This window comes from Paenibacillus sp. 23TSA30-6 (genome assembly GCF_014858585.1).
In the GTDB taxonomy this organism is placed as follows: domain Bacteria; phylum Bacillota; class Bacilli; order Paenibacillales; family Paenibacillaceae; genus Paenibacillus.
On sequence record NZ_SLTL01000016.1, the window covers coordinates 57,672 to 115,342 of the forward strand.

Annotated in this window: 60 protein-coding genes (2 of these 60 cut by a window edge); 42 read left to right on the forward strand and 18 right to left on the reverse strand. The window is 47.4% G+C overall.

Translation table 11 applies throughout. The features are described 5' to 3' along the window. The 3 genes from E0698_RS15795 to E0698_RS15805 all read left to right on the forward strand — a co-directional run. Positions 1-35: the 3' portion of an iron ABC transporter permease gene (locus E0698_RS15795; RefSeq protein ID WP_149095340.1), read on the forward strand. The gene continues 2,014 nt to the left of window position 1, outside the view; 35 of the gene's 2,049 nt are visible here — the last part of the coding sequence; its start codon lies off the left edge, out of view; it ends in the stop codon at positions 33-35. A gap of 155 nt (positions 36-190) precedes the next feature. Further along, complete coding sequence (locus E0698_RS15800; protein WP_192512174.1) at positions 191-502, forward strand: ArsR/SmtB family transcription factor; 312 nt, start codon at positions 191-193, stop codon at positions 500-502. A gap of 76 nt (positions 503-578) precedes the next feature. After that, complete coding sequence (locus tag E0698_RS15805) at positions 579-1,736, forward strand: MFS transporter (RefSeq protein WP_192512175.1); 1,158 nt, start codon at positions 579-581, stop codon at positions 1,734-1,736. A gap of 82 nt (positions 1,737-1,818) precedes the next feature. Here E0698_RS15805 and E0698_RS15810 read toward each other — a convergent pair whose 3' ends face one another. After that, on the reverse strand, positions 1,819-2,049 hold the full coding sequence (locus tag E0698_RS15810) for a helix-turn-helix domain-containing protein (protein WP_134910460.1): 231 nt from the start codon (positions 2,047-2,049) through the stop codon (positions 1,819-1,821). A gap of 186 nt (positions 2,050-2,235) precedes the next feature. Here E0698_RS15810 and E0698_RS15815 point away from each other — a divergent pair, with 186 nt between their 5' ends. The 9 genes from E0698_RS15815 to E0698_RS15850 all read left to right on the forward strand — a co-directional run bounded on the left by E0698_RS15815 (position 2,236) and on the right by E0698_RS15850 (position 10,461). Then, complete coding sequence (locus E0698_RS15815; protein WP_192512176.1) at positions 2,236-2,892, forward strand: hypothetical protein; 657 nt, start codon at positions 2,236-2,238, stop codon at positions 2,890-2,892. Positions 2,893-2,973: 81 nt separating this feature from the next. Then, positions 2,974-3,087 carry a putative holin-like toxin gene (locus E0698_RS26960; protein WP_222934653.1) on the forward strand — a complete coding sequence of 38 codons (114 nt, stop codon included), beginning with the start codon at positions 2,974-2,976 and terminating at the stop codon, positions 3,085-3,087. Positions 3,088-3,165: 78 nt separating this feature from the next. Then, on the forward strand, positions 3,166-3,411 hold the full coding sequence (locus E0698_RS15820) for a hypothetical protein (protein ID WP_187644902.1): 246 nt from the start codon (positions 3,166-3,168) through the stop codon (positions 3,409-3,411). 24 nt (positions 3,412-3,435) lie between these two features. Further along, a complete protein-coding gene (locus E0698_RS15825) occupies positions 3,436-4,905 on the forward strand; it encodes a sensor histidine kinase (RefSeq protein ID WP_192512177.1) in 1,470 nt (489 codons plus the stop codon). Positions 4,906-5,104: 199 nt separating this feature from the next. Continuing rightward, the gene (locus E0698_RS15830) at positions 5,105-6,211 is read left to right on the forward strand and encodes a PD40 domain-containing protein (protein WP_149095343.1); all 1,107 of its coding nucleotides are present in this window, start codon (positions 5,105-5,107) and stop codon (positions 6,209-6,211) included. A 37-nt stretch (positions 6,212-6,248) separates the two neighbouring features. After that, a complete protein-coding gene (locus tag E0698_RS15835) occupies positions 6,249-6,923 on the forward strand; it encodes a VOC family protein (protein WP_192512178.1) in 675 nt (224 codons plus the stop codon). A gap of 632 nt (positions 6,924-7,555) precedes the next feature. Then, positions 7,556-8,926: a transcriptional regulator gene (locus E0698_RS15840; RefSeq protein ID WP_238354022.1), complete on the forward strand. Its 1,371-nt coding sequence runs from the start codon at positions 7,556-7,558 to the stop codon at positions 8,924-8,926. A 679-nt stretch (positions 8,927-9,605) separates the two neighbouring features. Next, positions 9,606-9,848 (forward strand): DUF1871 family protein, encoded by a 243-nt coding sequence (locus E0698_RS15845; RefSeq protein WP_192512179.1) that lies wholly within the window; start codon positions 9,606-9,608, stop codon positions 9,846-9,848. Positions 9,849-10,158: 310 nt separating this feature from the next. Next, positions 10,159-10,461, forward strand: coding sequence for a YunC family protein (locus E0698_RS15850; RefSeq protein ID WP_192512206.1), 303 nt, complete (start codon positions 10,159-10,161; stop codon positions 10,459-10,461). 137 nt (positions 10,462-10,598) lie between these two features. Here the strand turns inward: E0698_RS15850 and mtnA are convergent, their stop codons facing one another. Both mtnA and mtnK read right to left on the reverse strand, forming a co-directional pair. Beyond that, a complete protein-coding gene (mtnA, locus tag E0698_RS15855) occupies positions 10,599-11,708 on the reverse strand; it encodes an S-methyl-5-thioribose-1-phosphate isomerase (protein ID WP_192512180.1) in 1,110 nt (369 codons plus the stop codon). A 5-nt stretch (positions 11,709-11,713) separates the two neighbouring features. Continuing rightward, complete coding sequence (gene mtnK / locus E0698_RS15860; protein ID WP_192512181.1) at positions 11,714-12,937, reverse strand: S-methyl-5-thioribose kinase; 1,224 nt, start codon at positions 12,935-12,937, stop codon at positions 11,714-11,716. A 311-nt stretch (positions 12,938-13,248) separates the two neighbouring features. Between mtnK and E0698_RS15865 the strand changes: the two genes are divergently transcribed. From E0698_RS15865 to sufB, 6 genes are all read left to right on the forward strand, one after another. Beyond that, positions 13,249-13,719 carry a Dps family protein gene (locus tag E0698_RS15865; RefSeq protein WP_134910452.1) on the forward strand — a complete coding sequence of 157 codons (471 nt, stop codon included), beginning with the start codon at positions 13,249-13,251 and terminating at the stop codon, positions 13,717-13,719. 581 nt (positions 13,720-14,300) lie between these two features. Beyond that, entirely contained in the window at positions 14,301-15,083 is a 783-nt protein-coding gene (gene sufC, locus E0698_RS15870; protein WP_025685365.1) for a Fe-S cluster assembly ATPase SufC, read from the forward strand. A gap of 23 nt (positions 15,084-15,106) precedes the next feature. Beyond that, a complete protein-coding gene (gene sufD / locus E0698_RS15875; protein WP_192512182.1) occupies positions 15,107-16,411 on the forward strand; it encodes a Fe-S cluster assembly protein SufD in 1,305 nt (434 codons plus the stop codon). After that, a complete protein-coding gene (locus tag E0698_RS15880; protein ID WP_044648558.1) occupies positions 16,408-17,631 on the forward strand; it encodes a cysteine desulfurase in 1,224 nt (407 codons plus the stop codon). The genes sufD and E0698_RS15880 overlap by 4 nt, the downstream gene beginning before the upstream one ends. Then, complete coding sequence (gene sufU, locus E0698_RS15885) at positions 17,621-18,043, forward strand: Fe-S cluster assembly sulfur transfer protein SufU (RefSeq protein ID WP_025685368.1); 423 nt, start codon at positions 17,621-17,623, stop codon at positions 18,041-18,043. Before E0698_RS15880 ends, sufU begins: the two co-directional genes overlap by 11 nt. A 30-nt stretch (positions 18,044-18,073) precedes the next feature. Continuing rightward, positions 18,074-19,471: a Fe-S cluster assembly protein SufB gene (sufB, locus tag E0698_RS15890; RefSeq protein ID WP_192512183.1), complete on the forward strand. Its 1,398-nt coding sequence runs from the start codon at positions 18,074-18,076 to the stop codon at positions 19,469-19,471. Here the strand turns inward: sufB and E0698_RS15895 are convergent. Beyond that, positions 19,468-19,740 carry a hypothetical protein gene (locus tag E0698_RS15895; RefSeq protein ID WP_192512184.1) on the reverse strand — a complete coding sequence of 91 codons (273 nt, stop codon included), beginning with the start codon at positions 19,738-19,740 and terminating at the stop codon, positions 19,468-19,470. The genes sufB and E0698_RS15895 overlap by 4 nt on opposite strands. Before the next feature lie 189 nt (positions 19,741-19,929). Here E0698_RS15895 and E0698_RS15900 point away from each other — a divergent pair, with 189 nt between their 5' ends. Beyond that, a complete protein-coding gene (locus tag E0698_RS15900) occupies positions 19,930-20,292 on the forward strand; it encodes a YmaF family protein (RefSeq protein WP_044648561.1) in 363 nt (120 codons plus the stop codon). Positions 20,293-20,536: 244 nt separating this feature from the next. On the opposite strand, the gene E0698_RS15905 is transcribed toward E0698_RS15900, so the two are convergent. Next, the gene (locus E0698_RS15905; RefSeq protein WP_149095353.1) at positions 20,537-21,601 is read right to left on the reverse strand and encodes an HD-GYP domain-containing protein; all 1,065 of its coding nucleotides are present in this window, start codon (positions 21,599-21,601) and stop codon (positions 20,537-20,539) included. A 319-nt stretch (positions 21,602-21,920) separates the two neighbouring features. Between E0698_RS15905 and E0698_RS15910 the strand changes: the two genes are divergently transcribed. The 7 genes from E0698_RS15910 (at position 21,921) to E0698_RS15940 (ending at position 28,547) form a co-directional block, all read left to right on the forward strand. Beyond that, positions 21,921-23,375, forward strand: coding sequence for a bifunctional metallophosphatase/5'-nucleotidase (locus tag E0698_RS15910; RefSeq protein ID WP_192512185.1), 1,455 nt, complete (start codon positions 21,921-21,923; stop codon positions 23,373-23,375). Then, positions 23,329-24,489, forward strand: coding sequence for an HD-GYP domain-containing protein (locus E0698_RS15915; protein WP_134910447.1), 1,161 nt, complete (start codon positions 23,329-23,331; stop codon positions 24,487-24,489). Before E0698_RS15910 ends, E0698_RS15915 begins: the two co-directional genes overlap by 47 nt. A gap of 96 nt (positions 24,490-24,585) precedes the next feature. After that, positions 24,586-25,716, forward strand: coding sequence for a radical SAM/CxCxxxxC motif protein YfkAB (yfkAB, locus tag E0698_RS15920; RefSeq protein ID WP_149095356.1), 1,131 nt, complete (start codon positions 24,586-24,588; stop codon positions 25,714-25,716). A gap of 16 nt (positions 25,717-25,732) precedes the next feature. After that, entirely contained in the window at positions 25,733-27,088 is a 1,356-nt protein-coding gene (locus E0698_RS15925; RefSeq protein WP_149095357.1) for a hemolysin family protein, read from the forward strand. A 195-nt stretch (positions 27,089-27,283) separates the two neighbouring features. Next, positions 27,284-27,508, forward strand: a complete 225-nt coding sequence (locus tag E0698_RS15930) for a spore coat associated protein CotJA (protein ID WP_044648566.1) — start codon at positions 27,284-27,286, stop codon at positions 27,506-27,508. A gap of 1 nt (position 27,509) precedes the next feature. Beyond that, entirely contained in the window at positions 27,510-27,944 is a 435-nt protein-coding gene (locus E0698_RS26965) for a spore coat protein CotJB (RefSeq protein ID WP_238354023.1), read from the forward strand. 33 nt (positions 27,945-27,977) lie between these two features. Then, a complete protein-coding gene (locus tag E0698_RS15940) occupies positions 27,978-28,547 on the forward strand; it encodes a manganese catalase family protein (protein WP_134910443.1) in 570 nt (189 codons plus the stop codon). 186 nt (positions 28,548-28,733) lie between these two features. Here the strand turns inward: E0698_RS15940 and E0698_RS15945 are convergent, their stop codons facing one another. The 3 genes from E0698_RS15945 to E0698_RS15955 form a co-directional block, all read right to left on the reverse strand. Further along, positions 28,734-28,895 carry a hypothetical protein gene (locus E0698_RS15945; protein ID WP_192512186.1) on the reverse strand — a complete coding sequence of 54 codons (162 nt, stop codon included), beginning with the start codon at positions 28,893-28,895 and terminating at the stop codon, positions 28,734-28,736. 82 nt (positions 28,896-28,977) lie between these two features. Next, the gene (locus tag E0698_RS15950) at positions 28,978-29,289 is read right to left on the reverse strand and encodes a hypothetical protein (protein ID WP_238354028.1); all 312 of its coding nucleotides are present in this window, start codon (positions 29,287-29,289) and stop codon (positions 28,978-28,980) included. Positions 29,290-29,373: 84 nt separating this feature from the next. Then, complete coding sequence (locus E0698_RS15955; RefSeq protein WP_192512188.1) at positions 29,374-30,447, reverse strand: glycosyltransferase family 2 protein; 1,074 nt, start codon at positions 30,445-30,447, stop codon at positions 29,374-29,376. Between the two features lie 166 nt (positions 30,448-30,613). Here E0698_RS15955 and E0698_RS15960 point away from each other — a divergent pair, with 166 nt between their 5' ends. Then, the gene (locus E0698_RS15960; RefSeq protein ID WP_192512189.1) at positions 30,614-30,916 is read left to right on the forward strand and encodes a glycosyltransferase; all 303 of its coding nucleotides are present in this window, start codon (positions 30,614-30,616) and stop codon (positions 30,914-30,916) included. Positions 30,917-31,412: 496 nt separating this feature from the next. Here the strand turns inward: E0698_RS15960 and E0698_RS15965 are convergent, their stop codons facing one another. Continuing rightward, a complete protein-coding gene (locus E0698_RS15965) occupies positions 31,413-31,565 on the reverse strand; it encodes a hypothetical protein (protein ID WP_189338219.1) in 153 nt (50 codons plus the stop codon). A 101-nt stretch (positions 31,566-31,666) separates the two neighbouring features. Here E0698_RS15965 and E0698_RS15970 point away from each other — a divergent pair, with 101 nt between their 5' ends. The 3 genes from E0698_RS15970 (at position 31,667) to E0698_RS15980 (ending at position 36,160) form a co-directional block, all read left to right on the forward strand. Continuing rightward, complete coding sequence (locus E0698_RS15970) at positions 31,667-34,642, forward strand: methyltransferase domain-containing protein (RefSeq protein WP_192512190.1); 2,976 nt, start codon at positions 31,667-31,669, stop codon at positions 34,640-34,642. 69 nt (positions 34,643-34,711) lie between these two features. Beyond that, the gene (locus E0698_RS15975; protein WP_192512191.1) at positions 34,712-35,374 is read left to right on the forward strand and encodes a class I SAM-dependent methyltransferase; all 663 of its coding nucleotides are present in this window, start codon (positions 34,712-34,714) and stop codon (positions 35,372-35,374) included. An 84-nt stretch (positions 35,375-35,458) separates the two neighbouring features. Beyond that, on the forward strand, positions 35,459-36,160 hold the full coding sequence (locus tag E0698_RS15980) for an HAD family hydrolase (RefSeq protein WP_025685391.1): 702 nt from the start codon (positions 35,459-35,461) through the stop codon (positions 36,158-36,160). 102 nt (positions 36,161-36,262) lie between these two features. Here E0698_RS15980 and E0698_RS15985 read toward each other — a convergent pair whose 3' ends face one another. Genes E0698_RS15985 through E0698_RS16010 form a run of 6 tightly spaced genes read right to left on the reverse strand, consistent with a single transcriptional unit; the run spans position 36,263 to position 43,026 of the window. Continuing rightward, positions 36,263-37,453, reverse strand: coding sequence for a YheC/YheD family protein (locus E0698_RS15985; protein ID WP_192512192.1), 1,191 nt, complete (start codon positions 37,451-37,453; stop codon positions 36,263-36,265). Beyond that, a complete protein-coding gene (locus tag E0698_RS15990; RefSeq protein ID WP_192512193.1) occupies positions 37,435-37,950 on the reverse strand; it encodes a GNAT family N-acetyltransferase in 516 nt (171 codons plus the stop codon). The genes E0698_RS15985 and E0698_RS15990 overlap by 19 nt, the downstream gene beginning before the upstream one ends. 17 nt (positions 37,951-37,967) lie before the next feature. Continuing rightward, positions 37,968-39,077 (reverse strand): YheC/YheD family endospore coat-associated protein, encoded by a 1,110-nt coding sequence (locus tag E0698_RS15995; RefSeq protein ID WP_192512194.1) that lies wholly within the window; start codon positions 39,075-39,077, stop codon positions 37,968-37,970. After that, positions 39,074-40,444 carry a YheC/YheD family endospore coat-associated protein gene (locus E0698_RS16000; RefSeq protein WP_192512195.1) on the reverse strand — a complete coding sequence of 457 codons (1,371 nt, stop codon included), beginning with the start codon at positions 40,442-40,444 and terminating at the stop codon, positions 39,074-39,076. The genes E0698_RS15995 and E0698_RS16000 overlap by 4 nt, the downstream gene beginning before the upstream one ends. Before the next feature lie 12 nt (positions 40,445-40,456). Further along, positions 40,457-41,611, reverse strand: a complete 1,155-nt coding sequence (locus E0698_RS16005; protein ID WP_192512196.1) for a YheC/YheD family protein — start codon at positions 41,609-41,611, stop codon at positions 40,457-40,459. A gap of 44 nt (positions 41,612-41,655) precedes the next feature. Further along, positions 41,656-43,026 (reverse strand): YheC/YheD family endospore coat-associated protein, encoded by a 1,371-nt coding sequence (locus E0698_RS16010; protein WP_134910433.1) that lies wholly within the window; start codon positions 43,024-43,026, stop codon positions 41,656-41,658. A gap of 163 nt (positions 43,027-43,189) precedes the next feature. On the opposite strand from E0698_RS16010, the gene E0698_RS16015 reads away from it, so the two are divergent. The 3 genes from E0698_RS16015 to E0698_RS16025 all read left to right on the forward strand — a co-directional run bounded on the left by E0698_RS16015 (position 43,190) and on the right by E0698_RS16025 (position 45,426). Next, entirely contained in the window at positions 43,190-43,534 is a 345-nt protein-coding gene (locus E0698_RS16015) for a YlbF family regulator (RefSeq protein ID WP_025685398.1), read from the forward strand. Positions 43,535-43,606: 72 nt separating this feature from the next. Further along, positions 43,607-43,891 (forward strand): hypothetical protein, encoded by a 285-nt coding sequence (locus tag E0698_RS16020; RefSeq protein ID WP_137062429.1) that lies wholly within the window; start codon positions 43,607-43,609, stop codon positions 43,889-43,891. Positions 43,892-44,091: 200 nt separating this feature from the next. Next, positions 44,092-45,426 (forward strand): DRTGG domain-containing protein, encoded by a 1,335-nt coding sequence (locus E0698_RS16025; RefSeq protein ID WP_192512197.1) that lies wholly within the window; start codon positions 44,092-44,094, stop codon positions 45,424-45,426. 41 nt (positions 45,427-45,467) lie between these two features. Here E0698_RS16025 and E0698_RS16030 read toward each other — a convergent pair whose 3' ends face one another. Together E0698_RS16030 and E0698_RS16035 are read right to left on the reverse strand one after the other, a co-directional pair. After that, entirely contained in the window at positions 45,468-45,965 is a 498-nt protein-coding gene (locus tag E0698_RS16030) for a hypothetical protein (protein WP_134910431.1), read from the reverse strand. A 12-nt stretch (positions 45,966-45,977) separates the two neighbouring features. After that, a complete protein-coding gene (locus E0698_RS16035) occupies positions 45,978-46,307 on the reverse strand; it encodes a YtrH family sporulation protein (protein ID WP_134910430.1) in 330 nt (109 codons plus the stop codon). 137 nt (positions 46,308-46,444) lie between these two features. Between E0698_RS16035 and E0698_RS16040 the strand changes: the two genes are divergently transcribed. The 7 genes from E0698_RS16040 (at position 46,445) to pyk (ending at position 54,710) form a co-directional block, all read left to right on the forward strand. Next, complete coding sequence (locus E0698_RS16040) at positions 46,445-50,122, forward strand: DNA polymerase III subunit alpha (RefSeq protein ID WP_192512198.1); 3,678 nt, start codon at positions 46,445-46,447, stop codon at positions 50,120-50,122. 128 nt (positions 50,123-50,250) lie between these two features. Then, positions 50,251-50,748, forward strand: a complete 498-nt coding sequence (locus E0698_RS16045) for a phosphatidylglycerophosphatase A family protein (RefSeq protein ID WP_149095369.1) — start codon at positions 50,251-50,253, stop codon at positions 50,746-50,748. Positions 50,749-50,901: 153 nt separating this feature from the next. Next, positions 50,902-51,090 carry a hypothetical protein gene (locus tag E0698_RS16050; RefSeq protein ID WP_013309585.1) on the forward strand — a complete coding sequence of 63 codons (189 nt, stop codon included), beginning with the start codon at positions 50,902-50,904 and terminating at the stop codon, positions 51,088-51,090. A gap of 30 nt (positions 51,091-51,120) precedes the next feature. Then, positions 51,121-51,252, forward strand: a complete 132-nt coding sequence (locus E0698_RS27350) for a hypothetical protein (RefSeq protein WP_273042491.1) — start codon at positions 51,121-51,123, stop codon at positions 51,250-51,252. Positions 51,253-51,272: 20 nt separating this feature from the next. Further along, a complete protein-coding gene (accD, locus tag E0698_RS16055; RefSeq protein WP_192512199.1) occupies positions 51,273-52,166 on the forward strand; it encodes an acetyl-CoA carboxylase, carboxyltransferase subunit beta in 894 nt (297 codons plus the stop codon). Then, positions 52,167-53,150, forward strand: a complete 984-nt coding sequence (locus tag E0698_RS16060; protein ID WP_192512200.1) for an acetyl-CoA carboxylase carboxyltransferase subunit alpha — start codon at positions 52,167-52,169, stop codon at positions 53,148-53,150. Between the two features lie 123 nt (positions 53,151-53,273). Continuing rightward, positions 53,274-54,710: a pyruvate kinase gene (gene pyk, locus E0698_RS16065; protein ID WP_134910426.1), complete on the forward strand. Its 1,437-nt coding sequence runs from the start codon at positions 53,274-53,276 to the stop codon at positions 54,708-54,710. A 95-nt stretch (positions 54,711-54,805) separates the two neighbouring features. Here pyk and E0698_RS16070 read toward each other — a convergent pair whose 3' ends face one another. Beyond that, entirely contained in the window at positions 54,806-55,705 is a 900-nt protein-coding gene (locus tag E0698_RS16070) for a LysR family transcriptional regulator (protein WP_192512201.1), read from the reverse strand. Positions 55,706-55,912: 207 nt separating this feature from the next. Here E0698_RS16070 and E0698_RS16075 point away from each other — a divergent pair, with 207 nt between their 5' ends. Both E0698_RS16075 and pstC read left to right on the forward strand, forming a co-directional pair. Further along, positions 55,913-56,836 (forward strand): phosphate ABC transporter substrate-binding protein, encoded by a 924-nt coding sequence (locus tag E0698_RS16075; protein WP_192512202.1) that lies wholly within the window; start codon positions 55,913-55,915, stop codon positions 56,834-56,836. Positions 56,837-56,946: 110 nt separating this feature from the next. Further along, positions 56,947-57,671, forward strand: partial view of a phosphate ABC transporter permease subunit PstC gene (gene pstC, locus E0698_RS16080; RefSeq protein ID WP_044648776.1) — the 5' portion only. The gene runs 208 nt beyond the window's last position; the window shows 725 of its 933 coding nt (coding positions 1-725); the start codon lies at positions 56,947-56,949; its stop codon lies off the right edge, out of view.

Sequence of the window (57,671 nt, forward strand, 5' to 3'; positions counted from 1 at the left end):
TGATGTATCGCTCCAATCGTAGTAAGTCAGTGTAGTTGAAGTGGTACGCAAAAAGGCTGTTTCCGAGCGGATTTTCCGTGGGGGAAACAGCCTCTTTTTATATAGACAGTTGCAGTATTAATTCATTTCTTCTGCAAAGCTACCTGGATTTTATATTTACAAATCTAATAAAGTAGATATAATGTACTTTATGGAACCGTTATTGATTTATAAAGCTTTGTCTAATGAGACACGCCGTCTAATTATGCTGTGGTTAAAAAATCCAGAGGAATTTTTTGATGAACAGGCTTATCTGAACCAAGGTCTTAATTTTCGAATCGGAGTATGCGTGGGGGAAATTCAGGCTAAAGCAGGACTTGCACAGTCTGTTATCTCAAGTTATTTATTAACGATGCAAAAAGCTGGTTTGTTGGAGTCTGAGCGAATTGGGAAGTGGACGTACTATCGTCGGAACGAAAAGACAATACAGGAATTTGCCGAGTACATCCAAAAGGAACTATAGACAGAAAGGAGGTTTTTTTTCGTAAAACACATCTATAAATCTGTATATATAAATATAATGGGGGCTTACATTTAAAATGAAACAGGTTAACTCTTTGCTTATTATTATTCTGGCTTTAGGCGTATTCGGCATTATTACAACGGAAATGGGGATTATAGGTGTTTTACCCCAGGTCACTCAAAAATTTAATATATCGACTTCACAGGCTGGCTGGCTTGTAAGTGTATTTTCTTTAGTGGTTGCTATTTCAGGTCCATTTCTGACCTTACTCGTTTCCGGTATAAATCGTAAAGTCATTCTGCTAACGGCTGTGCTCAGTTTTGTGATTTCAAATATGGTTTATGCTTTTACAACCGAGTTCGATGTTATGCTCATTTTCCGCATTCTCCCTGCTATTTTTCATCCTGTCTTTTTTTCGGTTGCCCTAGTGGTCGCAGCCAAACTTGTCCCGCCGGAAAAAAGCAGTAAAGCAGTCACCAAGGTTTTCGCCGGAATAACGGTCGGATTTGCTTTTGGCGTACCTTTAACTTCTTATCTCGCAGAAAAAATATCGTTAGAAGCCGCTTTCTTGTTTGGGGCTGTTGTCAGCATGATTGCCTTTACAGGAATCCTCATTTGGCTTCCTTCTATGCCGGTTAAAGAGAAAATGTCTTATGGAAAACAGCTCGGTATACTACGTAAACCTCAATTATGGTTCAATATCGTGACCGTTATTTTTATCTTTGCAGCTATGTTTTCTGTGTACAGCTACTTTGCTGAATATCTTGGTCAGGTCACCCATATGAATGGGTCATGGATTAGTATCATGTTAATGGTCTTTGGAATCATCATGATTTTTGGAAATTTTTTATTTGGAGGGTTATTACATAAAAATCTTATAAAGACCGTCCTTATGTTTCCCCTGCTTTATGTGATCATTTACTTAATTATTTATTATTTGAGTTCTTCTTTCCTTCCCATGGTTGTAGTCGTACTCATTTGGGGGGCAGTGCATTCCGGAGGGCTTATTATTAGCCAAGCATGGTTAACGACAGAGACGAAAGAAGCTCCCGAATTTGGAAACAGCTTGTTTGTTTCATTTTCTAATCTTGGCATTACTATAGGGGCCTCAATTGGCGGTTGGTTTATCTCTCACTTGGGAATACATCAGCTTATCTGGAGCGGAATGATGTTTACACTTCTGGCTTTTTTAACAATCATCATTAAAGTAAAAATGTTCAAATCTAATGCATGATAATTATTTACTAATTACGTAAACGTGGGACCCGTAAAAATAACTCTTTTCAGAGTCTATATTTTACGGTTCCGTGTTTTATTTAGAGCTTACGAATTTCAAATAAATCGTTAGGAGTGATATCGAAATAAACACACAATTTAGTGATAAGAGAGGCAGGTATACGCTTGTTCTCCATGTCTTTATTATGCATTAAATCCATAATCGTTGTTCTTCTATGGTTAATATCCTCAGATAGCTTCAATACAGACACATTGTGCTTTTCAATTATTTCTCCCAGTTTACAATATAAGACCCAATCCTTATTATCCATTAAAAAACCTCCAAAGACTGCATGTAAATTATTGCACATTAAACGTTCATGTGCTATACTGTGTTTGTATATATGATCGTTAAACGATCAACAAAATTTAATACTGATACCTTATCAAAGGGATGTACAACATACCCTTGGCTTTGCTATTGCCATTTTTCCAAAAATTGAATTGGGGATGATACCATGATGCCAAACACTAAAGCCAACAAACAAGTCATCAAAACCATTGTTCGTATGGGACAGGTTTGGGAGCAGACAGAAGAAAACGAAGAAGCTGGGCTGCACTACTATCACATTACAGATGCCCTCAACCGCCAATGGCAGACCATTGGGGTGAATGTTACTGATGCGATTCAAGTGTTTGAGAATGGGAACGATGGAGTGTGGACACGAATAATTCAACCAGCCCCATTTTACCCTGACCTGACTACTCACGATTTAATTCATATGCTCAGTATTGGCCCGGAGGCTTGGCGTATACGCAACGCTATCCAAATCATATTGAATAACGTGGAAAGACGCAATGCATTTGTGAATCGCATCGTGAATGTGAATGACGAAGATGTATTGAATCTATTATACAATATGAAAAAGGAATTTCTTAAGCGCGATCAGCTTTCAAACCAGAAGTTCATGGATTTATATGCTGTAAATCCTGTAGAGGCCTTATCGGTCTATTTTCTGGAGTCAGTGGATGTTCATACATATTGGGAGTGGAGCGAGGCAGGGGGTACATATAGTAAAGCCATTCAGTACAAACAAGTAAAGCCTGAAATGACTTTAGCTGAAGCTATTGAAAAGGCAGAAGATGAAGCCAGAGACTTGGTTTCAGGCTACTAATATCGTGTGCTATCATGTTTTTAACCAATCTATTGGCTTAGATGGGCGGTCGGTTTATCTCCTGCAAAGGAGGTGACGCCTGTGGAGGTTAAAGATGCGCTGACATTAATGATAATGTTCGGTACATTGCTGGTGACGCTGATCGGATTAGTCATCACAATTGTCGTTGCATTGAACCATAACCAAAAGAAGTAGATGAAAACGGATGGGTATTGATTTATGTTGAGAATGAAATGATCTTTGGAGGTAAACCGATGAATATTCGGATGTATCATGACTTGGGACCTGATACCTGAACCTAAGCATAAATGGGGAATTACAAGCTTGACCTTGCATCAATACGTTCAAATTCTCAACTTTAACGGTCAAACTCAGCGATCCGCAGAGCTTTTAAATGAAGAGGTTGTTGATTTGGAAATAGCGAAAAGTAAGGTATTGGATGAAGAGGATGTGCTTTTTCAATTTTCAGCGTTGAATGTAAATGCCAGGCTTTTGAGTGAGATAAAAGGAGACAAATAAAGAAAAGATGAGCGGTGATTATCCATGAGAATTAGCATCAAGCTGAAATTCAGTCTGTTCCTGGCTGTACTGCTTATTCTTGCTCTAGGCGTGCTAAGCTATTTCGTTCTTCAAGGGGCGGAAAAGAACCAGCAGACTCAAACCGAGGTTTATCTGGCCCAGCACGTCAAAACGGTTAATCTGCGAGTGAAGCAGACCTATTATACGGGTACGCGGCTGGAGCCGCAGACATTTATGAAGCAGCGAGGCCGGGGGCTGGCTACAGAGTTGGCCGGATTTACCGGACTGGGAGTCACGCTATATGATGCGCAGGGACTCCAGGTGGGCACCTCAATTCAAGATCATCCAGCGGTGGACCAGCAGAGTGGAGTAAATGCTGCATTGGCCTATGCATTGCAAAATAAAATTGCATATGAGGTTGTGGGGGACACACTCCTGTATCTGGCGCCGCTCCAAGGGCCAGAGGAACAAATGGGGGTAGTTCAGTTGCAATATTCACTCAAAAGTTCGCAGAGTTTTCTACGAACCCTCCAGAATTTGTTCCTGACTACAGGGATCGCGGTGCTTTTGCTAAGCTTCATCATTGGATATTTGTATTTTAACCGGGCAGCCGCAGCCATTGGACGGTTGAAAAAGGCGGCAGAGGATATTCGCCGCGCCGAATATATTCAGGCTCCTCCACTTAGGCGAAAGGATGAACTGGGCGAGCTGGCCGAGGGCATCTACTTTATGAGCATGGAGATTGAGCAGAGTATTGCTGCTAAGGATGAAGAGCAACGGAAGCTACAACTGGCTATCCACAAGCTCCAGGCGCTGGAGCAGCAGCAGAAGCAATATATCGGCAATATTAGCCATGAATTCAAGACACCGCTGACCTCCATTAAAGCTTACGTGGATCTGCTGAATATGTACGACGATGATCCCAAACTGCTGTTGGAAGCCAAGGCCAGCATCGCCCAAGAAACTCAGCGGCTATATGAAATGGTGGAGAAGGTGCTACAGGTGTCGGCGCTGGAAAAATATGATTTTGAGTCACAGGCCGAGCTGTTGGAGGTTGCAGAGGGGCTGCGCAATGTTTGTTCACGTATGAGCGGCAAGGCGGAACGCTTCGGTATCACTATTTCCTGCGATGCGAAGCCAGCCCACATCTGGATTGATAAAGAGAGCTTTATGCATATTTTTATTAATTTGCTGGATAATGCGATTAAATATAATGTCCCTCAAGGAACAATTCATGTCTACAGCGAACTTAGAGACAACCGGGTAAGGATCACGATCCGTGATTCCGGCATAGGCATTCCTGATGAAGCCAGAGAGAGGATTTTCGAGCCCTTCTACACGGTCAACCGCGACCGATCCAGGCAATCGGGCGGCACGGGACTGGGACTGTCACTGGTGCGCAATCTGGTCGAGAAGCAGAATGGAAGCATTACGCTGCTGGAGTCGGAAGGCGAAGGTTCGGTTTTTGAGCTATCTTTTCCGGCTACATCTTAACAGGTCTGCACTCTGTATCAAAGCTACGCAAAAAGTTTACAACTTGGAAACAAGCAGGTGTGGTTTAGAAATACTCCTCCAGTATGCTTAGAGTAAGCAAAGGCTACACAAAACTCATGATTAGGCTCCACAGCGAGTTTTGTATGAATCGAATTCAATCATGTCTATGCTGTACAATGTTTTTAGGGGGAATCATGCAATGAACGTAAATATCCACAGCAAGCCGGGCAAAACAGGACTCATTCTGCTCGCTACGGCAATTCTTCTGTCCATGACTGCGTGCAGTACAGGAAACACAGAGGCGCGGCAGGTCGTAGAGAAGTCCGGCAAAAAGATTACCGTGATGGATAACACCACTGAATCCGTATACACCAAGTTGAAGCTGGAGGGCATTGCTAAGATCGAGGGTGTGCGCGGGATGGATTGGGTGAGTGAAGGCACGCTTGCGGTTGATAAAGAGAACAGGAAGCTTTCCCCCGTGATAATTGAGGGAGAAAAACGTTATCCACATAACCTCTATCAATATGATCTTGCTTCCAGTGGGGAGACGCCGCTGCTGGAGGGGGAGAACAGCTACGGATTTGCAAAGCTGTCCCCTGACAGGAAGCATATGCTTTATCAGCAATTGTATGAATCCACAGGAATAGGCTACATCATGAATCTTGAAACCGGCGTTTCCGTGAAGATGTACGATGCAGAGTTTATGGCCGGGGAAGGCGTATGGGAGGATACAGGTCACGTTATTTTTCCCAATATGGAAGGGGACATTATCAGGGCTGATGTGAACGGAAAAAGTGAAGTCGCAGTCAAGACTGGACAGAGAAGTGTTTCTAGCGTGGCTCAGTCGGGAAACATGATCTACTATGTTGCAATGGGGGAATTGATCGCCTATGATATCGAAACCAAGCAATCCGAAGTCCTGAAAAAAAACGTCTGGGTGGTCCTTCCTTCCCCAGATGGCAGCAAGCTGGCGGTTGTAAAACACACCAAACCTGGGGAGAACGTATTGGTTCTTTGCGATACCAAAGGGAAAGAACTGTCCACATTGGCTTCGGGTATGCAACTGTTCGGCACAAGCTGGTCGCCGGATGGCAGCAAGCTGGCCTATGCGGTTTCTGAGGATGGAGATAAATACCGTTTTTTCATTACAGAAGCAGAAACAGGGGAGCAAACCCCGGTTCTGGGCGATAATGGCATAAGTGATCAGTTACGCTGGAGCCCTTCCGGTAAAAAGCTGTTGATTCCAACAGGGGTTTTGAAGGACACTAGATATCAATCTACGGCTTACGTAATCAAGTTATCTTAAGTATAAATCATTTATTTTAAGGAGGATGACGAACGCGATGAAAATAACAGAAGTGCTCTTAAATACACACCGATTGGATGCCATGAAAGATTTTTACGGCTCTCTCTTGGATCTGGAAGTTCTGGAGGAAACCGCTTCACGATTGTCATTTCGAGCTGGCGAATCGGTTCTTGCTTTTCAGGAAGATTCCCTCATGGAGAATGAGTTTTATCACGTTGCATTTGCGATTCCAACGAATAAGTTCATTGAAGCAAAACAATGGGTAATCGACCGGGGTATCTCATTGATTTCAAGAACCAAAGAGGATGAGTTTCTTTTCGAAAGCTGGAATGCAACAGCACTTTACTTCTATGATCCAGATCATAACCTCATCGAGTTCATCGCTCACCATTCACTCGATAACGCTGTAGATGAAGCTTTCGGGCCAAAGGCTCTACTTCGTATAAGTGAGATTGGCCTTCCTGTAGATAATGTTCCAAAATTTTGTCAAACCATCACAGAAGTGTTCCAACTTGATTCATGGGGTGGAGCTGGGCCGCAATTCACGCCGCTAGGGGACGCGGAAGGATTATTAATTGTAATAGACAAGCAGCGGCCTTGGTTCCCGGACGATAGGATGCCGCGCGAGTACAACACCAAAGTCTTGATTAATAGTACATGTCCTGCCAGTCTTTCGCTTCAAAATGGCTTGTACGAATTGAAATCAATCTGATTTAGAACTTCTCGCTCTAATATGAGACAGGAGGAATTCACTTGGCAACGATTGCTGAAATGTACAGGCATTTAACGATGCATCCGTTGATTTCGGAAGAAATATGAAACCACATGATTTGTTAAATGAAGCTATTTCTCACACAGGCATCATAAAGAGCAGATCGTGAATTTTCTTCAATCCATCGTCTAAAACCCATCTGTAGAGTGTTGTTATTTAATACCCTAAATAAAGGATCGAACAAGTGTACCGTTATATGGTATATTGTTCCTATAATAAAAGGTTTATTTATTCATAAGGCGGCACATTTTGGTCACTTTCATGGCGATATTGTAGAAGTTACACTTTGAAACCGATTAATGAATCGGAAGGTTGTAATAATGATGTTGATAAGGGGTGTGCTATAAGGAATTTCAACCCCCAATTGTTCTCTATCATGGTACAAATACTATGGTTATAGAGAAGAAGAGTTAATCCGAAAAGGTATCTTAAGTAAATATATGAGAGGTATATGATATTGTTCCAGAAGATGGTACAATGTATTGCAGTAAGTCTGTTCTATTATTGGATTGCAATAGCCTTCTTTTTAATGAGTTGATTCCTAACAAGTTCCTTTTAAGGGGTGGTTTATTTTGTCTAATACAGCCACGATACTCACAGAGATAACCAATCATATGAAAGATAATGATTTAATTCTAAGCAACTTAGCCAGAGAAGTAGACATGAATCCTGGTACGATGAGCAGCATCATTAATGGGAACCGCACTTTTTCAGTCGATCAACTAGATCGAATCACAAAAGCAATGGGGCATCCTGTCGGCTATTATTATGAACGATATGTGCATGAGTATTTAGCGGAAGCTAACCCTAATTGGCGTCGAATGAGTCCTTTCTTACATAATTGTGCGAGATTAAACAAATTGGACTGTATTCATGAAGTTGTAAACTTATTGATGGACAAGCTGGGATATTCAGAATCCTTATTCGAACTTGCTGAAGAACTCTTTAAAGAAGAGTTATATGAGGCGGCAGCTATACTTTATGAAAATGTAGCTGTAAGTGAGAAAAAGCAATATTCAGAACGTCTGGCTATGTGCCAGTATCGATTATTTGTGGCAAGACAAGGTGATAATCAAGAGGAAAACTATGATGCGGTAGTTCAGTTTCAAACTTACGTTGAGCGCTTGGATGAAGCGGATCAGCTAGATGCGTTAAGGGATTTAGTGAATACATGTCGTTCATTGCGTAAGTGGGATAAGGCCAATAAGTTTGCTACAACTTTGGGAAATAAAGCAGAAATACAATACAAAATCGATCAACAGTATCATGCAAAGAGCGAACATAGAAAGAAGTCATTTTACCCTCCATTTGTATACTGGGCATTTTCACATTTAATTCGTGCTGAAGCTTGTGATGCTAAGAAAGATTATGAAACAGGGCTCCAGCATATCCAGAAATATGCCGATTTAAGCTGGGTGGAAGAAGAAGATGAAACGACCCTAAAATGGAAAAATCAATTTAAGGAGTGGGCAAACGCCAATACCTATGTGAATAGGCTCCTTGCGGGTGAAGTAAACGTGCTTCCCGATTATGTTGCTTATTTTTCATCAAGAAAAGATGAAGTTCTTCCCGCACTTGATATTATAGTTGAGGCAGCTAACCAATATCATTTTGATGTAGATGATATTCTAAAGCAATTCGAGGTGGATATTTCATCTTATCTGGAGGAACAAAGCATCGAAAGCTTTTATACTCAACGATTCATAACAGAACGTTTTATACATTTTTCGAAGGAATTATCAGTTTACTATTTGACCAAAGGAAGATTTTCTGATGGCTTTAGATTTTTATTAAGTTGTTTGGAAAAATCTACATTAATCAATAATAAATCGTATATAATTAAATGTATGAGACTGTTTGAGTTTTTTCAAGAACATGCTTCTGCTGAGACAAGGGCAGTTTTCAGAAATTTGATTAATGAGGTGGATGAAGATGAAACGTAAAATTATTCTAACCTTTTTAGTAGCCAGCTTTATGTTAGTAGCAGTAGTGACTATACCTTTACAATTTCCAGATAAAGGGTCTAGTTATCAACCGACACATCACGGCGAAATTTAATCATCTCTAATAGGGATAAGTGATTTAAATTCGCATCAGTTATTGAAGCAGATCATTAAATTCTTATGATCAATACAGAAGGTTAGATGGGATTGTCCGTCTAGCCTTTTTGATTTGTAAGGAGTTAGGGACGGTTGATGCTTTTTTCTCAAAAATGATCTAAATAAAGCCCCCCTTTTATTGGAGGACTTGATAAAGTCAAGTTATAATATGGTCTGATATTAGTGACAAGTTGTAAATATTCTTGTTCAATAATCTCCTTGACTGTGTTTTTATTGGGAAGGTACATGCAGGTCATTGATCGCGCATAGGTTAAAAAGGAAAAAAATAATAAAGATAGCTAAGACGGCTCCGACCATGATTAAAATAGTTTTCTTTTTCATTAGTATTAGTTAAATGACCAACTATCAAGTTGACCTTTGGTGTTCCCATATACTATAGGTAGGGTCTGTCAATAATTTTGTGTAAACTCATTTGGAATACGTTACCAGTCCTAAGAGTAAGTATGATGATGCATATAAAGCACTATCTAAATCGTTATTTGGAGAGTAGGAGTGTACAGAAATGAACGATGATATCGTACAAATCATTAATGAATGGAATCCAATCGAAATATATCCTTTATTAGAAGATGAGTACTATTCCGAAATACGTAGAATTTATGAGAAAAGTAATAAAACAAACTCTGTAGAAGAATTAGCCAAACAAATTCATTTTGGATTTGCACAATCTTTTAAAAAGGAGTTCGATAAAAGTATTGAAGCGTGTCGATTGATTGCTAAGAAAATAATTGATGTTACAAAATAATTTATATCTGAGCTTACCTCTTTGATTGTATAAAGAAGTGAGCTTTTTTGTAGAGTTATCCCGTCTGAATAAAGGGGGATTAGATTAGAAAGTGGGCACAGAGAATCGAGAATCCTAAAATCAAATCAAATCAAATCAAATTCATTCTTAACGGATTGATGTGGAATGCGCAGAAAATGCACATTACGCAATAGTCACTCCACAAAATTAGTGTACTAAAATTCAATACATATCCACGGGTGTCCACACTCACGCGCAAATGCTGCATAAAATATCCCGGATGAACAAAGAGGAGGTGCACGTGAGGACAATGATACACATGGAACCCGTACAGGTGGGTGAGCATTCATTTATCGGAGTTGAGGTCAAACTGCCTAAAACAACGCTGTTGACCATCTCCAATTTCCGTGGTTACATCATGTGCGGCGCACTGGATGTCGGATTGCTGAATGAACGGCTGGGAGATCGGAAAATTCTTGCCGCACGAGCTGTGGGTGTGAAAACGCTGCGCGAATTGTTGGAAGCGCCCATGGAGTCGGTGACGACGGAAGCGGAGCAGCTAGGGATTAAGCCGGGTATGCCGGGGTATGAGGCGCTGTTGAAGCTGGTCTAAGTGGTAGGGCTTTTACTCTACGAAGGTAGAAAAACGCGAAAAACCGGGGCAACTTCGCTCCGGTTTTTCAATAGAAAAGTTATATTTTATCGAGTAAAACAATTCAACCTTCATACGAGCTACATGGCCCAGACAAATTAATCTACAAATAAAGCAGGCAGGCTGTCGCTAAAGGGAGCTTGAACGATCCCTTTTTCGGTAATGATGGCGGTAATGTATTCCTGAGGCGTAATGTCGAAAGCCGGGTTATAGACCTTGATACCCTGTGGGGCCGTCCTTTTGCCGAAGCTTTCGGTAACTTCCTCCGCAGGGCGTTCCTCGATGGGAATGTCTGCGCCTGTTGCCGTGTGCAAATCAATTGTAGATAGCGGTGAAGCTACATAAAAAGGAATACCATGCGCCTTGGCCAGCACAGCTAAGCTGTAAGTCCCGATTTTGTTGGCGACATCGCCATTGGCAGCCACTCTGTCCGTGCCGACGATGACGGCCTGAACCCATCCTTTGGCCATGACCATGCCAGCCATGTTGTCACACAGCAGGGTTACATCAATACCAGCCTGCTGAAGTTCAAAAGCCGTCAGTCGCGCCCCTTGGAGCACAGGACGCGTTTCGTCGGCAAACACTTTCAGGTGTATGCCGTTCTCATGTGCGAGATACATGGGAGCGAGCGCCGTCCCATACTTCGCTGTCGCCAGCCCGCCTGCATTGCAGTGAGTGAGCACGCCCATGCCGTCTTGGAATAGAGGTAAAGCATGGACGCCGATCAGGCGGCATACTTCCTCATCCTCTGCCTGAATGGATATAGCTTCACGCTCCAATCCGGCATTCCAATCCTCGACCCGTCCTCCGGTCGCTTCGGCCGTTAGTTCTTTGGCCCGCTTCTTCATACGGTCCAGTGCCCAGAACAGGTTCACCGCGGTCGGTCGTGATGTAGCCAAATGCCCGCAAACGCTGTGTACATGCTCCAGCCATCCAGCAACATCGGTTCCGCCGTAAGCGGAAGCACCCAGCACGACGCCGTAGGCCGCAGCCATCCCGATGGCCGGCGCACCGCGTACCTTCATGGCATGGATGCCATCCCACACTTCCTCGGCTGTGAACAAATCCAGCATCACGATGGATTCGGGCAGCAGGCGCTGGTCCAGCATGGACAAGTGGTCACCTTTCCATACTAGCGACGATAGAGCCTGACCAGGCACTATTGCTTCATTGGAAGCTTCAGTCGCAGATTTTTTGTTTTCACTCATATCCATTAAGCTCCTTTAGTTTGGGCAGCCGTTGCTGTCTGAATAATGTCTCCCAATTCACGAATCGAATGCACCTCACGATTGCGTAGAACCAAGGCTTTCCCGATAGATAGCGCCAGTCTTTCCGCTGCTTCCTTGATCGCACGATTGGCAATCGTGTCTATATCGGCCACATGCGACAAGCTGATGATGCGGCGGATGACTTTGCAGCCTGCAAAGCCAATCGTATCTTGCAGCACTTTCTGGATGTACAAGTCCTGATATCCCGGTGTGCGGGCCATGTGGTCGGTAACATGCTTGTCCCACAGTTTGCGGAACCCGCTCTCATACCGCTCCCATACCTGAATGGCAGTCTCTAAAAGCCAGTCACGCCGTTGCTGCATAGCTGTCTCGTCAGTAGTCCATCCGGGCTGTGCTGCGTAGTTCAACAGCAGATTGGCAATCACCGCCCCGATATCAAAGCCCATCGGTCCGTAGTAGGCAAACTCGGGATCAATGACTTTAGTGGACTCCGCTGTTACAAAAATACTGCCCGTATGAAGATCGCCATGCAGTAGCGCTTCTGTTCGCGTCAGAAATTTCTCGCGCAGCAAAGCCACTTCCAGGTGAATGGCCTGATCTGTACGAAGTGCCTCAGCCTCGTCTTCGATGTACGAACCATAGTTGTTATTGTCCGAAAACCGATAAGGCTCATCCAAAATAAGATCCTCGGTGATTTTGCAAAGATCCGGGTTGATAAAGCGCTTGACCAGCTCTTTTTTGTCTTGCTGATTCATGCCCAGATCCGAGGTGAAAAAGAGCGTACGTGCCAGAAATTCTCCAATATGGTCAGCGAAATGCGGATATGTGTTTCCTTCGATTAATCCTTTGCGCATGATTGTGTATGAGCTTAGATCCTCCATCACAGTCAAGGCGAGTTCATCGTCATAGCCGAGCACCGCAGGAACCAGCTCAGGGCAAATGTGGTGCTCCTGCTGAAGTGCCTCGCGTTCAATACGGGCACGATCCAGTGACAGCGGCCAGGATTCACCCACAATTTTCACATAGGGAAGCGCCTGTTTGGCAATGATACTCTTGTCAGATTCAGAATCCGTAATATGAAAAACCAGATTCAGGTTACCATCACCGATTTCTCGGCCTTCCAGACGGGCGTCCTGACTAAAAAATCCGGGGATGCCCTTCACGAATTCAATTGCTTCTTCTGTCGTTAAAGGATGATATTGGGACAACGAAGTCACCTCCATAAAATGTGCTTAAGTCGATTTCCAAAAATACTAAAAGATTAAACCAACCATTTTGCTTGGGTAGAGCCAAGTATAACGAAAAACGCTTGAATTTTGTACATTTTTTTTACGAAACGCCGGAAGAGCACTCAGGAACTCTGTTGTTTTGTTTCGTCTCTATACTGGAAGGGTAAATAATAAACAGACGTCCGGCAGGCGAAATACCGTGCCCGCTGGCGTCTTCCCGTCAGAATGACGGTGGATGAATGCGTAAACGTTCCTGAATGAACAATTTGATGAAAAGGAAGGGATTTATTATGGCTAAAACAACAAGCAACTCGAAAAATACGCAAACGAAATCGGTGGAAGAACTGTTAAACCGTCAGGTGGCCAATCTGAATGTGCTATATGTGAAGATTCATAACTATCACTGGTATGTGAAAGGCACCAACTTTTTTACACTCCATGTCAAATTTGAAGAGCTATATAATGAAATTACGCTAAAAATGGACGAGATCGCTGAACGCCTGCTGGCGCTGAAAGGTTCTCCTTCAGCAACGTTAAAAGAATATCTGGAGTTGTCCTCGATTCACGAGGCAAGTGGTAATGAGGATGCGCCGAAAATGGTACAAACGCTGATTGAGGACTTTGCCACCGTCTGTGAGGAATTTCAGGAAGGGATTGAATTGGCAGAAAGTACTTCTGATCAGCCAACCGCAGATTTGCTGATTGGTTATAAGGCGGATCTGGAAAAACATATGTGGATGCTTCGCTCTTATCTGGGCTAACCATAACAATGATGCTGCAAGCTTGATTCTGACAGTTTAATTCTTATTCCATAGAAGTGGGACCGTATTCTGAAATAAGCGCTACACGTGTAAAAACGCTACTGACATCATGTTGTCGGTAGCGTTTTTATGGCTGAAAAATACAGCAATTTACAGCATTTTAATGTTTTTTCATAGATGGGATACGATTATGATGGGATATGCGGTAATGATGAATAATTACGCTATAATATAAAATAGGAAGCAGAAAATCACGGTAAAATAGCACCTTTCTTTTTCATTGTTCATCACGTTGGCTTTTAAACACACTTCGTATTTAGATGGGTTCGTATGCTATTTTGCCATTTGTGAGCTGGGTTCGTATGAATATTTTATGAAGAAAGTCGCATAACGTGTGTCTGTTGGGTTGCACCCTTAAAGATATTTATTATAAAATAACTTGAGAATCATTGAGAATCAGTTTAGAATGATTATAAATAAATTTTTAAATATTTCGCTTGCTTGAAATCAGGGGGCTCCCCTGTTTAAATATACTTTCTGATTTCGACACCACACTACAAATTTTGGAGGGTATTCCGAATATGGCTACAAACTTTAAGATTGAAGGTCTCAAAGCGACCATTGAAGGCAAGGAAATTCTGAAAGGCATCAACCTCGAAATGAAGGGCGGAGAAATCCATGCCATCATGGGTCCTAACGGAACGGGTAAAAGTACATTGGCCTCTGCTTTGATGGGGCATCCCAAATATGAAGTCACAGATGGCAAAGTAACTTTGGACGGAGAAGACGTTTTGGACATGGAAGTGGATGAGCGCGCACGTGCGGGATTGTTCCTGGCTATGCAGTATCCGAGTGAAATTGCAGGGGTCACCAACTCCGACTTTTTGCGTAGTGCAATTAACGCACGCCGTGAAGAAGGACAGGAAATTTCCCTGATTAAATTTATTCGCCAAATGGAAAGCAAAATGAAGGAACTTGAAATGAATCCTGAGTTTGCTCATCGTTACCTGAATGAAGGTTTCTCCGGTGGTGAGAAAAAACGGAATGAAATTTTGCAAATGATGATGATCGATCCGAAAATCGTCATTCTGGACGAAATCGACTCCGGTCTGGATATTGACGCTTTGAGAATCGTGGCTAGCGGTGTCAATGCTATGCGTTCCGAAGAGCGCGGTTTCCTCATCATTACTCACTACCAGCGTCTGTTGAATTACGTTAAGCCTGATTTTGTACATGTCATGATGCAAGGACGCATCGTTAAATCCGGTGGACCTGAGCTGGCTGAGCGTCTGGAAGCGGACGGTTACGACTGGATCAAGGAAGAACTGGGTATCGTTGATGAAACTGTAGGACAAGAGGCGTAAGCCGGAAGCGAGGAGGAAAACTAATGAGTACACAAACAATCCTTCCGGTAGATTCCGAGCAACTGCGCGTTCTGTCCGAACGTAACGGCGAGCCGTCATGGCTGACCGCAGACAGACAAAAAGCACTTGAGCTTGCAGGCAAACTGGAGCTTCCGGTATTTGAAAAAACCAAAATCGAACGTTGGAATCTCAACGATTACGGTCAACATAAAAACAGCGAGGCGATTGCATCGGTGGGGCAGGTTCCCGCAGCGATTGCCGATCTGGTAAAAGATCAGCAGGAGGGCGGTCTGATTATCCAGCACAACTCCGGCGCGGTATATGTGAAGCTGAGCGAGGAATTGGCAGCGCAAGGCGTTATTTTCACGGATCTGCAAACGGCGGTTAAGGAGCATGGTGATCTAGTTAAAGCTCATCTGAATACGGTCATTAAGACGGATGAAAATTCATTGTCCGCGCTGCACGCAGCGATCTGGAACGGTGGAGTATTCGCTTATGTGCCGAAGAATGTGGAGTTAAATGTTCCGCTTCAGGCTGTTTTCCTGACAGATGATGCGACAGCAACCTTTGCACCTCACGTACTGCTCATTGCTGAAAGCCATAGTTCCGTAACGTACGTAGACAACTATGTATCTGCGGATTTGGCTGCACCTGTCATTCATAATGGCGCAGTAGAAGTGGTAGCGAATGCAGGAGCCAAGGTGCGCTATGCAACGGTGCATCAGCTTGGAGAGCAAGTAACGGATATTTCGATCCGCCGTGCTACGTTGGGGAACGATGCAGCTATCGAATGGATTGTCGGAGAAATGAACTACGGCAATACAGCAAGCAATACGATGTCCGTGCTGAAAGGCAATGGCTCCAACTCGGATGCCAAGATTATTGCTGTAGGCTCCGGCTCGCAAAAGCTGAACTATACGACACAAGCACAGCATTTTGGCAAAAGTTCGGCCAGCCAGATGATTACACGCGCAGTTATGCGTGAAAATGCTTCTTCCATTATTAACGGTATTACGAAAATTGAAAAAGGTGCTACCAAAGCAGACGGCCAGCAAACAGAACGTGTTCTTATGCTTAGCCCGAAAGCGCGTGGTGACGCTAACCCGATCCTTCTGATTGATGAGGATGATGTGACCGCAGGTCACGCAGCTTCGGTCGGTCAGGTGAATCGTGAACAAGTGTATTATTTGATGTCCCGCGGGATTAGCCGTGCAGAAGCTGAACGCTTGATTATTTATGGCTTTCTGGCACCTGTCGTTTCTGAAATTCCGCTTGAAGGACTTCAACAGCAGCTGCAAAGCCTTGTTGAAAGGAAGTTAGGCCAATGAATACTGCATTGATCCGTGAACAGTTCCCGATTTTACATCAGGAGATTAACGGTCATCCGCTGGTTTATTTGGATAATGCGGCCACTTCGCAAAAACCGCTGGCGGTCATCGAGGCGATCAAGCACTACTACGAATATGATAATTCGAACGTTCACCGTGGTGTGCATACCTTGGGGAGTCGCGCTACGGATGCTTATGAAGGTGCGCGGGAGAAGGTAGCCCGCTTTCTGAATGCAAAGCGCAGTCAGGAAATTATTTTTACAAGAGGAACAACAACGGCGCTGAATCTGGTCGCTTCTTCCTATGGTAGAGCCAACTGTCAGGAAGGTGATGAGATTGTCATCACACAGATGGAGCATCACAGTAATCTGATTCCGTGGCAACAGGTAGCCAAAGCCACAGGCGCAACTTTGAAATATATTCCACTTCAAGAGGATGGTAGCGTTGATCTTGCTGATGTGGAGAATACCATTACCGAAAACACGAAAATTGTAGCGATTGCGCATGTCTCGAATGTGCTTGGCGTTGTGAACCCGGTCAAAGAGATTGCCGCTATTGCGCATCGAAAAGGTGCGATCATCGTCGTAGACGGTGCACAAAGCACACCACATATGAAAGTAGACGTGCAAGACATCGATGCTGACTTTTATGCTTTTTCTGGTCACAAAATGTGTGGTCCTACAGGGATCGGGGCATTGTACGGCAAAAAGGCGCTGTTGGAAAACATGGAGCCGATTGAATTCGGCGGGGAAATGATCGACGATGTGGGATTGTATGAATCCACATGGAAGGAGCTGCCTTGGAAATTCGAAGGCGGAACCCCGATCATTGCCGGAGCTGTCGGTTTGGGAGCTGCCATTGATTTTCTGGAAAGCATCGGGCTGGACGCGATTGCACAGCATGAAAGCCGTCTGGCCAACTATGCTCTCAAACGTCTCCGTGAAGTGGATGGCTTGACGATTTACGGTCCTGCTGAACGTCATGTAGGACTCGTAACATTCAATCTGGATGATGTACATCCGCATGATGTAGCGACCGTGCTGGATAGTAAAGGGGTGGCTGTACGTGCAGGCCATCACTGCTGCCAGCCATTGATGCGCTGGTTGAAAGCCAGTGCAACGGCGCGAGCCAGCTTTTACCTCTATAACACAGAAGAGGAAGTCGACGTTTTGATCAGCGCCTTAATCCAAACAAAGGAGTATTTTGGCGATGCAACTTGATGACTTGTACCGACGTGTAATTATGGATCATTATAAAAATCCGCGGAATCGCGGACGTTTTGAGGATGACGTGGTCACGGTGGATTTGAACAATCCTACGTGTGGTGACCGGATTTCTCTTCAACTCAAGACGAAGGACGGCGTTGTCGAGGATGCCCGTTTTACAGGGGAAGGCTGTTCAATCAGCATGTCCTCCGCTTCAATGATGACAGAGGCGGTTAAGGGAAAAACGATTGATCAGGCGCTGGATATGGCGAATCGCTTCTCTTCTCTGATGAAGGGTGAAGCCGCCGAATTCGACGATTATGAAGAACTGGAAGCTTTGTCAGGTGTCAATAAGTTCCCGGCCCGTATCAAATGTGCGACTTTGGCCTGGAATGCGCTGCGCAAAGGAATTGATGAAGAACAATAATTTAACTAGAATAGAGGAGGTTTGAGAAACATGGCCAAGCAAGCACCGGAAATGGAAGAGTATAAATATGGCTTTCGTGACGAGCACAAATCCATTTTCCAAACAGGTAAGGGTCTCACTCCGGAAATCGTAAAGGAAATCTCCAAAATTAAGGATGAGCCAGAATGGATGCTGGAATTCCGTCTGAAAGCACTAAAGCAGTTTGAAAAAATGCCTATGCCAAACTGGGGCGGAGATATGAATGAGCTGGATTTCGACGATATCCAGTACTATGTAAGAGCCTCCGAGAAGCAAGGAAAAACGTGGGAAGAGGTTCCTACGGAAATTAAGGAAACCTTTGATAAACTGGGAATTCCTGAAGCGGAGCAAAAGTTTTTGGCTGGTGTATCCGCGCAGTATGAATCCGAGGTTGTTTACCATAGCATGCAAAAGGAACTCGAAGATCAGGGCGTTATTTTCATGGACACCGATACGGCGCTGCGTGAGCATCCTGAAATTCTGAAAGAGTATTTTGCGACAGTTGTACCTCCTGCGGACAACAAGTTTGCAGCACTGAACAGTGCGGTATGGTCAGGCGGAAGCTTTATCTATGTACCGAAGGGTGTAAAATGTGAAGTTCCATTGCAGGCTTACTTCCGTATTAACTCGGAAAACATGGGGCAATTCGAGCGTACACTCATTATTGCCGACGAAGACAGCTTCGTTCATTATGTAGAAGGCTGTACGGCTCCGATTTACAGCACGAACTCGCTGCATAGCGCAGTGGTGGAAATCATTTGTAAGAAAAACGCACGCGTTCGTTACACAACGATCCAAAACTGGGCACCAAACATCTTTAACTTGGTGACCAAACGTGCGGTTGCAGAAGAAAATGCAACGATGGAATGGGTCGATGGTAACATTGGTTCCAAGCTGACGATGAAATACCCGGCAGTTGTGCTGAAAGGCCGTGGAGCTAAAGGTATGGTCTTGTCCATTGCAGTTGCAGGCAAAGGCCAGCATCAGGATGCAGGGGCGAAAATGATCCACTTGGCACCAGATACGACATCGACGATTGTATCCAAGTCGATCAGTAAGCATGGCGGTAAAGTAACGTATCGCGGACTGGCTTCATTTGGTCGTCAGGCTCAAGGGGCAAAATCGAATATCAAGTGTGATACGTTGATTTTGGATAACCAGTCGACCTCCGATACGATTCCTTATAATGAAATCATGAACGACGACATTACGCTGGAGCACGAAGCAACGGTATCCAAGGTATCGGAGGATCAGTTGTTCTATCTGATGAGCCGCGGCCTGACCGAAGCGGAAGCGACACAAATGATCGTTATGGGCTTTATCGAACCGTTCACCAAAGAACTGCCGATGGAGTACGCGGTAGAGATGAACCGTTTGATCAAGTTCGAAATGGAAGGCAGTATTGGTTAAAACGCTGTAACCCTTGGTGAGACAAGGTTTTTGAGATAATCTAAAGATCTTAAAGACGGATCGTGCCGATTTTGTGCCGACTCGTATTCCCTGTTAGTGTAGGAGGCGAACTTTTTAAGTTCGTCTTCTTCTATTTTTTCCGTAATATCTAAATAGATGTCGGCAGTTTTCTGAATTGTCTTATGATCTAACCGTTGCAATACATACTTAATACTTAATCCACCTTGAACCCTCAGATCAACATATTCCTTTAGTTCGGCTACCGACATTCTGGTTTTGCGAAACCACGTCATTCTTTTAATCCATTCCAGATAAGGATGATCTATGATTCGGTTGTTTATAAGGGGAGGTAGAATTAAAAAATTTATTGTTAGGACTGCGGATAATTGCCTAGCGCTTAACTATGTTTGCTTAATAGGATGTTGTAAGCCGCAAAAACATAAGGAGGCAGGCAACGGATGCAGAAGAATAAACCTGCTGTAAAGAAGAAAACAATCTCTTCTAAACAGACACAAAGGCATGTACATGAATTTGAAGGTAGTACCAAACTGGCTGAAGAAGGCGCAGACCGACATAATCACCGCTTTGCAGGTGTTACTGGGCAAGCGATTCGAGTTGGAAGAAGCCATGTCCATGAAATTGATCTTACAAATACTGATTTTCTGAACCACTTTCATAATCTGAAAAAGATTAGAACAGGACCAGCTATCCCAGTCGGAAATGGCAAACACGTACATTTTGTTACAGGCCAAACTACATTAAATGATGGTCATGTACACCAGTTTAATTTCGCAACATTGATTCAGGCACCTCTTATTTAATGAACGAATGTAGAAGGTGAGTAATCAGGTTTGAGGTGAAGGGTTCCATAGGATAATTCTCGCTTTACGAGGGTTATGTTGGGGCTGAGCCATGATGACTATCAGGCATTTGTCCGTAACATAAAAAGAGGCTGTCCTTCGTAGAAGAACCTACGAATCAAGGACAGTCTCTTTTTATTCGCGTAGCCTGTGCTTCGGCAAGACATTTCGTTCCACCGAAGTAACGCCGGGAGGCATTAGCAGATCAGGATTCCAGAAAAATTTCATCAATGGATACATGTCGCTCTCTGGACAAGTCTACATATTCATTATCGTTAATTCTCACTAAGGGTCTAAAGTAATCAGCAGGATTGTTCAGAATAATCGTTCCTGTCTGACCTGTAGTCAACAGGACCTGCTTGTTAATAAAGTTCGGAAGCATATGCCGGATGAAGACTTGAGTGGCCTCCGGGTTAAGATGTCCGAAGCTCATGCTGTGCAGCTCGCGCAGTACGGTGAGCAGCTCCTGCTTCGTCTGGTACACACGGTTAGAGATCATAGCGCTATATACGTCCGCAATCGCCGTAATACTAGCGAAAGGGTGAATATCCTCCTTGAACAGTCCATGCGGGTATCCGCTTCCGTCTTCTCTTTCGTGATGCTGCAAGGCGACGATGGCTGAAATCTCATCGCTGGTTGAATTGCGAATTATATTATAGCCGTAGAGGGAATGTTTTTTCATTTCCTGAAATTCTTCAGGCGTCAGCTTATCAGGTTTATTCAGAATCTCATCCGGTATCATGGACTTGCCTATATCATGTAAATATCCGGCCTTGCCAGCGATATAGGCTTCTTCTTCCGTATATCCAAGCCATATGGCAATGTAATACGACAGTACACCTACTTGGAGAGAATGATTGTACGTATAGTGATCTCCCCGCTCCATAATTAACAGCAGAGATACGACATCTTTTTGACGAGTCAGCTCTGAAACGAGGGGGCCGAACAGCTCATCGACTCGAAATTCATCAAATTTGCCGGATGCGGAAGCTTCGAGAAACATGCTTTCAAAGCCATGAATAGTCTGCTCCATAAGGGGAACGGCGCGTTTAAGGGACTCGGGGGAAGCGGGAACATCGGGGGCAAAGTCAACCGGAATGCTCGCTGAACCGGCATCAATGTCGATATAATCGACACCGTGCATGATGAGCTTGGATATATCGTCGTGCTGTAGCATGGTGCCCTGAATCATGACGGGTACGCCGTGTTCATTGTATGTATCAGATCTGAGACGATCTCCTGGCTTGGCATCGGTAACGTGAACTCTCATGTGCTTAACCTCCTTATTGTCGTAAATTTGTCGAAAATACGAAGCAAACCTAATATATCAAGAATTATATGGGATGACAACGACTAATTCACTATTATTCCTAGCTGTAAAATAGGTCCCAGGAACCCGTCTCTTCTCAGAGGCATACGAAGACATTGTGACCTTGCTTCTCCACGGGTCTCTATCCTGAGACAACAAAGTAGCTAAATCGTAGGTTGTAGCTCACCCCCGCCGACATGTACCATAATGCGAAATAACATGGTATCCTTAAACATTAGAAGCAACAGAGTCGATATATAAACTATAGAGGAGGGCGGTTATGGAGATGACGACTCAGCAAACGTTAACCATTTTGCATACCAATGATATACATAGTCATTTTGGCAGTATGCCTTCGATAGCCGCGATGATTCATGAACGAAGAGCTGCATCAGGAGATGCGCTGCTTGTGCTGGATATGGGAGACCACATGGACCGGATGGCCCCCGAAACGGAAGGAACGCTGGGTGGGGCGAATGTGGATGTGATCAATCTGACGGGGTACGATGCGATTACGATTGGTAACAACGAGGGTCTGACTTTTACCCCGGATATTCTTGAACAGGCATATGCAGGAATTCACTGCCCGGTCGTATGCGGCAATATCAGGGAGAACGCCACAGGAATGAAGCCTGCGTGGATGACGGATTCGCTCATTTTGGACAAGGCTGGCATTAAGATAGGCTTGCTCGGAGTGACGGCTCCTTTTGGCGAGTTCTATCAATTGCTGGGATGGGATGCACTCGATCCGTTTGAGGTATTGGGCGAGCAAATTCCGTCCCTGAGAAAGCATGTCGATGTTCTGGTTGTGATGTCGCATCTGGGTTTACCTTCGGATAAGAAATTGGCATCGCAGTTTCCGGAGATTGACGTGATTCTTGGAGGGCATACCCATCATGTGCTGGAGGAACCGCTGTGGATCGGGAGCACAGCTCTATGTGGGGCTGGCAAGTATGGAACGCTGCTAGGTGAAGTGACCCTAAGCCGCAGCAGTGGTCATGAACCGTTTCGGGTTACGTCAGGCGGCGTAGTTCCTGTAGATCACACACTGCTGGATGAAAAGGTAGCGTCGGCCATTGTACTGCATCGCAGACAGGCAGAGCGTGCCATGGAGAGCACGGTTACGGTGACGGATCGGAAACTGGAGATCGCATATGATCGCGAATCTCCTTTCGGAAATTTGCTGGCACAATCGGTGTCACATTTTACGGGAACCGCTATTTCTCTAGTGAATGCGGGCCAACTGCTTGGCTCTTTACCTCAAGGTGATGTCAGTAAAGGAATGCTGCATTCCTTATGCCCTTCGCCGATTAATGCCTGTGTCATGAAGCTGTGGGGGAGAGATATTCGGCTCGCACTGGAGCAGTCTTTGCTACCGGAATTTGCTGACAAGAAAATGACGGGATTTGGCTTTAGAGGTAAAGTGCTGGGTACGATGTGTGTGGAAGGTCTGGAGATTCAATATGATCCGGCCCGCGCTCCTTATGATAAAGTGACGGATATACGTGTAGCGGGTCGCTCATTGGAAGAAAATGAGCAATATACGGTGGGCACGTTGGATATGTTTACTTTCAGAGCAGGTTATGAGGTGCTTGCGAACGGAACGGAACTCCGATTTATGCTTCCAGAATTTTTGCGGGATTTGATTGAAATGGAGTTGAAGCGTCCGGGCGCGATGGAAGAGTGTTTTGCAGCTAGGTGGCTTCAGGTATCAAAACAATCGGGAGAGGATTAAGCTGCGACTGGTACCTGTTACATTATTGAGAGCCGGCATGAAGCTGGGCAAAAAAATATACAATGAAAATGGAATGGTGTTGCTCTCGGAAGGTGTTGAGCTTACTTCGCGATTGATTGAACGTCTAGGCCAAGTCGGAATTGGATATGTATACATCGAGGATGCGGTGACAGAAGATATCGTGATCCCCGAAATGATCCATGAACAGACGAGGGCTGCGGCGCTACAGGAGATCAAAAAGCAGTTTCAGGGTCTGTCCTCCTACTCCGTAGATCATAAGCACCAATACTTTGGCAAGTCATTTTATAAGGTGATGGAATCCATTCTGGACGATATCGGAGGCCGTCAGGATGCCGTCATTATGCTGATGGATATCGGGGCGGCAGATCAGGATCTGTATCATCATTCATTGAACGTATGTCTGTATTCGCTTGTACTGGGAATATCCAGTGGCTACGATAACAACCAGCTCATGGAGCTGGGCATAGGTTCACTACTGCATGATATTGGTAAAATGAAAATTTCACCTCAAGTGCTATATAAGCCGGGCAAATTGACGGACGAGGAATACGAGCACATGAAAACGCACACGGTGATCGGCTACAAGCTGCTTAAAGACGAACCGGGAATCCCCCTGCTGTCGGCGCACTGTGCATTACAACATCATGAACGTATCGACGGCAGCGGATATCCGAACGGCTGGAAGAAGGACCAAATCCACGAATACGCCAAATGGATCGGTCTGGCAGACTCGTACGATGCGATGACAGCAAGCCGCATATACAAGCAGCCTTTGTTGCCCTATGAAGCAATGGAGGTGCTGTATGCCGGTGCGGGCACGTTGTATGAGCAACGGATGCTGGAGGCATTCCGCGATTGTGTAGCTATATACCCGCTGGGGCTCTCTGTGGTGCTCAATACGGGGGAAGAAGGGGTTGTGGTGCGCATACACTCCAAAATCCCGCAAAGGCCCGTTATTCGGATTGTGAGGGATCGGGACGGACAGGAACTGAAAGTCCCTTACGATGTGGATCTGTCTGTATCTCTTTCAGTGATGATTACCAACACACTGGGCGCTACAGCTTCCCCTTTTGGAGCAATACACGTGGATTAGCAGATGAAGTGGAAGAAAACATGCAGACACTTTACACATCATGATATGATATTCATACGTCTTTTGAGGTTAATAATAGAAATAAGGTGAAAAATAATGACAGTTCTACAAAACAACATACTTCCACAAATATCGCCAGCGTATGATCCGTGGGACCCGATTGTCTCGCTGCGTACACATGGCCGTCATTTGCTGACAAGTGTGGAAATGACCGTGACGCATCTGTGCAATATGCGCTGTGAGCACTGCGCTGTGGGCGACATGCTTGTTATGAAGGAGGCTCCCTTCCTTCCATTAGATCTGATGCTGAAACGACTGGATGAAGTCGAGCATCTGGAGACGATCAGTATGACAGGCGGAGAACCCGCTTTGCTCGATAAAACGGTGGACGAAGTGATCGTTCCGCTGCTGAAATATGCCAAAGAGCGTGGCATTCGCTCGCAAATCAACTCCAACCTGACATTGGATATTCGCAGATATGAGAAGATGCTCCCTTATCTGGATGTCATGCATATATCGTTTAATTATTTGAATGCCGACGATTTTTATGAAGTGGGTTTTGCAAATACCGGACGTCCGACTCCACGCGCGGGGGCTGTTCGCCTTTATGAGAAAATGGTGGAAAACGCCCGCAGGTTGAGCGAAATGGGTATGTTTATTTCTGCCGAATCCATGATTAATTACCGTACTCACACGAAGCTGGATGGTATTCATCAGTTGATTAATGAAATGGGCTGTCGACGGCATGAGGTTCATCCGATGTACGCATCGAATTTTGCCTCTGCCTTACCTGTCCTTTCACTCGAAGATATGCGCAACTCCATTCATAAGCTGCTGGATGTGCGTAATCAGGATATGTGGATGCTGTTTGGCACGTTGCCGTTCTTTGCCTGTTCGGACCGGGAGGAAGACCGCAAGTTGCTTCGCCGACTGCGCCAAGAACCGAATATTACGGTGCGTAATGATCCGGATGGAAGAAACCGCGTAAATGTGAATATGTTCACGGGCAGCGTATATGTGACGGATTTCGCAGACATTCCGGCTTTCGGAAATATTCAGGAGCGCGGTCTGGACGATATTTTCGGTGAATGGCTCAATGAGCATCCGTTGAATCAGACCGTGAACTGTCATTGTGATGCCGCTGCCTGCTGCGGACCGAATCTGCTCGTAGCGGATATGTATTACAAGGGAGTAGATTTTAAATCCAGAAAAGCAATACAACTATAGAAATGGGGAGTTCGTATTGGAAGGTCATACCGAGTTTCATTGGGGATTGCTAACGGTGAATCTTCTTTTGGTATTGCTGCTCGTCTTTCTGAACGGTGTATTTGTGGCAGCGGAATTTTCGCTGGTCAAAATGCGCCAATCCCGATTGACGCAGCTCCAAAGTGAGGGGCATCGCATGGCAGGCTATGCGCTAAAGGTGAACCAGAAGCTGGATGCTTATCTGTCCGCCACCCAATTAGGCATTACGCTGGCTTCGTTGGGCTTGGGCTGGATTGGTGAACCAGCAATATCCGGCTACCTGATCGAGCCACTCATGCACAAACTCGGTGTAACTGACGGTACACTGATTACAACGGTATCCGTTGTCGTCGGATTTTGCGTGATTACCTTTTTGCATATTGTATTGGGTGAGCTGGCTCCAAAGTCTTTGGCGATCCAGAAAACCGAAGGTGTGGCCTTGTTTTTATCCGCTCCTTTGCTGCTTTTTTACAAGATATTTCTGCCCGTCATCTGGGTGTTGAATGCCGCTGCGAATTTGCTATTACGGGCGTTCGGCATCCAGCCTGCGAGTGAAGCGGAAGCGGCGCATTCGGAGGAAGAGATCCGTATCTTGATGAATCAGAGCGCCAAAAGCGGTGTTATTGATAAGGACGAAATCAAGCTGATGGATAATATTTTTGATTTTTCCGATTTGCTGGCCCGTGAAATTATGCTTCCTCGTACGGATATGGACTGCTTGTATACGAATTTATCGTTTAAGGAAAATCTGAAAATCATCAGTGATACCAAGCATTCTCGCTACCCGGTAGCGGTTGAGGATAAGGACCAGATTATCGGCTTTGTTCATATTACCGATCTTCTGTTGGCTGAGCAGGGCGAGCAACTGGATCTGGCCTCGGTGGTGCGTCCAATTTTGAATGTGCCAGAATCCATGGAAGTAAGTCACGTGCTGCGTCTTATGCAGAAAAAGCATTCCCAGATGACTCTCGTGGTCGATGAGTACGGCGGAACGGCCGGACTACTGACAGCGGAGGAAATATTAGAGGAAATCGTCGGGGATCTCTACGATGAATTTGAGGATGAACGTCCAAGCGTGGAGATTAAGGATAATATCATTTCCGTGGACGGCCGTTTGCTCATTGAGGATGTCAATGATCTGACAGGGGTGAACATTGAAGACGACGAAGTGGATTCCATTGGGGGCTGGCTGTTTAAAGAACTGGAAGGCAGCCCGGTGAAAGGGAAAAAGATTGAGTTTTATAACCTGACCTTTGAGGTGGAAGAAGCGACAAGGCTTCGTATTATGAGAGTGAGGATTAACCACAAGCCCGACCCTGTAATCGAAGATGAACTTTCCACCGATGAGTCCTGATCCATAGACACGGTTTGGGTCAGTTCCGTTCCGGTATGAAAGCTATTATAGAGTGTAAAAGCAAGAGCCTTTGGATCCACGGTATCGTGGTTTTAAAGGTTCTTTTTTTATCTGTGATTTTTTGTTCGAGACTTGGGCGATGCCGCATATGTTGAATAGTAAAGCAGATGGATCAATCAAAGGAGGTCCCGGCCCGTGAAATTTCCACAGCAAGGTGAGTTTGCCCCGTTTGTCGGTCCGTTCGATCCGTGCCCGCCCGTTTTGTGTAAAACCTTTGTGCTTCCACCGAACCTGTTTGTACAATTTCAGCCCCCAGGTCTGCCTCAATTCAGTCCAGAAGAGGCGCTGAGGAAGGGAACGCTATGGCCCTTGTTTTACAGCCCTTATGAGTCTTGTAGAAACCAGGGGGGAGGCGAGTAAAATGGATTATCCAAATCAGGGTCAGGCCCAAAACCAGCCTCAGAATCGAAATCAGGTTGAGAACCAGCAGCAGAACCAGAATCAAAGCCCTTATTCAAACCCGTATCAACAACAAAACCATACTGAGGGCTACAATCAGTACGACAGAAACCCATACCAAGGCTATGCTCCCCAGACCAAGCCGGGTGATGCACAGTTTTATGCACTGTTGGAGAAGCTCCAGGCGGTGGATTTTGTATTGGTGGAACTGAATTTGTATCTCAATACGCACCCGGATGATTTACAGGCTATCGAACAGTTCAATAAGCTGACGCAGGAAAGGACCGGGATTGCCAATGAGTATCAGATCCTATACGGACCTCTGCAAAATTTTGGCCGTGCCTATTCCAAGTATCCTTGGGAATGGAACCAAACCCCTTGGCCGTGGCAGGTATAGGCAGATACAACCTTTTATAAAGGAGGAACATAAATGTGGGTATATGAAAAAAAGCTGCAATATCCCGTACGTGTCAGCAAATGTGATCCTCATATGGCCAAATTGCTTATGGAGCAGTATGGCGGAGCGGATGGCGAGCTGGCAGCAGCTTTACGGTATCTGAATCAGCGGTATACAATTCCCGATAAGGTTATCGGTGTACTCAATGATATTGGTACGGAGGAATTTGCTCACCTTGAGATGATTGCCACGATGATTTACAAGCTGACCAAGGATGCGAGTGTAGATCAAATGAAGGCAGCAGGGCTGGGGGAACATTACGCGGCGCATGATCATGCGCTGTATTATCAAAACGCTGCCGGAGTTCCTTTTACAGCGGCCTATATTCAAGCCAAAGGCGACCCGATTGCCGATCTATATGAGGACATAGCGGCGGAGGAAAAGGCGAGAGCTACATACCAGTGGCTGATTGATCTGACAGATGATGTGGATTTGCAGGATAGTTTGAAGTTTTTGCGCGAACGTGAAATAATCCATTCGCTCCGCTTCCGCGAGTCTGTGGAAATTTTGAAGGAAGACCGGAATCAAAGGAAAGTGTTTTAAGGAAATCATTCAGAATGTCTCTTGGTAAGCTAATGCTTGCAGGAGACATTTTTCTTTTAAGAATTGTAATTTATGAAGGGCGCTTCAGCATCGAAGCGCCCTTCGTGTTGTCTATATATGTGAGCAGAAATGATCTCGGGAAACGGCTCAACGAGCCACTGAGCCAGTTGCAAATCATGGAGTACATTAATTAAGGCGGATAATCGTTAGGGATGCGCCTGTCGCGTCGCCTCCGACCAGTGTGGCAGCACCTACGGCCCCAAAAAATTGCACGCTGACGGTTGTTGCGGCTGCTACGTTTACAAGATAAGGATTGCTGCTATCTCCTTTATTCTTCGTTACATTCATCATCAGCTTTCGGCGGCATTCCCAATGTTCTTTTTTGTGGAATGAATTGTGATCACCACTCTTTTTCGGTCAGGGTTGCCTTTTATGATTCCGGGTCAGGGTAGCGGTTAGACCTGCTTTGTTCTTCAAATATTAAGACGTCCTCCAGTTTGTGCTGGAGCAGGATCTGGTTATTCACCATCCCTCGCAATACTCGTTCTACGCTTCGATTCAATTGCAGGATATCTTGCAGACAAACATCCTCATCGTTTACAAAACGTTGTATTTTTTCGCCTTCGGCATGAAGTGTGCTGGACAAGCCCATTTCTTCCATAGCAATGGATGCGAGTATCATATGAATAACTTCTTTCCTCGTTAGAGAGATGAGGGGATTGATGTCGGGAATACCGGGCATAGACAAGTGCAATCTCTCCCTTCACTCTGAATGTGCATCATGGCTATGGTCGACATGGAATGACATACCCGGTGCCCGTCTTCCTCATTCCTGCTGTAGCTGTGCAAAATACTGCTCGTTATATAAAACACTCGGATGAGTAGGATGGTGCAACTGGGCTATACGGTGATGCAACTTTGCCTTGTCGATGTCACCAATCCGGTCGTAACACAGACATAATTGCAAGTGCGGAAGCCATGTGTAATAGGACGAATTGGTTAAGGCCATCGCATCTTGTGACGGTTCGATCAGTGTAGCCTGACGGAACCAGTAAATGGCTTGGGCATACTGTTCCGCTTCAATAAATAAATTGCCAAAGGCACAGCAGAACTGGGCGCGTGGTGTGTCGAGAGTAAGCGTGCGAAGCAGAGTGATGCGCTGCTCCTGTTTTTGACCTTGGCGCCCATAGCAATCTGCAAGCTTAAAGCAAGCAGCAATCCGATCCTCAATCCATCCCTGATTCAGCCCCAAATAGTGTTCGTACTGCTGTATGGCTTCTGCCGTCCGTCCGTTGTCATACAACTCATTGGCAAAATAGTAGTGATCTCGTTCAGAAAATGCGGTACCCTGCTCCCGGTGCTTGAGATATATATGTAAATTACGGTCGGTGTAGGCACGTGTCTTTTTATGAGTCACCGCCATATTGCTGTGAAAGGTGCTTCCAGTCACATGCAGGAATTCATGCACAAAGCCGATCCATCTGAAATGACGGTCCCGGCGGACAATCCGGTTTCTTTTGAGCTTATGCAGCGGCTGCCCCTGTTCATCTACGGATAGTACATAATCCATCGTAATGCTGTCATATGAAAGGGTGGCTTGCTTTTTCCAGTCGAGAAATGCCAGTCGGTCTTGCTCTTCCAATATGTCGTCTGCATCCAGCCAAAATTGATAGTCCTGTGTTGCCTGATCAAATGCATAGTTACGGGCTGCGGAAAAATCATCGCACCATTCAAAATCATATATCCGGGCATTGAACGATGTGACTACCTCTTGGGTACGGTCGGTAGAGCCGGTATCGACGATAATGATTTCATCCACCAGATCATGGACTGATTTCAGGCAGGTGTGAAGTGCTTCTTCTTCATTTTTGACAATCATGCATAAGCTGACGGTTACCATGCTCTTTGTCCCTCCCAAAAAACTTGGTATGATTCCCATTTTATTAGGATAGCTTGCTCATTATGTAGGAATTTCGGTTGAACACGTCGAGGGTATGGTGATGATCATAAATGGGGCGGCGCTCTAATAGATTAGAAAATCAAAGTCTGATGAAAGGGGGGAAGGCATGAGCCGGCCGTTCATTTCACTGTGCATGATTGTAAAAAATGAGGCGGAACGGATCGCAGCTTGCTTGCAAAGTGCCAGGGATGTTGTGGATGAGGTGATTATTACGGATACAGGGTTCACGGATGGGACGATGGACATTTGTCGTTCCATGGGGGCATCTGTTGATTCCCGGGAATGGGATGACAGCTTTGCGAAAGCACGAAATTCGGGAATAGCGCGTGCCACCGGGGGTGGATTTTATGGCTGGATGCGGATGAAGAACTGGATCACGATGAGAGTGGACAGCTGCGCGAGTTTGTAAAAGCGATCCGTGCAGACACGGCTGCTTTGAAGGTACTGAACGAGATGGACGATTTTTGTATACAGTTGTCCGCAAATTCGTTTGTTCCGCAATGACATCGAGTGTCAATTGTGCGTGATATTCATGAAAAGCTGCAACCTCCGGCAGGAAAACAGGATGTCCCAAAACGGAATATCCGGTTGCTGGAACAGGAAAAGGCACAGGAAAGTACGATACCTTAATTCGTCACGGAAGCCTGAAAGGCATATGGCCGGGGATTGAAATGGGGCGGCCTGTAGAAGCACAGGCCATCTTGGAGGCTGCTGGAAAAGGAGGAGCGTTATCAGAACAGGTGTTGACCGCCCAGGCTTAAAAAAGAGCTAGGCGGAAATGTACTCGATGGCGATCATTGAACTGGTCCCTCCTGCCAGCGATAAGTTCAGCCCGGATACGAGGGATTGTAAACTTGAGGGTACCGTCACCCGAAATAATAGCGATGCAACGATTTCGCCACCTGCTAAAACAGTCGGGAAGGGTCCCGACGGCATATTGTATTTTTTTCACCCTCAGCATTAATCAAGTGACTTAATGACAGCTCTTGAAAGGCGATGCAGGCAAGCAGTGCATTGATGTTGTTTTCATCGATATTTCCAGGTGTAAGTCCATTCATATCACGCTCATTTCCTTATCGCTTAATCGCAATTAGCGTATGCGTCAAAGCAAGCAGGAGGAACGGTTATGAGGCTTCCGCCTGATGGGAGGCGTCGACTCATGCGTATATTAATCGGCAGCCCGGTGCATCAAAAGCCCGAAATATTAGTTTTATTTCTTCAGGCTTTGGAGCGGCTGGAAGCACCCGATGTGCTGCCGGATTATTTGTTCGTGGATGATAATGACAATCCGGCCTCAAGCCAATGGCTGACTGATTTTGCGGACCGGCTTCCGGGGCGTGTTTTGCCCCCGCTGTCAGGCTTGCAGCAATACGAGAACCGAAGCAATGAGCATACCCATTATTGGCCCCCTTCCCTCGTCTGGAAAGTGGCCGGGTTCAAAAATCGTCTCATTGATTACGCGCTTCAGCATCATTACGACGCGCTATTTTTGGTCGATTCAGACCTGGTTCTCCATTCTCGTACTTTATGCAGACTGGTCGAGACAGAGAAGGATATCGTATCCGAGATTTTCTGGACACGTTGGCAGCCTGACGGGGCATTATTGCCTCAAGTGTGGGTTAGTGATGAATACAATCTGTTCCATCGTGAAGAAGGTGAAGTGCTATCGGCAGAAGAGCGGGCGCATCGCGAGCTTCATTTTATACATCAGTTGCATGTTCCCGGTTTATACGAAGTAGGCGGTCTGGGTGCTTGTACCTTAATTCGTAGACGGGCGCTGGAAGCCGGTATTCATTTTGGCAAAATCCCGAACGTTTCCTTTTGGGGAGAGGATCGACATTTTTGTATCCGGGCGGCGGCGTACGGGTTTTCACTTTTTGTGGATACACATTACCCGGCCATGCACTTGTACCGCGAAGCGGACATCATCAAGGCAGAACAACTGTTACTGACTCTGAATGGAATTATTACGCAGGACACAGCTAATACGGACGATCAAAAAGCTTCACTCACTCCTGAAAATTCAAATATTTCAGAAAATTCTCCATCCAACACTGCCTCTAAATCTCCTGAAATCACCATTCCATCGGATCTTCGTGAGTCTGCTGTCTTTGCAAAGCATGCTGCGGATTCTTTTGTCGTGCCACCAGCTTTCTCCGGTCCACGACATAGTGAGCTTCATGCTCCGCCTGTCTCCAGGCCCAAATTGACACTGAGCATGACGGTATGCAATGAGGCAGATCGCAAGCTCGCAGAAGTGCTTCGAAGTCATCGGGAATATATTGATGAAGCGGTCATTATTGATGATGGCAGCCGTGATGATAGCGGTGAATTGTGCCGGGATCTGCTAAAAGGGATCCCACTGCGTTTGATCCGTAATGAGAGGGCCTCCTTTACGAATGAAGTGGAGCTGCGAAAACAGCAATGGAGAGAGACGCTGGCATCTTCCCCGGAATGGATTTTAAACATGGATGCTGACGAAATATTTGAATCCCGATTTGCTCAAGCTGTGCATGCTTTATTAGCCGGAACGAAAGCCGATACCCTTTGTTTCAGGCTGTTTGATATGTGGTCTCCCACGCATTACCGTGATGATGATTACTGGCAGGCTCATCGTTATTACCGTCCCTTTTTAACTAGGTATCGGGATGGATTTCCTTATAAATGGAAAGAGCAATATTTGCATTGCGGGAGATTTCCCGATAATGTGCTTGAGCTTCCCAGTGAAATTAGCGACTATCGTATCCAGCACTGGGGCTGGTATACACCAGCTATTCGCACATCCAAATATGAACGCTATCAACAACTGGACCCGGATGCCCGTTATGGGTTGAAGGAACAATATGAGTCCATATTGGACCCAACTCCCCGTCTCAGTCTCTGGATAGACCCGGGCCGGGATGATGTGAACAATAAACATGAGGCTGAATCCGGAGATACTGCCAGCGTAAAATCCGATGTGAACACGGGCGTGAACATTGAGGATGCGACTGCTGAGAATAAAATTGAAGCAATTCATACCGTTGAAGCTGTTCAAATGGCTAACGCTGCCAACCCCGTTGAAACTGCTCCTGCTCATGAAGTTATTAACCCTGCGAATCCTGTCAACACGAGTGCTGTCGCTAAGATTGCCGGTGTTCATGCTATTATTGGCTCCCGTACGCTTACCAAAGGCGAAATAGAGGGCGCACTTTATAGAGAAGGGAAAGGAGAAGAACAGGGCATGGCATGCAAACTGTGCGGCTCGTCCAATACGGCGGTGTTTCATCGGTATGAACATTTTACATTGATAGGATGTGGCTCATGTGGGCTTATTTTTCGCAATGATGTGGATCGGATACAGCCTGAGGATATGATCGCAGATATTTATAACGTCAAATGGGTCGCCATGCGCGATAGTGCAGCCTCTTCGACCTACGGGGACCATGCTCTTTTCGGACTCATGCTGCTGGATATGTTCAGTCCTGGTAAAGGGAATTTGCTGGAAATTGGATCAGGTACGGGAGAATTTATTCATGCTGCCCTTCAGAGTGGATGGAATGCTGTGGGCATTGAGCCTTCCATAGACTCGCGCGCATATGCCAAATACAAATATGACGTGGATCTGCTGCCGGGCTACTGGAATGGAGGCGATACAGAGACAGAAACAGAAACAGAGACAGAAACAGAAGAAGAAGCGGCGAATGAAGCGCCAGAAACAGAGGGAGATACTGCCTTATCCCTGGATCATGAATATGAGGCTGTTGCATGCTGGCATGTGCTGGAGCATATTGCAGACCCCGTAGCATTTTTAACGGATTTACGAGAGCAGCTTCAACCGGATGGAACGTTATACATTACAGTACCCAACAAAAACTCGTTTACAAATGAGGCTTACGGTGCTCACTCGCCTTTATTTACCGAGGAAGATCATTTGTATCATTATTCAGAGCACACGCTGACACGTTTGCTGGCGAAGTCCGGTCTGCGCCCGGTGGCCCTGTTCACCCGTCAGCTTCCTTCCGGTCTGGACGCCTTGATAGAGGTGCATCCCTTGTATGGCGAGCTTACTTTCACGGAGCGGATGGGACTGTTGGCCAAACTTCAAGGTGAGAAACGCGGTCATGAGCTATGCTGTGTGGCAAAGGCGATCTGAGCTGGCTGGGGGAATATACGGTCTGACCCATACCGTTGCACCTTTCATTTAAAAAAGGGGGCTATATCCATGAACGCTGCTGATCCGTACCTCTCCCGTTTTTTCGCGCATTCTGACCCCAATACCTCCAGCCTGATCTACAGGCTGCCCCAAAGCTGGTGGAGTCGTCCCTATGAGTATGAGTGGTGTCTGCACTTTATGTCCGGGCAGGATACGGTGCTTGACGCGGCATGTGGTATTCCGCATCCGTTCAAGTTTGAGCTGGCCCGGCGCTGCGCTCAGGCCTATGCCTGCGATCTGGATATGAGGATCGTTTCCGTGGATGCCATATTGGCCGAGGTGCGCCGGGATATCGGAGAGGAGGCTGCCGAGCGTGTTCAGGAAATTTTACCGATTCGTCTTCACTCTGCGCATGCTAATTTAACCGCCTTGCCTTATGAGGCAGCCAGTTTTGACAAAATTGTATGTATATCAGTACTGGAGCATCTAACCCCTGATGACTCGTTAGCTGCCCTGCGTGAATTTCACCGGACTTTGCGGGATGACGGGATGTTACTGCTAACCTTTGATTACCCTACGGTTAATCTGTCCGCGATGGAGCAATGGATGAGTCAGGCGGGGTTTTCGTACTGGAGCGACGTTGATCTCAACCTTTCGCCGGACGCCTTGCATACGGATTTGTGGGGCGGCTTGCATTGTTTCAGGGCTGTTTTGAAAAAATATAAGAGTTAACGGTATGCGCAATGAGGTTTACACGGACCTCTCTTATTGCTTATCATGAGAGGGGTCGGGATTGTAAACCTACATAGGAAAGGAATGACTGACAACTACATGAACAATGCACCTGTGTTGAAGAAACCTGAGGCTATGGTATTTGATATGGACGGTACACTTTTTCAGACGGAGACGCTGCTGCTTCCTGCGTACCACAAGCTGTTTGATACGCTGCGCGCCGAAGGGCTTTTTGAAGGAGAGACGCCGCCCGAGGAGCTTATTTTGAATAGTTTGGGTATGCTGCTGGATGAAATCTGGAGAAGAGTAATGCCGGAAGCCAGCGAAGCGGCTCACAGAAGAGCGGACGAGCTGCTACTCCAGTTGGAGCTGGAGGGATTGAAGAACGGAAGTCATGCCCTGTATCCACATGTAAAAGAAACGCTCCAGACCCTCCACGAGCAGGGTGTTCGGTTGTTCGTAGCCAGTAACGGGCTGGAGGATTATGTAAAAGGGATAGCGGCTGCATATGAAATGGTCCCGATTTTTGAAGGACTGTACAGCGCTGGTGAATACAGCACACTTTCCAAAGTGAATTTGCTGGAGATTTTGTTGAGCAAGCACGGGATTTCAAACGTATGGATGGTAGGTGATCGTTCTTCCGATGTGGAGGCAGGCAAAAAGAACGGACAAACAGTCATCGGCTGCGCCTATGCTGGATTTGGCGTAAACGACGAGTTGAAGGGTTCTGATGCGATTATTACGGACTTCACGCAGCTGCTCACACTTTATAAAAACGCCGAGTAGCTACGAAGCACAGGTTACTGGTTATAGAAATGTTTGACGTACCCATATAAAAAGCATGCGAGGTTAGTCAAATAAATGATAAAACAAGGAAGGCGGCCGCTTTTACGCGGAGCCTTCCTTTGCTTTATTTTCAGTTTTGCTTTCAGTTTTGCTTTCAGTTTTGCTCTCTGTGTTGTGATCCGTCAGAGGTTTTGGTTTAATTCGCGTATGATAGACCCATAAGGCGTATTCCATGGGCTTGGCGATGGAGCGGCGGTAGGTTTCTTTTTCACCAATACGTGCAAATACCTCGCGTGCTGGCTTCGGATTGACCTCCAGTACATAAATGCGACCGTCCTTGTTAATTGCCAAATCGAGCGCAAGCTCGCACAATGCCCCATAGCTTTCCTCCAGATAAGCAGCGATATCCAGTCCGAGCTTTTCCCCCTGCTTGATGATTCTCTCTCTCTGTTTTTCATCACGAATCCATTGTGTCAGCAGTTGATTCATCGGTACCGCCTTGCCTCCGCCATGCAGATTGGAAGTAACGCTCCGATGTGCCCCGATCCGCCCTGCACATCCGGTTAACTCCCATGTCCCCTGACCATTTTTTTGCACCAGCATGCGGTAATCATGAACTCTGCCATTCGGCAGTTGTACAGGAATCCCTTCCTGAACAATGTAATTATTCATGTTCCAATTGCTTAAACGTGGCTCCAGACGGTCCAAACGCACCCGCTGTTGAGGAATAATATGACGTTTGCGATTGCGGCCCTCGATCAGATACAGGCCGCCCTGCTTGTTAACAGGCTCAATGCGTAAAATTCCGCGTCCTCCGGTGCCGTTAATCGGCTTGAGGTAGACCAGTGAATTCTTTCGGAGCATCCGCCTTACACTATGAAATCCCATGAACGGCTCCGTTTCAGGGAGATGCGATCGGAAGGCAGACTTTCTCGCAAGCTGCTGATGAATGGCCCATTTGTTACTCAGTGGCCGGTTTAAATATACGAGATCTGTATATTGCACCCGAAATTCCTGCAACTGACGATATCGTTCACTGCGCTGTACCCGGCAACGGTCGAAAATCATATCCGGGAATTCCCGCCATTTCAGGGTCCATTTGCCGCTGTGCGGATCATACATTTGGGCAAGGAGCAACTTGCGTTCTTTATGGACATCGGCGGGAGTGAATACATACATATCCAGCCCCAGTCTTTTACCCTCTGTAATCATGCGCTCATATATGGCGCGTTCCTCCAATTGCTTTTTGTTGTTCAAATACAAGGCCATGATGCCTAGGACAGGTTTTGGCACAGCATTCCACCTTCCTCTGCCGTCTGCTCATCTTCGGACAGCTCCCCGCGAAATACGAGGGTAGGCTTTCCGGTCGGTCCAGTCGTCATTTCATGCGCAACAAGTCCTGCGCGAAAGCAGGTTTTGAGACTGGCCATATTGTCGGCGGCCACGCTGCACGTCAGGCGACGCAGCTGTTTGAGCTGGGCGGACAGCAGTCTAGCGCCCAGTCTGCGGCCCCGGTAAAGCGGACGAACGATCACGATGCACGCATCTTCACCGTAATTCAGAGCGAGGCAAAATCCCGCAATCCGCAGCCCTTGCTCCGTGCGCAGATAAGCGCACAGGAGGGAGGAGCCGGGGGATTTTAATTGCTCCGGCGTTAAAACGGCCAGCTGCCGCAAGGCATTGCGGGTAATGCGCATGCCGCCCGAGCTGCGGGCCAGAAATAGTAGCTGCCGTCGTCTCAGCAGCCAGCTCCGGGCAGGCAAATGTTGAACATTGCTAATTTGCGGCATGATCCCACTTCCTTGACTCATAATTTCATTCGTCCGGCCAAATAGGAGCTGTATTGGAATATGCGTCTCAGCGATTTTTGACGAATTTCCGGCTCGTCGAATTTCATGGGTTTGGCGTTGGCTTCAAAAAACCAGGGAATACCGAGCGTATCCACCCCCAAATCCATAGACATTTCCCCATGGGAAAGGCCGGAGCCGCGTTCAATTTGGCGTGCGATCTGAATGGCCGTACTTTTGATCTTGTTCAGCAGGACCGTGCTGCTTTCAGGCCCAAACAACGCAGACAGCAGCTTGAACGGGTCCTCCACACTTCCGCCGCGCGGAACATGTGTCGTAATACTCCCTTTGCCTGCCAATCTGGCACCAACTCCGGTAATGCTCCATGAGCCGCGGGCGTTTTTTTGCACCAGGATCCGCAGGTCGAACGGCTTTTTCTGATAAGTAGCCAGCTCGATGCCCTGCTGGATGATATAAGGTGACGCACCCGTTTCCCGGCGGATACGCCCCCACAGTCGGGACAATGACACCGACCTGTAGGTTACGCTTTTTTTGTCATGCTGGATCGTCAGCCTGTAGGCCATTAGATGGTCCGGCCGATATTTGAGAATCATAATCCCTTTTCCAGCTTTGCCGTTCTCAGGCTTGAGATACAGGTATGGATAGGCGGACAGCATTTTCCCCAGAGAAGACAAGTTGTCTAACCGTTTGGTCGCCGGAACGAGATGACGGGTGGATTCCGAGGCGCGCAGCCATTTGAACAGCTCCCATTTGTTAAAAAAACCCGGATTGTACAGTTCAACACCTGAGGCAAGCGAAATTTCATCCAGTTTGGTACGCACAGAGGTTTTCAGTTCAAAGCTGCGGTTAGGAATGCGATTATAGATGACCTGTGGTTGTGGAAAGTCCCGTTCCTCCCACGTCTCTGAGCTTTTGTTGAAAATATAGCCCTTGACCGTTTCGGATGCCAACTGCAGATCCTTGACAGTAACGATGTACACCTGGTAGCCCATTCGTGTCCCTGTTTCAAGAATATCCCTGAAATTGCGCTGATTGCCCTTGAAAAATTGTCCTTGATCGTGCACGGTCAATACAGCAACGACTGGTTTATGCTCCGCCCGGGTATTCATAGTTCCTCTTTTCTGCGGAATTTACTGAGGTAAAGACAGTGGTCCAAAATATGCTCCACGGATGCTTTACCCTCCGCACGCAACGATGGATGCTGAAAAATAGATCGCCCCGGCTTGGAGTTGGCTTCGAACATCCACACCTTTTCTTGTTGGTCAATGCCCAGATCAAACCCGATTTCACCCAGCAGATGATGATGATGGTGCTCGATAGCTTCTGCGAGCGTAACTGCGACGTTCTTGGCATGCTGAAGTACCTCGCCTGCCCGGTCTCCGAATACCCGATTCAGCGCCTGCTCCGGTGTCATAAGGGAACCGCCGTTTTTAATATGAGTTGTAACACTGCCGCGTCCAGACTTTTTGGCTCCAATTCCGACGACAACCCACTGGTTATTGCCGTTCTTGTGCATATGAAACCGGAAATCAATTGGGCAATTGTCAATCTCAATCAGTTGAATGCCCTGCTGAATGACGTAGCCCTTCAACGACTGGCCCTGATTGGATTGAAGCATGCGAAGCATGGAGTTAAAAGAGGTGAAGCGTAGCAATACATTGCTTTTTTTCTTTCGGTACCTCACATAATAACCTTGCTTCGGAACATGGGAGAGACGGTAAATTCCTTTGCCGAGACTGCCCCCGCTTGGCTTGTAATAAGCAAATTGATGACGGTCCAGCATGCCCCGGATACGCTCTGAGCTGGGGTTCGTATACGATTCGGGGACATAACGGTTGACCTCCGGGTTATTTTCCAGTAGATGATAAATATCCGATTTGTTGAAGAAGCTCCAGTTGAAGAAGGGAATCCGTTTGCGGGAAAAGCGCTCGCGCAACTGATTGATCGCCGGGGAAAAATCAGAGCGGCGGCTCGGCAGCCGATTATAAATCACGTCCGGCAGGGGTACGGTTTTACGTGTGAAATCCCCACCCGAGGAAAGAAAATAGCCGTTAATTGTATCATTTTGCCAGTTGATATCCCGAGGGGTGAAGGCGAAAATATAAGATTTATTGCTGCCTTCTTTCAGCAGTTGCTTAATAAAACCTGTACGTGAACTAAAAGGGCGGGTAGTGGAGGTATTGCCGTCAGACAGCACGCCGATCAGCGGCCCGAGCTGCACATCCCCGTCCTGATTTCGTAAATAGATGGACCCGCTTTTGGGAACACGGATCGCATTACGCAAGCCCGAGGTCAGGTATAGATGACGTCCTGCCTTCTGGATCGGTTTAATCGTCGCGGGAATCTGATCCTTGCCGAGCCGCAGACGAATGGACTTGGTTCCGGATAATTTAAGGCTTTTCAACAAGGAAGTGGATATATACGCCACCTTGTCGGGCTGCTGTGAGAAATGCACATTGCAATGCGTTAAACTCATCTGTTTATCCTCCTATACCGTATGTTCAAGGGAGGCGCCCGCGCCCTTTGACCCCGCCGGTTTCGAATGAGTCATTAAATACCGGGCATATTCGAGCGGGCGGTTGACTGACCGGTAAGCGCACTCTGGCTGACAGGTCTGAAAGAAGGAGGCCCGACCCGGCCGGGAATTAACCTCCAATAGCCAGATGTTCCCGCTCCGGTCAATACCGTAATCAATTCCCAGCTCGCCAAGGCGGCCGTATCGTTCCTCCAGCGCCCCGGTAATGGTTAGGGACAGCGCCATCATCTGCCCGATGATGAGACGCGTGCTGTCCGCGCCATATTGTTCACAAAGGTAAGACTCTGCCGGATGGGCTTCACCCCCTCCGTGCAGATTGGAAGTCAGGGTTCCTTTCCTGCCTTCTCTCACGGCAAAGCCCGTCAGTCGCCAGCAGCCGTTGCCGTCCTTTTGCATGAGCGCGCGGACATCAAAGGGATGACCGCTTTGGCTCGTTAATTTCAAATAAGGCTGCACGATATAGGATCGTCTGCGTGCAATCCCGTCGACCCATGATAATCCGGCATTTAGCTCGGAAAACTGGCGCCGGAACGGACGGTTTCGGGAGTCTCTGCCCTGCACGAGCAGTGCGGTGTCTCCGTCCGATAGTCGTAGATACAACGTGCCCTTGCCGTGCGATCCGGCCTGGGGCTTCATAAATAGCGCCGAATGGCGATGCAGCCATTCCACAAGCTGAGCCGTGTCCCGGTAAGGCGCCGTAGGCGGCACAAAGGGACGCACTTCATCTATTGCGTGCAGCGCACGATATACCCGCCATTTGCCGGGCAAGTTACGCGACCAGTAGATGAGCTTGCGTGATTCCTGCTCTGCTATATGCTCCAGTGCGTGACCGGCGCTCTGGCTACCGTGGGCGTGGAAACAGCGATTATATACAATATCCGGCAAGGGGAATCGGCCGGATGTCCATACTCCATCGCGATAGGTATAACCTCGTATGGAGTGATCTTCGGGCGAAATTCCTTCGACGGTAAACGCCATTACGTTAAGTCCAGAGCGCCTGCCCAACAGACTTAGCCTGCGGCAAAACTCCGCTTCGGTAATCGGGGGAATCGCCGCCTGATTCCGGCTGACGAGCACGCCCAGCGTGTCTGGTACGACAAGAGACACCGATAACAGCCTCCTTTGGCAGTCGGATTCCGTAAGAGACGGATTTATTTGAATCCGGCTGAATAACAGCAATATTCAATCATTTTCTTCACAGACGGTCGGGTTTTCTGATCATTTAACGGCGTATTGTCATTTTTCGAAGGTTTGGAGTTGACCTCCAGCAACCAGATATGCCCCGTGCTGTCAATCGCCAGATCAATGCCAAATTCCGCGAAATGGGCTGGAATCGCCTTCTCAACGCCGTTTGCAATTTCGAGCGCAGCTGTTTTCAGATGAGTCTGTCCGTTCGATTTGACTAAGGCAGGCAGCGTGGTTTTGGCCAGTGCCTCCTTGACCGTGCTCAGCGTGCCACCTCGCGCCAGATTGGACACAAAATGGCTGCCCCCGGCAATCCGGGCGACGATGGAGGTCACGGTCCATGCGCCAGAGGCGTTTTTCTGCACAAGCGCACGGAAGTCAACCGGACGCTTGCCGTGATCAATCAGGGTAAGGCCCTGTTGGAGCTGGAAGCGCGTCGTTTTCATTTTTCCTGCCAAGCCTTTGTACAGCTTTTCGATGTTCGGATACATTTGCTTTCGTGGTGTGCCTGCGGTGGTGGATAGTACGCAAAAGGTGCCATCGGCTTGCTTCGTAATGCGCATAATGCCTTTGCCCAGACTTCCCCGCACAGGCTTGAGAAAAACGGTGGGGTACTGGTGGCACATTTTTTTGAAGACCGCAAAGGTTTGTAACAAATGGGACTCGGGTAAATACTTGCGCAGGGATGAATTGGATTTAAGCGCGTCGAACACTTCATTTTTATCGAGAAACTTTTCATTAAAAATGGCCGTTCCGTACTGTGATTTTACTTCTTTCATAAAATGCTGTACGCTAGTTCTGTTCTCGAGTTTACGAGAGGTGAGCCGGTTATTGACGACATCCCCGGCGGGCATGACTGTCTTTTTCCAGCCTCCGTCATAGACCCATCCCTGAACGCGTCCGGGCTGATTTCCAATATGCTCCGGGGTGAAAAAATACACATATGCTCCTTGTCTGCGGCATTCCCCGATCAGTTCACGGCAGAACAGGGTGATCGACCCGAAAGGCTTGTCGGGCTGTTCGGGATAGTCCCGACTGACCAGCACGCTAATAAGTGGGCCCACTCGAAGTGTCCGGCGTCCTCGGCTGTAGGTTACTCGCAGCTCACAATTGGCATGAAGTCCCATTTTTCGGGCCAGCACGCTTCCCACACGCAGGCCTCTGTAACGGGGTACCGATATAACGGTAACCTGCTGGCGGAACGAACCGAAGGCGAGCTGTACAGGGTGGCCTGCGGATATTTTCCATTTGCGAAGCAAGGACTCGCCGACCATGAGTACGTCATCCTGCAAGATGCCCGATCCGATGATTTGAATCGTTGTTTTTTTGATGGACATCGTGGATCTCCTTCCCGGCAGCAACTTGATGTCTTAAAAGTAACGGGAAACGTGAAGGGGCTGTAATAGCACTGATTCATCATATGAGGACATATATACCTTGGTGATTGACGGACAATGTGAAATGTTTGCACTATTATTTGAATTGGAGGAAATAACGAATATGAATATCTATGATAAAGCCCATGATTTGGCGAAAGCGTTGAAGGAAAGCAAAGAGGTGGAGGAAATTACGTCAGCGATGAAGCTGATTGAAACCGACCCGGAAGCCAAGAAAATGCTCGACGATTTCCGTGAGCGCCAAATGGAAGTACAGCAGCGGATGATGAGCGGTGATATGCCGGCACAGGAAGAGATGGAAAAAATGGAAAAGCTGTTCGAGGTACTTAGCCTGAACCTGAATATCCGCCGTCTGTTCGACGCCGAACGCCGCCTGAGTGTGATCATCGAGGACGTTAACAAAATTATCGCAGACAGCCTTCAGCATTTATACGGCTCGTCTCTGTAAGTTTGTCTCATATTCCTTCCTGCCCTCTCATAGACTAGATACATAGAGTCACAGGGAGAGGAAGGGATAACATTGGGTACTTTTAAAAAATGGAAACACGGTTTGTACACACTGATTGCGCTGGCTATGGTGCTTACCGCGCTGCCGCGCATCTCGCTTACGGGCGGATTGAACTGGGTCAACGGCTTCGGTATCGTATGGGTACTGTTTGCGCTGCTTGTCATCGGAGCGAATCTGCACTTTTTGCTTGGCGTGGATGAGGAAAAACGGAAAACGCTGGAGCGTGTGCGGCGGGCCAAAATGAAGCAGTGGCAGATGAAATGGGAAAAAGAAGCTGATAAAGGCAGCACACTATAAAGGTTTCCTCCTGGCTTGTCGTGAGCATGCTCTGATGCTGCCTATCCGTGATTGTTAAGAAGCGGTCCCTGTAAAAAGGAGATCGCTTTTTGCTATTTCCGGCGCTGATATGTAGTGATTAACGAGGGACTAAAAAGACGGAGTTTTGTGCTATAATAGATACAGAATGATACAGATTGAACGTTGGGGGTGTAACAGAGTTGGACGGGCTAGATGAAACAGTTACGAAGCATGAGCAGCTATTGCGTCATATCGAGCAGTTGAAAATAGGCTCCAAAATTTCTGTGCGCAGGTTGGCTAAAGAAATGAGCGTCAGCGAAGGAACAGCCTACCGGGCCGTGAAGGAAGCGGAGAACCTGGGGATCGTCATTACCAAGGAAAGGATCGGGACGGTACGGGTGGAAAAGCGTCCGCGCGGGTTGTCCGAGCAGCTAACCTTTGCGGATGTTGTGAATATCGTGGAAGGGCATGTGCTAGGGGGAAGCGAGGGACTGGAAAAGCCCTTGCACAAGTATGTCATCGGAGCGATGCGTGAAGAGGCTATGGCTCGATACATCGATGCAGGCAGCCTGCTGATCGTTGGTAACCGCGAGGATGCGCACTCCCTTGCGTTGGAGCAGGGAGCTGGTGTGCTGATTACAGGCGGCTTCGGGACGAGTCGGGAGGTCAAGCAACTGGCGGACCAGATCAGTTTGCCGATCATTTCCTCGCGTCACGATACCTTTACGGTGGCCTCTATGATTAACAGAGCGATTTTCGACCGCTTGATCAAAAAGAAAATTATGCTGATTGAAGACATCGCGGCAGGCAAACCGAAGACGCAGACCTTGAAAATCAACAGTACTCTTACCGAATTTGAAGAGCTTTCGGTGACGACTGGAAACCACCATTTTGCGGTGGTGGATGAATGGAACCGTCTGATCGGCATCGTCAGCCGCAAGGATGTGGAGGGACTGCAACCCGAGCATACGATGGACAAATGTCTGATCCGCAATCCGGTAACCGTGACCTACCAGACCTCGCTCGCTTCGGCTGCGCAGATGATGGCGTGGGAAGGTGTGGATTATTTACCGGTCGTGGACCGCAACCGCAAGCTGCTGGGTTCCGTTACACGGCGGGAGGTACTGGATGCACTGCGCAACGCCCAAAAGCAGCCTCAGCTTGGCGAGACGTTCGACCAGCTGATCTGGAACGGATTTGCCGAGGAGCGTGATGAGGACGGATCATTATTTTTTCGTGGCTTCGTCATTCCTCAGATGGCGACCAATCTGGGGACCATCTCCGAAGGCGTGCTGGTGAACGTGATGACACAAGCGGGCTATCGGGCGGCCAGAGACATGAGCGGGAAGGACTATGTGCTGGACAATTTAACGACCTATTTTATCCGACCGGTACAGATCGAGGATGCCATAGTCCTTCGTCCGTTGTTGCTGGAAACGAGCCGCCGCACCTGCAAGCTGGAAATTGCAATTACACGGGAAAATCAATTGGTGTGCAAAGCGGTGATGACACTTCATTCCATTGAACACGGCTAGTGTCAATTCGTGTGTGGTAAGTGGAGTCAGAATAGAACAGTTTAATGACTTTCTGGAAGTCTTTCTTTTGCCTCCAGCCAAATTTGCAGTACACCTTCCATTACAAGCATCGTTTTGACCTGGATTGTATACTCCTTGTCACGAACGGTGTATTTTTTTTGGTGAAGCAACATGCGTACCAGCTTGCTGTCGGAATCAATCTCGAACATGTCCCGGCCTCGCAGTACCTCCAAATCCCGGCTGACGCGGCGAAGAAGCTCCTTTAGATTAATAGAGTCAATCTTTTCGGCAGAAGTTTCTTCGGCGATTAATTTGATTTCCTTGACAACAGTCTGACGCTTGCTGTATTTGCGCAGTGTTCTATTGTCCTCCTGCGCTTGCTGGAGCTGGAATTGAAGGTCCTGATTGTTCATCCACAGCTCATTGAAGCTAGCGTGCCAGATGGCATTGTAGACAATCGCTCCGGTAATCATGCCCAGCACGAACACGGAGGATAATTGCATAAAAGGGCGCAGGCGCTCAAAGGGGGGCACTCTCATGGTCTTTTCACCTCATGGCCGTGCGTTGCCGCACACCCATTTGACCAGCTCTGCACCCATATGAGCGCCTAAAAAGGCGAAAATCAAATATAATATCTGCTTAATGGCAGGTGACAAATTACCATCCAGCATATTGCTCTCAATGACCCGGATCGGGTCCATCGTTCCCCCCACAGCGGCGGCAAGCGCCCATATTTTAATTCTTCCGGCAACCTCCAGCATCGTCTGGGTAGGTGGCTGAAGCGATACCACAGCGCCCATTCCGCCGAGCATGGCTCCCCCGAGCACGATGCCGAAGGCAATGAAGAAGTCGAGAATCGCTTTGGATATAAAAGTGCTCATGCTCTTTTCCTCCTTAGGTGTAAGAATCAGGACCGCGCTTGTCCGCCCGGGTCTGTACTTTTATTGTATGGGCGCTACCAACGTGGATATGATAAAATAGTTTGAAGAAAAACAAGCGGTGAAAGGAAGAGAAGCGCATGAGTTCATTTGTGCATTTGCATGTTCATAGCGAGTACAGCCTGCTGGACGGCGCGGCTCGTACCGCGGAGTTGGTCAAACAGGCATCAGCTTATGGAATGAAGGCACTGGCCCTTACGGATCACGGGGTTATGTATGGTGCCATTCCTTTTTATAGAGCGTGTGTGGAGAACGGCATTAAGCCGATTATCGGGTGTGAGGCCTATATGACGGCAGGCTCGCGCAAGGAGCGGGGCAGCCGGAAGGATCAGCCCATATATCATTTAATTTTGCTCGCCAAAAATAGAACAGGCTATCAAAATCTGATGAAGCTGTGCTCTATCGGCCATTTGGAGGGCTTTCACTACAAGCCGCGAATCGACATGGAAGCGCTGGCTGCCCATCATGAAGGCATCATATGCTTGAGCGCATGTTTGGGCGGTGAAGTTCCGCAGCATTTGCTGCATGGTCGGGAAGCCGAGGCAAGGCGGGCGGCGGAACGCTACCGCAACATTTTTGGCGATGATTTTTATCTGGAGCTTCAGGATCACGGTCTGTCGGAGCAAAAGCGCGTAAATCCTCTGTTGATCGCGTTAGCGAAAGAGCTGGATATTCAGCTGGTAGCGACGAATGACGTGCATTACCTGACCGAGCCGGATGCAGATGTACAAGACGTTCTGATCTGCATTGGAACTGGCAAGACGGTCGACGACGAGGAGCGCTTGCGCATACCGACCCGTCAGTTGTACCTGAAAAGCCAGGAGGAGATGACTCGTTTGTTCCCCCATGTGGCGGAAGCCATCGACAATACAGTGCGTATTGCTGAAAAATGCGAATTGGAGCTGGAATTTGGGCAATCCATTTTGCCTGAATATCGTCCGCTGCCGGAAGGCATGACTCCTTCGTCCTATCTGCGCAGTTTGTGTGCGCAAGGGCTGGAGCGTCGTTATGGGAGTGATCTGGCGTGGGAACAACCGGAGGACCGGGAAAGGCTGGAGCAGCGGCTCAGTTATGAGCTGAACACGATTGACAGCATGGGATTCAGTGATTATTTTCTGATCGTGTGGGATTTTATCGCTTTCGCTCATAAGCATAATATTGCTACCGGCCCGGGACGGGGTTCCTCGGCGGGCAGTTTGGTTGCCTATGTGCTTAACATCACGAATGTGGATCCGATGAAATATAACCTGCTGTTTGAACGGTTTCTGAATCCTGAACGGATTAGCATGCCGGATATAGATATTGATTTCAGCGATGAACGACGGGATGAGGTTATCGACTATGTGGTGCAGAAGTACGGTAACGAGCATGTAGCGCAGATTATTACCTTCGGAACGCTGGCGGCAAGAGCCGCAGTGCGTGACGTTGGGCGTGCGTTGAATGTACCGTATGGCGAAGTGGACAAGGCGGCCAAGCTGATTCCGGCGCAGCTCGGGATTAATATCCGTCATGCGCTTGAGATCACCCCGGAGCTGAAGACACTGTATGAAACCAAGCCCAAGACGCGCGAGCTGCTGGATATGGCAATTAAAGTAGAAGGCATGCCGCGTCATGCCTCAACCCATGCGGCGGGTGTCGTTATTTCGCGGACTCCGCTGACCGATGCAGTTCCGCTTCAAGAGGGGAGTGAAGGGGTTCCCCTGACGCAATACTCGATGGAAAATCTGGAGCGGATCGGTTTGCTGAAAATGGATTTTCTTGGGCTGCGCACCCTTTCTATTATTGAACGCTGTATGCGTTGGATTACCGAAGAACATGGGGAAACGCCTGATTTTAGCCGCATTCCTGATAATGACCCACATACCTATGACATGCTGGGCAAAGGCGACACAGGCGGTGTGTTCCAGTTGGAGTCGGCGGGGGTACGCCGGGTGCTCAAGGATCTAAAGCCAAGTGTGTTCGAGGATATTATTTCTGTATTGGCCTTGTATCGTCCGGGTCCAATGGGCTTCATTCCTAACTTTATTCAGGCCAAGCACGGGGAGATTGAGGTTCATTATCCGCATCCTGATCTGGAGCCCATCTTGAAGGATACGTACGGCATTATCGTGTATCAGGAGCAGATCATGCAGATTGCTTCGCGCATGGCGGGCTTTTCCCTGGGAGAAGCCGATCTGCTGCGTCGCGCCGTGTCCAAGAAAAAGCGCGAAGTGTTGGATCTTGAGCGAGGTCATTTTGTGGAGGGCAGTGTCAAGCAGGGTTACACGGAAGAGGAAGCCGGAAAAGTCTACGATATGATCGTCCGTTTTGCGGACTATGGATTTCCACGTGCGCATGCGGCTGCTTATGGTGTGCTGGCGTTCCAGACGGCGTATCTCAAAGCCCATTATCCGGTGCAGTTTATGGCTTCCATGCTGACAGCGGTGATGGGTAGCCACCGGAAAGTGGCGGAATATGTCGTCGAATGCCGTCGTATGGATATGACAGTTCTGCCGCCTGATGTGAACGAAAGCGGGGTGCTGTTTACCCCATTGCAGGAAGGTAATATCCGCTTCGGACTGGCCGCGATTAAAAATGTCGGCACGCAGGCGATGGAAAGTATTCTCGCCGTTCGCAAGGAGCGTCCTTTTGACAGCTTGCTCGATTTTTGTCGCCGTGTGGATTTGCGGGTGTGCAATAAGCGGGTGATCGAATCTCTCATTCAGGCAGGGGCTTTTGACTCGTTGCCGGGTCATCGGGCGCAGTTGCTTGCCATGCTGGATGAAACGGTGGATGCAGCGGTCAAATGGCGCAAGGAACGTGACGATTTGCAAATTGATATGTTTGGTTTTGTGGAAATGCCTAACTGGGATATCGAATATCCCGAAGTACCAAAATTCAGTGCAGGTCAGCAGTTAGAGCTGGAACGTGAGTTGTTGGGACTGTATCTGTCCGGGCATCCGCTGGATGATTTTGAGCCGTTACTGGAAAGCAGCGATGCGGAGCGTCTGATGGAATTGGGCGATGTGCCGGATGAAGCGGTTGTCGTAACCGCAGGTATGGTTGTGTCGCTCAAGACGATTACGACCAAGCAGGGCAAGGCTATGGCCTTTATCGAGCTGGAGGATCAGATTGAGCGCTGTGAGGTTGTGTTGTTTCCCGAAGTGTGGAAGCGAAGCCACCAGTGGATTGAAAAGGGAGCGTTGCTTGCGCTTCGTGCCAAAATGCAGCACCAGGACGAGCATTTCAAGCTCCTTGCGGACGAGGCCGCGCCACTGGCGGAGGATTCGCTGGCGCGGCTTCTCCAGCGCCGGCGTGCCGGAGCGCGTTCGTCCGCCGCGGCTGGCTCTGCCACTGGCGGCCCCGGCGGGGGAACGCCACGTGTGCCGTCGAGGCCGTCGGCAGCCGGGGCGTCTGCGCAGCCGACTACGGCGCAAGCGGTCCCGCCCGTTTCGACGGCTCGCCCGGCCACGGGCACTACGCCGCACGCCACGGAAGCGGCTCCCGGCGAACAAGCCTCGGCTCCGCGTAGTTCGGAGCCGACTGCCCGTCAGCGGGTGTTTGTCAAAATCACCCGCCAGGCCGAGGAGGACGCCAGCTTGCTGGTCAGCCTCAAGGCGCTGCTACAGGAACATCCCGGTGCATTGCCTACCGTACTTTTTTATGAGAGCAGCCAGCGTTTGCTGGCGTTGAGTGATGCTTACAGCATCAAGCCTTCGCCTCAGCTTTTTGACCGGATGGAGTCGATGCTGGGGGCAGGCACAGTGAAAGTCAAATAATGAACATTTTCCTCCCCTCCTGCATACACTTGGAACACTGGCGGAACAGGAACACCAGCACTTATCCAGCATCATGAGGTTCCGCAAGGTGGAAGACAGAACTGTATGGTGAAGGCGGGAGGGAAATCATGTCCTATGAATACGCAGAATCCTTGTTAATTCGCAGAGGCATTAGTATTGAGTCCATAGCGGACATTGTTTTTCAGCTTCAGCTAAAATATTACCCCCAGTTGACCATTGAAGAATGTGTAGACAGCGTAAAGGCAGTTTTGCAGAAGCGAGAAGTGCAATATACGCTATTCACGGGGATTGCGCTGGATGAACTGGCCGAAAAAAAACTTCTTCCCCAGCCGCTGCAAGCCATTATGGAGGCAGATGAGCCCCTGTACGGGGTGGACGAGACACTGGCCCTCGGGATTACGAGCGTCTATGGTATGATTGGCTTGACCAGCTTTGGTTATCTGGATAAAGAAAAGACAGGAATCATTGAACAGCTAAACCATAAAGGCAGCGGTATTCATGTATTTCTGGACGATCTGGTCGCCGGACTGGCTGCTGCCGCTTCTTCGCGCATTGCTCATCGCAGCCTGCATGCCAAGCAATACCCTTCGTCATTGGACACTTGATTTACCTGTTCAAACAGAGTCAATGATTTTCTGGGCCCTCTGACCGATCTTGACCGAGCAGGAGGGCTTTTGTTGCGGGAAAAAAGTAAGGTATGTTATCATGAGTCTATTATATGGGCTCAAAACTTGAGGCTTAGGGGGTAGAAACAAGGCATGTGGACGGTGATCTATATAGCACCGACGGCCAGACTGGCTGACATGATTAAGCTCAAACTGTCGGAAGAAGGTTTTATGGTGCAGGCCCGGGCCATCAGCGCGTCCAAGCAGCAGTTTGAGATACTTGTGCCTTCGGGTGAAGTCGAAGAAATACAGGAAGTGCTTAATTCGATTTTGCGCCCTTGAGTCCGGAACGGCGGAAAGTGATACAGCAGCATGAATGGAACGAAGGATGCACGATTGGCGGTAATGTTTTGCAAAACAGGCGTTGACGTGTGTATAAACATAATGCTTAGAGGTGCCGCACAGACGGCAGAGGACCTTGTATCGGTTACGGCTGACAAATAAACGGCTGGAGAGGTGTAGTTGTGTTTAAAGATTTATTCCAAAAGAAGCGTAAATACGCGACCATCCCTTCGGAACGGGTGCTGAGCGGCGATCAAGCGGACATGCCGGATCGTCCCAAACGAGAAATTCCCGAAGGTCTTATGACCAAATGCGGCAAGTGCGGAAGCATTCAATACAGTAAAGAGTTGGAAAAAAATCTGAAAGTGTGCCCGGTGTGCGGATATCATATGCGTCTTAACGCGATGGATCGTATCCGTATGGTGCTCGATGAAGATACATTTACAGAATATGATGCCGATATGATTTCGGTTGATCCGCTGGATTTTCCGGGATATGCGAGCAAGCTGGAGCAGCAGACGCTGAAATCCGGTTTGCGAGAGGCTGTCATTACGGGCGATGGGCTTATTCATGGGCATCCGACTGTTGTTGCGGTGATGAGCTTTGACTTTTTCACTGGCAGCATGGGTTCGGTCGTCGGGGAGAAAATTACCCGCGCCATTGAGCAGGCGATAGACAAGCGTCTTCCGCTTATTATTTTCTCCACATCTGGTGGGGCGCGTATGCAGGAAAGTATTTTGAGCCTGATGCAGATGGCCAAAACAAGTGCGGCTCTCGCTCGCATGGACGAGCAGGGATTGCTCTATATTTCCGTTATCACCGATCCGACTACAGGTGGAGTATCCGCCAGCTTTGCTACGCTTGGAGATATTAACATTGCGGAGCCTGGGGCAGTATTCGGTTTTGCCGGACGTATCGTGATCGAACAGACGATCAGACAGAAGCTACCGGACGATTTTCAAACCTCCGAATTTAATTTGCAGCACGGACAATTGGATATGGTTGTACATCGCAAGGAACTGCGCGATACACTTGGCCAACTGCTCGATTTGCACAGCGCGAAAGAGGTGGAATAGATGGCTGGCGAATTGCCTTATGAAAAGCCCCTGGTCGAGATGCGACAGAAGATCGATGAACTCAAGCAATTCGGACAGGATAAGCAAATTGATTTTACAGATGAAATTAACCGTCTGGAGGAACGTTATCTCCAGACGGAGGAAGAAATATACACAAACATTACAGCATCGCAAAAAATGCACGTGGCCCGTCATCATCAGCGACCGACATCGCTTGATCTGATCGAGCAGGTGTTTACGGACTTTATCGAATTGCACGGCGACCGCCTGTATGGCGACGATCTGGCGGTCGTGGGTGGAATTGCCAAGCTGAATGGTATTCCGGTAACCGTCATTGGACAGCAACGTGGCAAGGATACGAAGGATAATATCGCGCGGTTTTTCGGAAGCGCGCACCCGGAGGGATTCCGTAAAGGCTTGCGTCTTATGCAGCAGGCTAATAAATTCAAACGCCCTATTATTACATTTATTGATACGAAGGGCGCATATCCGGGTAATACAGCAGAGGAGAGAGGTCAATCGGAAGCGATTGCCCGCAATTTGCGGGAAATGGCAAAGCTTTCGGTGCCTGTTATTTGTGTGGTCATCGGCGAGGGTGGAAGCGGCGGTGCACTTGCGTTTGCCGTCGGCAACCGTGTGCTGATGCTGGAGCATGCCATCTACTCGGCCATTTCTCCAAACGGAGCGGCCTCAATTCTGTGGAAGGATGCTTCCAAGGCGGATCAGGCTGCCGAGGCCATGAAGATTACGGCGAATGACCTCCTGCGCATGGAGGTCATCGAGGATATCGTGCCGGAGCCGAAGGGGGGCGCGCATCGTAACTATGAAGTAACCGCTGCTGCTATCAAGGAGTCGCTGGAACGTCATTTGGCCGACCTTTTGAATATGAACAGCGACGAATTGAGGGAAGATCGGTATCAAAAGTTCCGAAAAATAGGCCAATATACCTTTTTGAAAACTTCGGAACCAGGTCCCATGTTGTAATACGCTGGAAACGGGTAACAATAAATATGACGAACTTCCTATACAAATAGGAAAAAGTGTAGTAGATTTAATTGTTGGAAAAAGATATAAAGTAGCACCTTTGAAAACGGAGGAAAAACCCAAATGCGCAAAACTAAGATTGTATGTACCATCGGTCCTTCCAGTGAGTCATTGGAAAATGTGAAGAAACTGATTTTGGCTGGTATGAACGTAGCCCGCCTGAATTTCTCTCACGGTGATTTCGAGGAGCATGGCAACCGGATCAAAAATATCCGCCAAGCTTGTAAGGAGCTTAACAAAAACGTTGCTATTTTGCTCGATACGAAGGGGCCGGAAATCCGGACAGGAAAGCTCGAAGTTGAACCTATTGAGCTTGTTCAGGACGAGTATATTATGCTGACAACGGAAGAAATTCTCGGTACGAAAGATCGTATTTCCGTTACGTACCAGGATCTTCCCTCGGACGTGGAGCCCGGCTCCACCATTCTGATCGACGACGGTCTGATCGGACTCACCGTTATTGAAGTATCAGGTAGTGAAATCAAATGCCGCATTGTCAATGGCGGAACGATCAAGAGCAAGAAAGGCGTTAATGTTCCCGGAGTGAACATTTCCTTGCCAGGCATTACAGAAAAGGATGCTAACGACATCACTTTCGGTATTGAGCAGGACGTTGATTTCATCGCAGCTTCTTTTGTTCGTAAAGCGAGTGATGTACTGGAAATTCGTGAATTGCTGGCGAAGCATAATGCAAGTCACATTCAAATCATTTCCAAAATCGAAAATCAGCAAGGTGTCGACAATTTGGACGAAATTTTGGAAGCTTCGGATGGCCTGATGGTTGCCCGTGGTGACCTCGGTGTTGAAATTCCTGCTGAAGAAGTGCCATTGGCGCAAAAATTGATGATTACCAAGTGTAATGTAGCGGGCAAGCCTGTTATTACCGCAACACAAATGCTGGATTCCATGCAACGTAACCCGCGTCCGACTCGTGCGGAAGCGAGTGACGTTGCGAATGCCATTTTTGACGGAACAGATGCCATTATGCTGTCCGGCGAAACAGCTGCGGGTAAATATCCGGTAGAATCTGTATTGACGATGTCCCGTATTGCAGAGAAAGCAGAATCCGCTCTGAACTACCGCGATTTGTTCAAAAAACAAAGAACGGCTCAGGAAGTTAGTATTACGGAAGCGATCAGCCAATCCGTTTCTATTTCTGCGCTTGACCTGCATGCCAAAGCCATCCTGACGTCCACACAAAGCGGAACAACGGCGCGTATGATTTCCAAATACCGTCCACAAGCTCCGATTATTGCTGTGACAACGCAGGAAAGAACAGTTCGCCGCTTGGCTCTGATCTGGGGAGTACATGCAGTACAAGGCAAACCTGTCGTGGACACGACGGACAAACTGATCGAAAATGCACTGGAAGGCGGTCGCAAATCCGGTCTCGTTAAAGAGGGCGATTTGGTTGTTATTACCGCAGGTATACCGCTCGGTGCTTCTGGTTCTACAAACCTGATTAAAATTAGCTGTGTTCCTGCACAAGCGAAACTTTAGCTTGTTTGTAATAAAAACAGACAGGCTTCATCTTCTAGGTGCGGCAGAGAGAGCATTCAAGTCATTTATGACTTGGATGCTCTTTTTTATGCTCTCTAGCTTCTCTGATCCTCCAGACCTTCTATCCGTGTAAAATCCAGAAATGCCTGCTGGATCATGCTAAGGTTAGTATCGCGTAGATACAGTAAATTTATGTGGTAACGCTCATTCTGCCCCTCAGCATGAGGCCAAGGAAGCCACTCTACCGACGGAACGTCACTACTTTCGTTACGAAGAACACCACAGGCAGGGAAGAAGGCAAGTGCTTCTCCGTTGCTTACCACCTGCATTAACGCCTCCCATGAATTCATTTCCAGATGGGGCTTGATCAACGAGGAATATGGATCTACAACAGATGGCCCGCTATATCTCACCCATGTACCCTTGGCCAGCATTTCAGGCCCCAAAGCATCCATTGATTTGGAAGTATACTCCATTGACATAGACCTGATAACTCCAATTCGATCCGAAGCGACAGGCTCTACCACGGTATGCTCGGAAGAATACTCTCCGTCATTCAAAAAAGCAAAATCAATCTCCCCCTGCTTAAGCAGTTGTCTGACTTTATCCGGGGATTGAATTTCTAGCCGAATTTGGCATTCGGGATATTGTTGAGCAAATTTAGCCATCATAGAAGGGAGTACATACGTGCCCGAGATGGACTCGGCGCCGATGTGCAATTGTCCCTGCGACTGCTCAGTATGTTCATTCACTGTTTGTCTTGCTTTTTGCTCCAGAGCAACCATCTGCTTGGCATAAGGCAGCAGCTTTTTTCCAGTTTCGGTAAGCATAATTCTTCCTTGCTGGGAGACGAATAAGGAGACCCCCAGTTCCTTTTCCAGACTTTTCATATGAAAGCTGACGGTAGGCTGTTTAATTTGCAATGCCTCCGCCACATCCGTCGCCTTGTGGAATTTGTCGATCATCATCAAAATACGCAATTTTAAAATATTCATGGACTTGAACAGCTCTCCTTACATGGACTTCATGTATAAAAAATCAATTATAGATTAATTATATACTGAAAAACAATTTATCTATCAATATTTTATATTTTTTTTACAAAACCAAGTCGTTCGTCTAACATTCCAAGCCTACAATGTAAAAGTGTTGATGGTCATAAATAAAAAACCGTCACTTAAATAAGGGGAGGACAATAAAAAATGTTAAAAAAATGGCCGTTCATTCTGATGACTCTCACCATGGTATTTGCACTTGCAGCTTGCGGATCGGGTAACAATGCTGCACCACAAGGAGACGCTGCTAAAGGAACAGACAATAAAGCGGCTGCTGAACTGACAGGTAACATTCTGGCTGTTGGCTCCACTGCACTTCAACCATTGGTAGAGCAAGCGGGACAAAAATTTATGGCTGTAGATAAATATAAAGGAATTGCGGTTCAAGTGCAGGGCGGCGGTAGCGGTACTGGCTTGACTCAAGTTTCCGGCGGACAAGCGGATATCGGTAACTCCGACGTATTTGCAAAGGAAAAACTGGAGAGTGGCGCAGATGAATTGGTCGATCACCAGGTAGCTGTTGTAGCAATGTCAGCAGTAGCAAACCCTAAGGTTGGCGTAACAGACCTGAAGAAAGATCAATTGGTACAAATTTTCACAGGTAAAATCACGAACTGGAAACAAGTTGGCGGTGCGGATCAAAAAATCGTTATTGTAAACCGTCCAAGCAGCTCCGGTACTCGTGCGACATTTGAAAAATACGCTTTGGGACAAAAAACGGAAGATCTGCCAGGCTCCATTCAGGAAGATTCCTCCGGTACTGTGAAAAAGCTGATTGCTGAAACACCGGGTGCTATTGGTTACCTCGCCCTGTCCTACATCGACAACACAGTAACAGCATTGAAATACGATGGTGTTGAAGCTAACGTGGAAAATGTAGAGCAAGGTAAATATCCAGTATGGGCTTACGAGCATATGTACACCAAAGGTGAGCCAAAAGAGCATGTAAAAGCATTCCTGGATTACATTCTGTCTGATGAAATCCAAAAATCCGATGTCGTAGACCTGGGATACATCCCGGTATCAGGCATGCAAGTTAAACGCGATGCTGACGGTAACATTACGAAATAAGGAGATATACACCTCCTGTTCGGATGAATGCAGCTAAATGCAAAGTTATATTCACGGAGAAGAGGCGGACTAACGTCCAGCCTCTATTCTTCCGTTAAAGGAGTCACAGTATGGAACCAATTGAAGGGAAGGCATACATGGAACAGAATAAACGATCCCGAGGTATGAAAGAAAGGCATTACTGGGAAGAATGGACCGGCCGCATTTATACGTCGGTTTGTGTCGTTTTTTTGGTTGCAGTCATTGTCTCCATTGTATATTTTGTCGCCTCCAAAGGTGTAGCTACATTTGTGGTGAATGGAGTCAGTCTGCAAGAGTTTTTCTTCGGAACCAAATGGAGCCCGGATGGTGAGCCTAAGTCCTTCGGCGCACTTCCGTTTATTACAGGCTCTTTTGCTGTAACCGTTCTGGCGGCCTTGATCGCCAGCCCGCTCAGCTTGTGTGCGGCTTTATTTATGACCGAAATCGTACCGAAATCAGGTAAACGTATCCTTCAACCTGCGATTGAATTGTTATCCGGTATTCCGTCCGTAGTATACGGCTTTGTCGGCTTGACCGTAATTGTTCCGTTGCTGCGGGACGTGTTCGGGGGACAAGGCATCGGGATTCTCGCTGGCTGTCTCGTGTTGTCAGTGATGATTTTGCCGACGATTACGAGTATTATGGCGGATGCATTGTCATCCTTGCCAGGTGGCCTGCGCGAGTCCTCTTACGCCCTGGGCGCTACCCGCTGGCAGACAATTGCACGTGTTATTATTCCGACACTGCTGCCTGCTCTGTTAACAGGAATTATTCTTGGTATGGCTCGTGCCTTCGGGGAAGCGCTGGCTGTACA

Coding starts and splice junctions, on each gene's coding strand:
- E0698_RS15800 (WP_192512174.1), top strand. CDS start 191: ATGGAACCGTTATTGATTTATAAAGCTTTGTCTAATGAGACACGCCGT.
- E0698_RS15805 (WP_192512175.1), top strand. CDS start 579: ATGAAACAGGTTAACTCTTTGCTTATTATTATTCTGGCTTTAGGCGTA.
- E0698_RS15810 (WP_134910460.1), bottom strand. CDS start 2,049: ATGGATAATAAGGATTGGGTCTTATATTGTAAACTGGGAGAAATAATT.
- E0698_RS15815 (WP_192512176.1), top strand. CDS start 2,236: ATGATGCCAAACACTAAAGCCAACAAACAAGTCATCAAAACCATTGTT.
- E0698_RS15820 (WP_187644902.1), top strand. CDS start 3,166: ATGACTTGGGACCTGATACCTGAACCTAAGCATAAATGGGGAATTACA.
- E0698_RS15825 (WP_192512177.1), top strand. CDS start 3,436: ATGAGAATTAGCATCAAGCTGAAATTCAGTCTGTTCCTGGCTGTACTG.
- E0698_RS15830 (WP_149095343.1), top strand. CDS start 5,105: ATGAACGTAAATATCCACAGCAAGCCGGGCAAAACAGGACTCATTCTG.
- E0698_RS15835 (WP_192512178.1), top strand. CDS start 6,249: ATGAAAATAACAGAAGTGCTCTTAAATACACACCGATTGGATGCCATG.
- E0698_RS15845 (WP_192512179.1), top strand. CDS start 9,606: ATGAACGATGATATCGTACAAATCATTAATGAATGGAATCCAATCGAA.
- E0698_RS15850 (WP_192512206.1), top strand. CDS start 10,159: ATGATACACATGGAACCCGTACAGGTGGGTGAGCATTCATTTATCGGA.
- mtnA (WP_192512180.1), bottom strand. CDS start 11,708: ATGAGTGAAAACAAAAAATCTGCGACTGAAGCTTCCAATGAAGCAATA.
- E0698_RS15865 (WP_134910452.1), top strand. CDS start 13,249: ATGGCTAAAACAACAAGCAACTCGAAAAATACGCAAACGAAATCGGTG.
- sufC (WP_025685365.1), top strand. CDS start 14,301: ATGGCTACAAACTTTAAGATTGAAGGTCTCAAAGCGACCATTGAAGGC.
- sufD (WP_192512182.1), top strand. CDS start 15,107: ATGAGTACACAAACAATCCTTCCGGTAGATTCCGAGCAACTGCGCGTT.
- E0698_RS15880 (WP_044648558.1), top strand. CDS start 16,408: ATGAATACTGCATTGATCCGTGAACAGTTCCCGATTTTACATCAGGAG.
- sufU (WP_025685368.1), top strand. CDS start 17,621: ATGCAACTTGATGACTTGTACCGACGTGTAATTATGGATCATTATAAA.
- sufB (WP_192512183.1), top strand. CDS start 18,074: ATGGCCAAGCAAGCACCGGAAATGGAAGAGTATAAATATGGCTTTCGT.
- E0698_RS15895 (WP_192512184.1), bottom strand. CDS start 19,740: ATGTCGGTAGCCGAACTAAAGGAATATGTTGATCTGAGGGTTCAAGGT.
- E0698_RS15900 (WP_044648561.1), top strand. CDS start 19,930: ATGCAGAAGAATAAACCTGCTGTAAAGAAGAAAACAATCTCTTCTAAA.
- E0698_RS15905 (WP_149095353.1), bottom strand. CDS start 21,601: ATGAGAGTTCACGTTACCGATGCCAAGCCAGGAGATCGTCTCAGATCT.
- E0698_RS15910 (WP_192512185.1), top strand. CDS start 21,921: ATGGAGATGACGACTCAGCAAACGTTAACCATTTTGCATACCAATGAT.
- yfkAB (WP_149095356.1), top strand. CDS start 24,586: ATGACAGTTCTACAAAACAACATACTTCCACAAATATCGCCAGCGTAT.
- E0698_RS26965 (WP_238354023.1), top strand. CDS start 27,510: ATGGATTATCCAAATCAGGGTCAGGCCCAAAACCAGCCTCAGAATCGA.
- E0698_RS15940 (WP_134910443.1), top strand. CDS start 27,978: ATGTGGGTATATGAAAAAAAGCTGCAATATCCCGTACGTGTCAGCAAA.
- E0698_RS15945 (WP_192512186.1), bottom strand. CDS start 28,895: ATGAATGTAACGAAGAATAAAGGAGATAGCAGCAATCCTTATCTTGTA.
- E0698_RS15950 (WP_238354028.1), bottom strand. CDS start 29,289: ATGCCCGGTATTCCCGACATCAATCCCCTCATCTCTCTAACGAGGAAA.
- E0698_RS15955 (WP_192512188.1), bottom strand. CDS start 30,447: ATGGTAACCGTCAGCTTATGCATGATTGTCAAAAATGAAGAAGAAGCA.
- E0698_RS15960 (WP_192512189.1), top strand. CDS start 30,614: ATGAGCCGGCCGTTCATTTCACTGTGCATGATTGTAAAAAATGAGGCG.
- E0698_RS15965 (WP_189338219.1), bottom strand. CDS start 31,565: ATGAATGGACTTACACCTGGAAATATCGATGAAAACAACATCAATGCA.
- E0698_RS15970 (WP_192512190.1), top strand. CDS start 31,667: ATGCGTATATTAATCGGCAGCCCGGTGCATCAAAAGCCCGAAATATTA.
- E0698_RS15975 (WP_192512191.1), top strand. CDS start 34,712: ATGAACGCTGCTGATCCGTACCTCTCCCGTTTTTTCGCGCATTCTGAC.
- E0698_RS15980 (WP_025685391.1), top strand. CDS start 35,459: ATGACTGACAACTACATGAACAATGCACCTGTGTTGAAGAAACCTGAG.
- E0698_RS15990 (WP_192512193.1), bottom strand. CDS start 37,950: ATGCCGCAAATTAGCAATGTTCAACATTTGCCTGCCCGGAGCTGGCTG.
- E0698_RS15995 (WP_192512194.1), bottom strand. CDS start 39,077: ATGAATACCCGGGCGGAGCATAAACCAGTCGTTGCTGTATTGACCGTG.
- E0698_RS16000 (WP_192512195.1), bottom strand. CDS start 40,444: ATGAGTTTAACGCATTGCAATGTGCATTTCTCACAGCAGCCCGACAAG.
- E0698_RS16010 (WP_134910433.1), bottom strand. CDS start 43,026: ATGTCCATCAAAAAAACAACGATTCAAATCATCGGATCGGGCATCTTG.
- E0698_RS16015 (WP_025685398.1), top strand. CDS start 43,190: ATGAATATCTATGATAAAGCCCATGATTTGGCGAAAGCGTTGAAGGAA.
- E0698_RS16030 (WP_134910431.1), bottom strand. CDS start 45,965: ATGAGAGTGCCCCCCTTTGAGCGCCTGCGCCCTTTTATGCAATTATCC.
- E0698_RS16035 (WP_134910430.1), bottom strand. CDS start 46,307: ATGAGCACTTTTATATCCAAAGCGATTCTCGACTTCTTCATTGCCTTC.
- E0698_RS16040 (WP_192512198.1), top strand. CDS start 46,445: ATGAGTTCATTTGTGCATTTGCATGTTCATAGCGAGTACAGCCTGCTG.
- E0698_RS16045 (WP_149095369.1), top strand. CDS start 50,251: ATGTCCTATGAATACGCAGAATCCTTGTTAATTCGCAGAGGCATTAGT.
- E0698_RS16050 (WP_013309585.1), top strand. CDS start 50,902: ATGTGGACGGTGATCTATATAGCACCGACGGCCAGACTGGCTGACATG.
- E0698_RS27350 (WP_273042491.1), top strand. CDS start 51,121: ATGAATGGAACGAAGGATGCACGATTGGCGGTAATGTTTTGCAAAACA.
- E0698_RS16060 (WP_192512200.1), top strand. CDS start 52,167: ATGGCTGGCGAATTGCCTTATGAAAAGCCCCTGGTCGAGATGCGACAG.
- pyk (WP_134910426.1), top strand. CDS start 53,274: ATGCGCAAAACTAAGATTGTATGTACCATCGGTCCTTCCAGTGAGTCA.
- E0698_RS16070 (WP_192512201.1), bottom strand. CDS start 55,705: ATGAATATTTTAAAATTGCGTATTTTGATGATGATCGACAAATTCCAC.
- E0698_RS16075 (WP_192512202.1), top strand. CDS start 55,913: ATGTTAAAAAAATGGCCGTTCATTCTGATGACTCTCACCATGGTATTT.